The organism is Burkholderia pyrrocinia (assembly GCF_003330765.1).
Lineage (GTDB): Bacteria > Pseudomonadota > Gammaproteobacteria > Burkholderiales > Burkholderiaceae > Burkholderia > Burkholderia pyrrocinia_B.
The window spans coordinates 1-56,256 of record NZ_CP024904.1; the positions used below are offsets into that span (position 1 = coordinate 1).

Here is a 56,256-nt window from a genome sequence, read left to right on the forward strand (position 1 = left end):
ATGCAAAACCTTGATGCGCTCTTGATCTTTGCGCGTGTCGCTGAAATGACGAGCTTCACGCGCGCGGCGGAAAGCCTGGGCATCCAGAAGGGACGTGTCTCTATGGTGATCCGTGGACTCGAGCGAGAGGTGGGCGCCACGCTCCTGCATCGGACCACGAGGAGCGTGCAGCTGACTGAAGATGGACGCGCCTTTTATTCGCGCGCACGCGACCTGCTGGCCGAAGTACAAGAATTGCAATCGATGTTTGCGGGTAACGGCGCGCCGCTACGAGGACGATTGCGCGTCGATATGCCGACGGAACTGGCACGAAGCGTCGTGGTTCCCGCACTACCGCAACTGATGGCGGCGCATCCGGAGTTGGAACTGGAACTTTCCAGCACCGACCGGCGGGTCGATCTTGTCCAGGAAGGGTTCGATTGCGTGATCCGTCTCGGTCCGATCGTCGACGAGACGCTGATTGCCCGACCGCTTGGCAGGCTGCGCATGATCAATGCCGCGAGCCCGGGCTATCTGGCAAGGGTCGGCATACCGCACACGCTCGACGACCTGCGCAACCAAGGGCACCAGATGGTGCATTACACGCGAACCTTCGGCTCCAAGCCTGCCGGATGGGAATATCCGGACGGCGATGGCTATGGGTCGCTTGCGCTACCGGGCGCGATGCAAGTCAACAATGTGCAGACCTATCATGCAGCCGGACTTGCAGGCATTGGATTGATTCAGGCGGGATATTCGGCGCTCGCGCATCACATCGAACGCGGTGCGTTAGTGGAGATTCTGCCCGACCTGCGTCCTGAGCCCCTCGCCGCGTCGCTCGTCGTGGCCCATCGGCGTAACCTGTCGCAACGCGTCCGGGCCTTCATGAATTGGATCGAAGGGGTATTGGAACCGTATTTTGATTAACCGGCAGGTGTCGCGGCTCAAAGGGGCCGCGTGGGGTATAGCTGCGGTTGGAGCGTCGGTGCTCGTAACCGTTTTAGTCAACGTAACGTGACGACCACTTTCCCTTTGGTGCGTCCAGTTTCGACATAAGCCATCGCCTCCTTGGTCGATTCAAATGGAAAGATGCGCTCTACAACCGGACGTATGGCGCCTGTATCGACGAGCGAAGCGATTTCCTGCAGTTGGGCTCCGCATGCGCGCATGAACAGGAAGGAATAACTTACATCATGACGTTTTGCTTTCTTTCTGATCCGGTAGCTCAAGAGGTCCATCACGCCCCCCATGAACCAGGGCAAGCCGATCTCCTTCGCAAACGCGCGGTCGGGCGGTCCTGAGATCGAGATGAGCCGCCCGCCTCTTTTGAGCACGCTCAAGGATTTCTCGAGCGTTTTTCCGTCCAGACTGTTGATCACCACGTCGTAGTCGCGAAGGATTTTTTCGAAATCGTCCTTGCGATAATCGATGACGATGTCCGCGCCGAGTTCCTTCACCCACTCGACGTTCGCCGTGCTGGTCGTCGTCGCGACGAACGCGCCGACGTGTTTCGCCAGCTGGATCGCGAACGTCCCGACACCGCCGGAACCCGCATGGATCAGCACCTTTTGCCCCGGCTTCAGCTGCGCTTTGTCGATCAGCGCCTGCCAGGCGGTTAGACCGACCAGCGGGATTGACGCGGCTTCCTCCATTGAAAGCGTCTTCGGCTTGATCGCGACGTCCGCTTCGCTCACAGCAATGAACTCGGCAAACGTGCCGATCCGATCTTTGGCAGGCCGAGCGTAGACCTCGTCGCCGGGTTTGAACTGCTGCACGCGCGACCCGACGCGGGTCACGATCCCGGCCATCTCGTTGCCGAGAATGAGCGGCAGGCGATAACGCAAAATCGGCTTGAACTCGCCGTCCCGGATCTTGCCATCCAGCGGGTTCACACCGGCGGCATGGATCTGAACCAGCACGTCGTCGTCCCGCAATGGCGGCTCGGGCACATCGCTCATGCGCACGCGATCCTTGTCCCCGTAACGGTCGAAATTAAATGCTCTCATGATGTGCGTTTCCTCTGGTCTCAGCTGCCCACTTATTGTTCGAGGGCCGGCGCGCCGGACCGGGTCGCGGGAATCGTATCGAGCCGCAGGTCTTTGCGCAGCGCCGCATCCAGCATGCTCGCGGGCGCGAATCTGCGCAGCCATTGCAGGCGGGCCGCCAGCGCCCCGGCGGTATAGCGGCGCTTCGGATGTACGGCGATGGCGGCCTTCAGCACCACCTCGGCCACGACAGCCGGCTCCGTGGCGGTAGTCATCACGGCGTTCACGCGTTGGGTCACGACGTCACGCGCTTCCTGGTATACGTCGAGCTTCGTGTCGGGCTCCATGAAATTCGCGTCGAACGGCGTCTTCGTATAGGCCGGCTCGATGACCGAAACCCGGATGCCCAGTGTGCGCACCTCGTGGTCGAGCGATTCGGAATAGCCTTCGATCGCATGCTTGGTCGCCGAATAGAGCGCGCCGTACGGCATCGGCAGAAAACCGAGGACCGAGCCGATGTTGACGATGCGACCGCTGCCCTGACGACGCATATGCGGCAAGACGGCGCGTGTCATCCGGACGACGCCGAGAAAGTTCGTATCGAAGATCGACTGGACCTGTTCGATCGAGCTTTCTTCCGCGCCGGCCGGCGCGACGCCGAACCCGGCGTTGTTCACGAGCAGATCGATACGGCCCGCGCGCCGCATCACTTCAGCGACCGCAGCCTGAACGGACGCGTCGTTGGTGACGTCGAGGATCAGCATCTCGAACGATCGTCGCGCGGCCGGCGCCGCTCGCCTGCTGGTGCCGAATACCGTATAGCCCGCTCGCGCGAGCCGCTCGGCGGTCGCCGCACCGATGCCTGAAGACGCGCCGGTCACGAGGGCGACACCCATACCGTTTTTGCTCATGATTCAAACCCCCAGATGGGCGACCGGTTTGTCGCCACGAGTCACTATCGATTTGAAATGGACTATACTACCGTTTCGAAACCAAGTCACTATCGAAATAGTATGGACGACAAAAATCTCAGCGATAACCCCTGTCCGATCGCGCGCAGCCTGTCGACGGTCGGTGACGCGTGGAGCATGCTGATCCTTCGGGATGCGCATGCCGGCCTCACCCGCTTCGATCAGTTCCGTAAAAGTCTGGGGATTGCGCCGACGATCCTGACGCGGCGGCTCGTGTCGTTGACCGAGGCCGGACTGCTGGAGAAACACCGCTACTCGGAGCGCCCGCCGCGCGATGAATATCGGCTGACGCAGGCCGGGCTCGACTTCCTGCCGGTGCTCTTCATGATCGGTACGTGGGGCCGCCAGCACCTTGGCGGCGGCAAGCTGACGCGTTTCTACGATGCGGAGACTGGCACGGAAATCAGGGCAATCGCCGTCGATGAGGTGACCGGCGCGAGAATCGGAACCCGTCCGATACGCGCGGTTACGCCGGACTGAACCCGCGAAACGCGCTTCGGAGGTTGCGCAACATGGCCAGATTTCAGCCCGATGGATGGCATACCATCACGCCCAGAATGGTCGTGCCGGATCCGGAAAACCTGATCGAATTCGTCCGGATGGTGTTTCACGCACAGGGCGAATTCCGTGCCGGGCTGCCTGCCGAAATCCGGATCGGCGATTCCGTCGTGATGATCAGCGGCGGAGACGGCCTGCGCGATCCGATGCCGGCCTTTCTGTACGTCTATGTCGAGGATGCCGATTCGACCTATCAGCGGGCGATTGCGGCGCATGCGATCTCGCTCGAGGTTCCGGCCGACATGCCATACGGCGACAGGCGAGCGATGGTGAGAGATCCGTGGGGAAACATCTGGCAGGTTGCCACACACCAGCGCGACCTCTCGGCTGACGAGATCCGTTCAAGGCTGGCCAACGGCCGATAGCCGCCAGCAAGCACGGCTTCGCGCGACAGCGAACGCACTGGCTGCACGCAGCTTCCGGCAACCTCGTCTGTCGCAATCGTCAAGATTCGCGTCGCGTGCAGATAAAACCTTCCCGTCCGTCACGCCGTTAACCCGTTCGAAGCCCACGCGCCACGTGTTGCGACGTGGCGCTTGTCCTTCGTGATCCGGAATCCACATCCGCCGCTGGCCGCGCCTGGCCGGCGCAAGGGAACGTCATGCGAAAACACCTCACTATCCGTGGCGGACTCGTCGCGACCATCGCCGGCTATACCGTGCTGCTCGTGCTGGTGGTCGGCGCAGGCATCGCGGCCCTCTACGCGGGCAACGGGTCGCTCGAGGCGATGTATCGCGACGACACCGCGTCGCTGCTGCACCTGAAGACCAGCTCCGAACGGATGCTCGTCCTGCGCGAACGCATGAGCGACGTCGCGCAGATCATCAGCGCCGGCCAGTCGGGCAAGGAGGAAGTCGCGCAACTGCACACACTCCTCAAGCAGAGCAATGATGAACTGGACGCCTACACACGCCTGCATTCGCGCAACGCCGACGAGCAGGCGCTATTCGACACGCTGCAGAATCGCCGCCGGGCGCTGCTTGACCGCGTGTTCCTGAAGGCGCTATCGCAGCTCGACGGCGATGACGCGTTCAACTTCCTCGACACGCAGCGCACTGCGCCGCCCGCGCTGTTCGCCGCCTACCAGGATGCGATCGACGCACTCGAATCGTTCCAGGTCGCACGCGAAAAGGCCCGCTACGATGCGGCCGGCGTCCATTTCCACCGGATCGTGTGGGGGATGGCGGCAGTCGCCGTGCTTGCGATCGTCGTCGGCTTCTTTGCGCAGCGCATGCTCGCGAAGGCGATCATCGAGCCGATCAATCTCGCGGTCGACCAGTTCGAAAAAATCGCGAAAGGCGACCTGACCGGAACGGTCGTCATTCCCGGCGAAAACGAGATGGCCTATCTGCTGAATGCGCTGAAGCGGATGCAGGACGGCCTCGTCGACACCGTGCACCAGGTGCGCACGAGCACGGAGACGATCGTCGGTGACGTCCGCACGATCGCTAGCGGCAACGTCGACCTGTCCGCGCGCACCGAGCAGCAGGTCGTGTCGCTGCAGCAGGCGGCGGCGAGCGTCGAGCAACTGACGGCGGCCGTGCGCCAGAATGCGGACAACGCGCGCGATGCACGCACCTACGTCGAGGGCGCGGCCGGCATCGCGTCGCGCGGCGGCGAGGCGATGCAGCGTGTCGTCGAGACGATGTCGGCGATTTCTAACAGCTCCACGCGAATCTCCGGCATCGTCGGCGTGATCGAGAGCATCGCGTTCCAGACGAACATCCTCGCATTGAACGCTGCCGTCGAGGCTGCGCGCGCGGGCGAGCAGGGGCGCGGTTTCGCGGTCGTCGCAACAGAAGTTCGCGGGCTCGCGCAGCGCTGCGCGTCGGCGGCGAAGGAAATCCGGGACCTGATCGGCCATTCCGCGCGGCGCGTCGAAGACGGCAGCGGCCTCGTCGCACGGGCCGGCTCGGCGATGGCCGAACTCGTCGCCGCGGTCGAGCGCGTCAATGCGATCATGAGCGAAACCAGCAACGCATTCGAAGAGCAGTCGGCGGGCATCGAGCAGGTGAACGACGCGGTCATCCAGATGGAGCAGACGATGCAACGCAATGCCGCGCTGGTCGAGGAGGCGGCGGCCGCGGCGCTGTCGCTCGACGAACAGGGTTCACGGCTGAGCGCGGCGGTCGCGCAGTTCCGTCTGGGTGAAGCGGCAGTCGCGTGACGTACGCATGTGCGCGACCGCAGCCGGATCGTCGATGGCGAATGCGCCGGTGACGTGCCGATGAATGGCGCGCGACAGACTGGAACGCGTCACCGGCCGCTGGTCAGCGACACAATGAAGTAGCGGAATCGATGCGAGTCGACTCACTGCGGCGATTCAGGCAACGCGTAGTCGAAGCTGTACGAATGCTGGCCGTTGTCGATGCTGACGATCATCGAGCCGGAGAGCCCCAGCAATTCCCCCGTCCCGGAATCGGGCACGACGGTGATCGACTGCTTCGGCTGCCCACGGGTCATGGTGGCGCTGTGCTGCAGGACAAAGCTGCCCTGGCGGCCACCCAGCGTACCTTGCACGGTTTCCATCGCCACGTAGCCCGCGGAGCCCTGGACACTGCTGCGAAACGCGAGCATCTCTCCGTGGCTGACGGCTTCCAGGTCGCCGTGAAATTGCTTGTCCAGCGACATGCGGCCGAGCCCGGTATTTTCCGCGACGCTGCTGAGGGACTCCGGATTCAGCTTCACTTCGAACGGACCGTTGGCCAGCAGTTTCATCGCAGCTCTCCTCGTCGAATGGGCACTCCGCACTATAAGCCAACCGGGTTTCGCCGTAGGTAACGGTTTGCTTTACGCATCTGCGTCAATGCCGGATTCGACCGCAGATCGTGTGCCGCGCGGCGCCTGGGGCGATAATCGGCTTCCGGTCTTTAACCATGCTCACCTGTGACTACCCCTGCGTTCGCACCCTTTCAGGATTTGGCCAACACCTTGCTGGCTCACTGGAACGACGCCAATGGCGACGGCTCCCATGACACGTCGCATTTGCAGCGCGTGTGGAAGAACGCGGCGGCGATCCATGCCGAGGAGGGCGGAGATGCCGAAGTGCTGTTTGCGGCGACGCTGCTGCACGACTGCGTAGCGGTCGAGAAAAATTCTCCGCTTCGCGCGCAGGCATCGCGGCTGTCGGCGGAGCGGGCTCGGCGATTGTTGACGTCGCTGGATTGGCCGGATGCGAAGATCGACACCGTGGCGCATGCGGTCGAGGCGCATAGTTTTTCGGCCGGTGTCGCACCGATGACACTCGAAGCCAAGGCGCTGCAGGACGCCGACCGGCTCGATGCGATCGGCATGCTGGGTGTTGCACGCTGCTTTTATGTCGCCGGCCGGATGGGCAGCGCGTTGTATGACCCGGTCGATCCGCACGCATCGGAACGGGAACTCGACGACACGCGATTCGCCATCGATCATTTTCAAACGAAACTGCTGAAGCTGGCGTCCGGTTTCCAGACCGTCACCGGTGCCCGTTTGGCGAAAATCCGCCACGATCGCTTGCGTCGTTTTCTCGACGAGTTTGCCGACGAAATCTGATTCTGCTGACGGGGGACTCAAGTACCGTTACTGGTTCACGAACCCGGCTCGATGCGTATTACGGTTGTGGCACGACAGAAGAGTAGAACGTCGAAGCCGGTCGATGGATACAGGTCGATCCGAATGCGGCGATCGTCGCAGTAAGAAAACCGGAAATCAGAATGCCTGTACCGCCTGTTAGTGTCACGGACTCTCTCACGTGATGATAAGGAGTCCACAACCGCGGACCACCACAGTCACCACAATGAGAGCCGAGAAGATCAGCGCCGGGGCGAGATGCCGGAACGGCTCCCGGTTTCGTATCAACGTGAAGAGCGCGCCGATCATGATCGCGCCGGCCAGCGTGAGGCCCAAAACTCTGGTTTGTTGTCCAGGAAGAAGTGCCGCACTGAGCAATTCCAGCGTGCCACAGAGCAACTGAAACCATGCCGGATAACCCCAGCGTGCGAAGTCGCGCTTCACCGCGCCGGGCCGTGCGAGATTGACCACCCCGGCAATCGCGAACAGAACCGCTACGCTCATCGCGAGGATCGATTCGAGAGACGCACTGTTCCACGCCATCGTCATGCTCCGTTGGTTTGCCGAAAGTGTTCTTGTGCGGAGAGGTCCGCAATCAGGCCGGAGCCATGGGGCTCCCACGCAAGAACTCGCCGGGCATGCTGGCCGCTGACTGTCTGGTCGAGCGCCAGTGCGTCAGCGAACGGACCAAGCGATTGGCGAGCATCGTCGAGCGACCAAAGTTCGACGCGATCGGCGCCGACCGAGGCCCGAATCGCTTCACCCATTTCGACAACGGCAACGGCATCTTCCGCGACGACGTTGAAGATCTGTCCCGTGACTCGACCGTCCCCGCTTGCCGCCTGCTCCACCGCGCTCAGGTAAGCCGTGGCGAGATCATCGACGTGAACGGCAGGCCAGTGATTGCGACCCTCGCCGACGATCTTCACAGCGCCGGACTGACGGACCATGCCGGCAAGCATGCCGAAGATGCCACCGCCGTAGCCATGCACCATCGCCGGCCTCAGAATCACGGCGGCAATCGAGCGGCTCGCTGCCAGCGCCTGCACGTGTTGCTCCACTGCGGGCCGCCAGGCGATGAGTGGTGTCGGGTTCAGCGCCGATGCCTCAGTCGCAGGCTCCCCTTTCGTGTTGCCGTAGACCCAGGTGCCCGACGTATAGACAAACGCCGCGCCCGGATGCATATGCGAAAGCATCGCGACAGCCGTGGCCTCATCAGCCGCGGCGGCAGAAGCATCGTTGGTTGACGCGGTGTGCACCACGCCATCAGCGGCACCGGCAGTCGCAGCGAAAGACTGTGGCTCACGCAGGTCGCCGGTATGCAGTTTCACACCGAGACGTGCCAACGCGTTGGCGGCCGCCGATTGGTCCTGGCGCACCAGCGCCGTCACCTGATGACCGAGACTGATTGCTTTGCGCGCGACCGCCTGCCCGATGTAGCCAGTACCACCTGTAATAAACAGTTCCAAAGCGTTCTCCCAACGGATTGCCTGCGAGGTTGAATAGCCACCAAAACGAGACCAGTGAGTCTCGTTATCGGAACCATAGACGAGACTGGTCAGTCTTGTCAACTGCTCGGCGATCTGGTATTTATTTCGAATGAACGCTTCTTCCCTTTCCAGCTTGAGCCCGCTGCAACGCCGCAAGCGGTCTGCCATCCTCGACGGCGCGAAAACCGTTTTTTTACGCCAGAGCTTCGGTCTGGCGACGATGGACGATGTCGCCTCGGCCGCCGGCGTCGGCAAACAGACGGTCTATCGTCACTTCGGGTCGAAGGAGGCGCTCTTCGTCGGTCTGGTGCGCTCGATGTGCGCTGAGGTGGGTGCGCTTCTTGCCAGCACGCAGGGCGAGCAGTCCGACGGCTCACCCGAAGTCGAGTTGCGCGAGTTGGGATGGGGGCTGGCACGAAGCCTGATCGCGCCGGATAATCTGCGGCTTTACCGGGCAATCGTTGCTGAAGCTGAGCGTCTTCCGGAACTCGGCCAGGTGTTTTACGAGAATGGCGCAAAGGTCGTGCGTGCCGTCGCCGCAAGAATTCTGCGGAAGCGATTTGACGAATCGACTGCTGCATTCCGGGCAGCGACATTCGTCCAGTTGGTGCTGGGCGACGCGTATCTGGAACTGTCAATCGGTTTTACGGTGCCCGATGTTGAAGCGCGCTTTGCGCTGCAGATTGACGAGGCGGTGGCGGCTGCGCTTCGCTAAGGAGCGTCACATAAGACGTCGAACCACTGCATGCGGTGCGCAACAGCGTGTAGCACGGGAAGCAAGATACTGCGTTTCCGATTCCGCACGTCCCAGGCGCGTTTCTAAAATTGAGGGTTTCGTTTTGTGGCCGACATTTGTCTGATGCGGTTGAATCCGCAACCCGAATCGGGCATTCAGTATTGGCCTTGACGGTCATTCGCCAGGCTGCAAGCAAGCGTCCTGCTAGCGCCGGCTCGCGGAACACCTGCGCTCATCGGGTCACTTCACCAAAGTACCAACATTCATACATGAACGGGCGACCATCGTCGTCAAGGTCTTTGATGGCAATACCCAACTCAGACATGCCGGGCGGCACGTGTAACATCCATTCACTGGATAATTTACGGCCCCGTATGAGATTCCTTTCGCCGAAAATACTCGCGCCGTCATCAACGTGGGCGCTGAAGTAGTCTTCGTCGAGGTAGACGCATACCTCGCTTGCAAACATGTCGGGAAGGGAAATTGCGCACGTCACTCGGGCCGACCTACTCGCGGTTGGTTTACGAGCGAGAAGGAACGCTGATGCATCTATAAGGCCTTGTGCACACGTGCGACGGGTGGCAACGGTGGCATATCGCCCCCGAACAAGGCTGGATAGCACGGGGATTTTCCAATTCCAGTAAAGCTCATTCGAGTTCCAGACGTCGGCCGGAATGCAGTTCGAAAGTTTTTCCGGCCATTGTCGGACGGCTCGAAGCCGACGAGGGATACCACGGAGTTTCTTTTCAGGCATAGCGAGTCCCAAGCGCTGACATCTTCACTCCTGAGGTTGCGTCCGTGAAAATCAGAAAGAGTGGATGTCATGGTTCGCGATTGTCGACAGTCGGATCGAGTTTCGGCTTCCCACGGATTGTCAGCGATTCAGGCGTCGATGTCGAACGACCGGTTGTGGCCGCTAACCGGCATACGCGCTCCGCTGTCGTCGGCCAATCGTGACGCCTGCCGTAAGATTGCGACCACCCGGCATGCAACGATGTGCGACTGATCGACGCCGCGCATTTCAAATGCGGGCAGTGGTGCCGCTGGTGCGCCGGCACAAGCATCGGCAGCCGTCGGCGCCGTGCATCGCTCGGCGACCGCATCGATGCAAAAGGCGACGCTTCAATCGTCGCCTGATTGATAGAGCGCTTTCAACTGCGCCAACTCTTCGATGAATTGATCCTTGAGCGCTTGCGGCCCGAGGATTTTCAGGTGCGCGCCGTACCCCAGCAGCTTCCGCGCGCCGTGCTCGATCGATTCGATGGGCATCAGGAACGCTTTCCATCCCGGCGGCACCTCCGCGCTGCCTGCATCCTGCGAGACCGGCGCGGTTTTGATCCGCGCGTTGGCCAACCAGGTTTCGCCGCGCGGTGATACGGCGATATGGGCGGTCAGCCGATAGAGATCGGTTTCGTACCGGCTCATCGCGTCACGCCAGTGCGTCGCCAGATCGAATCGCGCTGGGCGCCTGAAACGGCGGCGCGTCGCGTTGAGTTCGCAGATATTCGCCAGCCGGAACGTCAGTGCGCCGGGCTTGCCCGCCACCCTAGCTATCAGGTACCAGGCGCCGCCCTTGAGCACCAGACCGAGCGGCTCGAGTTCGCGGCGGGACAAGCCACGCCAGCTCTGATACTTCACTTCGATACGGTACGAATCCCACACCGCATCGGCGACTTCACGCAGAAACTCGGGCGTTTCCTGCGCCCGGTACCAATCCACGGTATCGATGTGCAGCCGGCTGGCGACGCGATCGGCCTGCTCGCGCGAGCCCGGGGGCAGGCTGGCCATCATCTTCAGCCGCGCGGAGGTCGCCATGCCGTCGAGGCCCAGCTCTCGCGCCGGCCCGGGCAAACCCGCCAGGATCAGCGCGTGCGCTTCGTGCTCGGTGAGCCCCGTGAGATTGGTGCTCCAGCCGTCACGCAGCTGAAATCCGCCGTTGCGGCCGCGATCGCCCCAGATGGGCACGCCGGCCGTGGAGAGCTGGTCGATATCGCGCAGGATCGTGCGCTCGGACACCTCCAGTGCTTCGGCCAGCGCCGGTGCGGTCATCCGGCCGCGCGCTTGCAGCATCATCATGATCGACAACAGGCGGCTGGCTTTCATGGGCGACACGTACCTCTAATACATGACATGGGATGTCATGTTATCGGACTTATGCTTTGCCGCATGCCTGATCCGTTGTTTCGACGAATTCGGTCGTTCGAATCGATGGACGCATGAGGTTGCCGCTTAACTGGCGCACGGGTCGATTCGGGCTACCGACACGCATCGGCTGGTGCCCGCTGCGCGCTCGGCGGTTCACGCGTGAACGTGTTCGAGGTGGGGCGCATGACATCAATGGAGAGCGAATCATGAAGATCATTTCCGGACCCTTGAGCATGTTCGGTGCCAAGGTCGAGATTGCGGCGCACGAGAAAGGCATCGACTTCGAGCTGGTGATGACGCCGTTCAGCCAGCTTCGCGGCTATGAACCCAAACATCCGGATGTCTTGCGCATCAACCCGAAGCGCCAGGTGCCGGTGCTGACGGACGGCACGCTGGAGATTTTCGATTCCACGCAGATATTCGAGTATCTCGAGGATGTGAAGCCCGATCCCGCGTTATGGCCGGCACATCCGGCGGCGCGCGCGATCGCGCGTCAGCTCGAACACTGCAGCGACGAAATCTATTTTCCGCACGTTGTCCGGCTGATGGGGCTTGAAGATACGCCGGACGATCCGGCAGCGCAGGCGGCGCGCGCCGAGGCGTCGCAATACTATCGGCGCATGGAACGCGTGCTGGCGAATCGGGAATTTCTGGCCGGAACGTATTCTTATGCCGACATCGCGTTCTACATGGCGCAGTTGTTCGGCGCGCGCAAGGGTGCGCCGATGACGGCAGAGACGCCCAACCTGCTCGCGTGGCGTGAACGGATGACGGCGCGTCCCGCCGTGCGAAAAGTGGCCGGTGCAATGGCGGCGTATCTTGCGTCGATTCGAAACGCCGTCCCTGATTTTCTGTGGAGCCAGTTGCTCGACGGGCTCGGCGCATCCACCATCATGCGTCTCGACGTGGTAAAAGACGCGCAGCTGGTCTTTAATCTGCCGACGTCTTTAAAGGCCTTCGATGAACCCGGAAAGCAACGCTAACGGTACGGATGTCCGCGATACGCCCGCTCCGAAGGAATCGTCCATGACCCAGCCGACCCACGATCTCGTCGTATTTGGCGCCACCAGTTTTGTCGGGCAGATTCTGACCCGCTACCTGTCCGACTACCTGTCGGGGGCCGGCGAGACGCTGCGCTGGGCCATCGCCGGCCGGTCCGAAGCGAAGCTCAGGCAGGTCAGGGATGCGCTGGGCGTGGCGGGGCAGTCCGTGCCGATCATCGTCGCCGACGCGGCCGACGAAGCGCAGCTGCAAGCGCTCTGCGCGCAAACGCGGGTGGTCGTGTCCACCGTCGGACCCTACGCGCTTTACGGGGAGCCGCTGGTCAGGATCTGCGCGCAAACCGGCACCGACTACTGCGACCTCACCGGCGAGACGCAGTGGATCAAGCGGATGATCGAAAAATACGAGCCGGCGGCCCGGCAATCGGGTGCGCGCATCGTTCATTGCTGCGGCTTCGATTCGGTTCCGTCGGACATGGGTGTTTTCTTCCTGCAGCAACAGGCACGGCGGCAGTGGGGCATGCCGGCCGGGCAGGTGAAGATGCGCGTCAAAACGCTGAAGGGCGGCGCATCGGGCGGGACGGTGGCGAGCGTGATCAACGTCGTGCGGGAAGCCGCGGCCGATCCCGCATTGCGTAGGGAACTGCTCGATCCTTATTCGCTGTGCCCGCAAGGTCATGGCTTCACGGCGCGGCAGCACGCGGTCCGATCGGCCGAATTCGATCGCGATTGCGACGCGTGGATTGCACCTTTCGTGATGGCGGCGATCAACGAGCGCGTCGTGCACCGCTCCAATGCGCTTGCGGGCAACGCCTACGGCAGCCAGTTCACCTATGACGAAGCCGTCATGACGGGCACGGGCTTCAAAGGCCGCCTGACCGCGCTGACGATGGTGGCGGGCCTCGGTGCGTTCATGGTGGGTGTCGTTGTCAAGCCGGTGCGCAGCCTGATGGAGCGCTTCCTGCTGCCGAAGCCCGGTGAGGGGCCGAGCGCCGAGGCCCAACTGGCCGGACGCTACGATTTGCGTTTCTACGGCCGCGCCGACGACGGGCGGACGCTGCGTGTGAAAGTGACCGGAGATCGCGATCCGGGCTACGGCTCCACCGGCAAGATGCTGGGCCAGGCCGCGATCAGTCTCGCGCTGGATTGCGCCAGCGATGGCGTCAAGACCGGCTGCGGCGGCGGCTTCTGGACGCCCGCGACGATGTTCGACGAGCGTTTCGTCGAGCGTCTGGTTCGTCATGCAGGGTTGCGTTTCGAGGTGATTTGAGCGCGAGTCCCGCCCGCTATTCGACAGGAAGCCAATCAATATCGGATTGCGAAGCAACGTGAGGAGACAGCTGATTGTCACGGCCTGTTGCGTTTGCCTGCCCCCGTGCGAACGGCGGTTTCGTCGAAAATCGTCGCGGCGAATTCAACGGCAGCCGGCATCCGGGCGTCATGCATCATCACGAATTCCATTTCCGGCAGTTCCGGCAAACCTTCGGACCCACCCAATTCGCGGAGCGTGTCGTCGATCGCGCTCCGCGGCACCGGGGCGATCGCGATGCCGGCCCGCGCGAACGTCCGGATGCCGGTGACGCTCGGGCTTTCGCATGCGATCCGATAAGGCATGCCGGCCAACGAGAGCGCCTTGATGGCGGCCCCTCGATACGGACACGGATCGGGGAAGCACGCCAGCGGGACATCGCCTTCGGGAAGCGGCTCGTGGCGCGCAAATGCCCAGACGAGCGGCTCGTGCCACAACGTCGCGCCCTGGTCCGAGGGTGAGCACCGGCTGCCGATCACGAGATCGAATTCGCCGTTTGCGTGCCGTCGAAACAAACTGTCGCCGATATCGACCGTCAGATCCAGCCGCAAGCCGCGCCGCGCAGCACTATAGCGGCGCATCACGTCGGGAAGCCAGCCTCCCGCAAAATCCTCCGACGCGCCGATACGCAGCTTGATGTCGACTGCGTCGGCGGTTCCCAGCCTGGCCCTCGCTTCCTCGCTCAGATTGAGCATCGCTCGTGCGTATCCGAGCAGCGTCTGGCCATGCTCGGTGAGCGTGACGCTGCGCGTATTGCGTACGAGCAGCGTCCGGCCGACCTGTTCTTCGAGGCGAACGATCTGGGCGCTGACCGCAGATTGGCTGAGATTCAGCCTGCGACCGGCGCCGGTAAAGCTCCGTACGTCGGCGACCGCAACAAACGTATGAAGCAGCGCCGTATCGAGGGGAGTGTCCATTGATCACCAATCCGGGTTAATTCAATCAATTAATATCGTTTCAAAATTATAAGCCGACCCGATAGGCTGCGAATCGCAGTGGGCGACCGCGCATCCCGCGTGGCGCCGTCACTCTTGGCAAGGACCAACTCCATGACGCGCGTGCTCTATATCGAAGGCTCACCCAACAAGGAATATTCGGCGTCTATCGAAGTGTGCAATGCATTTCTCGATGCGTATCGGCACGCCCATCCCGATCATGAAATACAGAAGCTCGACATCTGGGATCTGGCGATGCCTGAATTCGACGAAGCCGCGTTGGCCGCAAAATATGCCGAGCTGAGCGGAACGGCGTTGACGCCGGCGCAGGCGGTGGCATGGCAGCGGATCGAACAGTTCGCGGCGCCATTCCACGCAGCGGACAAGTTCCTGTTCGGCGTGCCGCTGTGGAACTTCAGCATTCCGTACAAGCTCAAGCACTTGATCGACACGATCTCGCAGAAGGACGTGCTGTTCACGTTCGACGGTTCGGGTTTTGCCGGCAAGCTGGCCGGCAAAAAGGCGGCGGTCGTCTACGCGCGCGGGCTCAGCTACCAGTCGCCGGGTTCGTTTACGCCGGCCGGCGAGTTCGACCTGCAGCGCCCGTACATGGAAACCTGGCTGAAGTTCGTGGGCGTGAAAGACGTCACCGGTATCGTTGTCGAGCGCACCTTGTTCGGTCCCGACGGCCAGGTCGATCGTAGTCGTGCGATCGACGAAGCCCGCACGATCGCGCGCGTGTTCTGACGCTACCGCGCTTCGCTTCCGGCACGCCAGCGGATCGCGCCCGACGGTTGCTTCGAAGCGCGGCCCGGATAGTCGAGTCAGCGCTCGCCACGCGCGATGGCGAGCACGACCCCGAATCCCACGAGCAAGCCTCCGAAGGTGCGGTCGATCCAATGCCGCACGGACAGCAAGCGATCACGGACTGCAGTGGCGGAGAAACAGACGGCCACCAGGCTGAACCAGCTGGCATGTGCGAGCGCGATGAAGGCGCCGTAGCCGATCTGCACGATCAACGGTGTGTCGGGCCGGACTGCCTGCATGAACAGGCTGACGATAAAAACGGTGGTTTTGGGATTCAGCGCATTGGTCAAAAAGCCGGTGCGCAGCGCCGCCAGATCGGACAGCGGCGCCACATGCGCGTCGGGTTGCCCGTCGTGAGCCTTTGCCATGAGCATCTTCGCGCCCAGGTAAATCAGGTAGATCGCGCCGACCAGCTTGACGGCATTGAAGAGCCACAGAGATTGGCGGATCAGCAGGCCCACGCCCAGCAGCGTGTAGCTCACGTGGACCGTCACGCCCAGTCCGATACCCAGTGCGGTGAGCAAGCCTGAGCGGCGCGACAGCATCAGGCTGTTGCGCGTGACCATCGCAAAGTCGGGGCCCGGGCTGATGACGGCCAGCAACGTGATTGTGACTACAACTATCAGTTCGGTCATCGCATTGTCCTTTCGATTGAGGTCGTCATGGCACAATATTAAGGACCGTATTCCATCGGGAAAAGCGATGATTTCTGACCAGAATGGTGAGATCGACTCACAATCGATCCGCGCAAACCTGCCGTCGCTGATGGCCTTGCGTTGTTTCGAGGCGGCGGCGCGTCACGAGAATTTCAGCCGTGCCGCCGACGAACTGTGCGTGACCCACGGCGCGGTCAGCCGTGCGGTGCGCCTGCTCGAAGACGACTTCGGCGTGGCGCTGTTCCAGCGGCGCAGTCGTCGTGTGTTCCTGACCGATGCGGGCCGCAAGCTGGCCCAGGCAGTCCATGACGGCCTGGGCCTGATGCGTCACGCCGCGCACGAATTGCGCACCGAGGCCGCCCGTGCGCGGCGTTGGGTCCTGTCTTGCGAACCGACGCTGCTGATGCGTTGGCTGATCCCGCGCTGGCCGGACTTCCAGGCCCGACACGCGGGCGTCGACATCCACCTGGCTGCCGCGGGCGGTCCGTTCTCGTTCGACAGCGGCATCGACATGGCCATCCGCCGTGACGACTTTGCCTGGCCTGACGGCTATCACGCCGAGCGCCTGTTCACCGAAAGGGTGGGCCCGGTTTGCCGTCCCGACAAAGTCGATGCGTGGTTTTCCGCTCGTCGCGGCGGTTGCTCGTTGAAGCCAGACGTTCCGCAATTGCATGCGCGGACCAGGCCGGACGCGTGGAAGGAATGGGCAGTGGCGGCGAATCAGCCGACCGGGAGCGGGCGGCAGCAGATGTTCGACCATTTCTACTTCAGTCTGCAGGCGGCCGTTGCGGGGCTCGGTGTCGCCATCGGCCCGTGGCACCTCGTTCGCGACGATCTTGAAAGCGGCGTGCTGGTCGCGCCGATGGGATTCGTGGAAGACGGTTCGCACTACTGCTTGCTGACGCCGGCGCCAGTTGCAGCCGGAACCGCGCAGTCGGATCTGCTGGCGTGGTTGCAGGCAGTGGTTTGATTGGGGGTTCCGCTTCCACGATTCCCTGCTCGTTGGCGCCAGTCTCAGAGGGCTGTCGTTCCGGAAGCAGACCCTCGAAGCATTGAATTTCTCCGACGCAGACCTGTCCGATTACGATTTTCTCGATGCTGTCTTCGATGGCGGCAGCCTCGGCAACGCTCGTCTGCTGAACACCCGATTCGACGGCGCCGACCTGCGCTCTGTCGACCTGAGCGGCCTGCGGCTATCCGATGTCCTGCTCCATCTCAAGGGAGCGATACTCGCCGTCGATCAAGCGGTCATGCTGATCGGCAATTGCGGCGTTCGCGTGATGTGAAACTCGTCAGGCGCGCAGTCAAGCCCGCTTGCGCGCCTGACATTTCATTACCGAAACGCGTGGAATCATCGACGCGCTTGTCGAGGGGCTTGAATGGGTCGCGTCCTTCCCGCTTCGGACCTTCGAAACGAGGCCGCTTCAATGACAGCAGCTAGACTACAGTGGGCATTTCCCCGGCACCTTTGAACCCGCTTCCTTCACACGAAGGCCAACGACGAGGTCGAGCCATGCAGCTTCAAACCGGTAACTTGTTCAGCGTCGAAGGGCAACGCGGCGGCGACGAGCGGATCGACCTGCTCGTAACGGGACAGCGCTTGAACGTCGAGCGGATCGTGTCGATGGGGCACGCGAGCCCCGACGGGTTCTGGTATGACGATTCGCGCGCCGAATGGGTCGTACTGCTGTCGGGGGCGGCCGTGCTCGAGTTCGAAGAAGGCTCGACGCGGCACGACATGCGCCCGGGCGATTACGTGCTGATCGAGCCGCATTGCCGCCATCGCGTCGCGTGGACGCATGAAGACGAGCAAACTGTCTGGCTTGCGATTTATTACGAACGCTGAAACATGTATTGGCCGGGGGCGCGTGCCGCCACGCGCCGGATGCGACAAATCGCCGTCAACCCGGAGCGGTCTTTGAATACCGCGGGTATCGATGCCAATATCGCCGGACAGCGCGCTGAACCGCGCGCCGGTGCGCGTCGAGAATCTCTTATTCCTGAATCAGGAATCGATTGCGATTCTTCGCATCCTTGATCCATGCGGGCGCGCGACCGCGGCCCGACCAGGTTGCCCCGGTCTTGGGATCGCGATACTTCGCCTGCACGGGGGCCGCCGCTTGCTTGGCCGACCGACCTCGACGCACACCGAAAATATCCTTCTCGGTAATGCCGAATTCCGCGACCTTGGCGCGGATGTCGTCGACGATCGCCTGGAATTCCGCGGTGCGCGCTGCTTCGGCTTTCTCTGCCAAAGCTTCCATTTGGGCTTTCAGTTCCTTGTAAGTCGCCATATATCGCTCTTCAGGTTGTGTACACACATGATAGCGGTTTCAATCGGAAATGATGAGAAAATTCTCGCCGACTACGCGTTCCGCCATCGATTTGGCGGCGCAGGACTGCTTCGAACACCTGAAAAGTGCGTCGCTTTGATGAATACGCACATGATTGCCCGGGAGCGTTAAACGGTCTGGCCGCGTCTCTTTGGTCGTTCGAGGCAGCGCCTATCCTTCGGGACAAGCTCTGGCGACTCAATTATTCTTTATCTTTTTTCTGAAGTATCGGGGAATCCACTCATGAACAGAGACGATAAGCTGAGACAGGTCGCGGCCGAATTCGGATTCGATCCGGACGAGGAAATCAGGATCGGCGGAAAGTACAGGCCCATTCTGGTCGACGGGGGCACGGCCTACATTGCCGGCCAGATTCCGCGAGTGGGAGAAGTGGTGCGCTTCGTCGGCGTGGTGGGTGAAACCGTTACGCTGGATGACGGTCGCCGTGCGGCCGGCATATCGGCGCTGCGTGCGCTGTCGCTGATCGGAAAGCATTGCGGCACGCTCGATGCGATATCGGCTGTTCCGCGCATGACCGTGTACGTGAGGAGTGCGCCAGGCTTCACGATGCAAAGCGAAGTTGCCGACGGCGCGTCCGATGTCTTGTATGCGGTGCTCGGCGACGCGGGCGTCCATACGCGCTCGTCCGTCGGCGTGCTGCAATTACCCAAGGGCGCGTCGGTGGAAGCGGATTTTATTTTTTCGCTGCAGCGCGAGCGTGACCATGCAGGGCACTGATCTATCCGCAGCCCGGCATGGCCGGGCCACGACGAGCAACCGCGCTACTGCACGGGCGTAAGGACCGGCGCACCCTTGTTCTTGATCAGGAACACGACGAACTTTGCCGGCTTCGTGCTGCTGGCATTTCGTCCGACCGTGTGCACGTCCTGCGGGCCTTCGTGGAACGTGTCGCCCGCGTGGAGCGTGACCTCCTTGCCACCGTTCAGGCCCATCACGATGCTGCCGTCGAGCACATAGACAAATGCATGCGCATCGTGGCGATGAACGGGATCGACGCTGCCGGGCGGATAGTCCACCACGATCATCTGGACTTCCTTGCCCGGATATTCCGGCAACGGCTCCGTGGTCAGCTGCGTAACCTTGGCTTGCGGTGCGGCGGCCGCCGGTTGAGCGACCATCAGCAGCGCCGATACCAACGGTGCGAGAACACGCATGATGCGCTTCATGTCGTCACTCCAGGTTGGCCTTGTCGAGCCCGAACATCTTGTCGAACGAGCCGGGCGCGATGCGGAATGCGACATTCAGCCGGTTCCAGCTATTGATCGCGCCCACCAGGAAGGTGAGATCCGACAGCTCCTGCTCGGAATAGTGCGCACGCACGCGCTCGTAGAGGTCGTCCGGCACGCCGTTGGCTGGCAGGTGAGTCAGTGCGTCGGTCCATTCCAGCGCGGCACGCTCGCGCGGTGAAAACAGCGGCGACTCGCGCCAGATCGCGACGTGATGAACGCGCAGTTCGCGCTCGCCGTGGATTTTTGCCATCTTGATGTGCATGTCGACGCAGAATGCGCAGCCATTGAGCTGTGATGCCCGAATCTCGACGAGCTCGCGGACCGGCGCCTCGATCGTCGTTTTCTGAAACAACCCGTCCAGCTCGACGAGCTTCTTGGTCAGTTCCGGCGATTGCTGAAAGTAGTTGATACGTTGCGTCATGATCTGTTCTCCTGATCTGTTGGCTGTGGAAGCGGTACTACCGACTCTGCGTATAACGATTCACCGCAGGACCTGTCTGGCAACCATCGTAATCGTGTGCGTCGGGGGCCAGTAGTGCCGGGAACGTGCGCACTCTGTTGTCGCTTCGGCACCAATCGCCCGTCGGATTCAGCAGTCGCCCACACATCGTTGGCGTGCAGTCAGGCCGACACGGCGATGACACTGAAGATTCCCTGTCGCGCCATCTTCGTATAGGGGCACAGGCGTTCCGTGTCGCGGACAAGCACTTCCGCGACATGCCGGTCCACACCCGGCATGCGGATGGTGACGTTGGCGATCAGCGCATATCCGCCATCTACCGGATCGCGACCGAACGATACTTCGACGGACACGGTTGTCTCTCCGATGTCGATCTGCTTGCGTTGCGCCAGCAGGCTCAGCGCGCCGTGAAAGCACGCGGCGTAGCCGGCGGCAAAAAGCTGCTCGGGGTTGGTGCCGCCGCCCGGGCCGCCAAGTTCGGTGGGCAACCGCAGATCGAGGATGAGACAGCCGTCGTCGGATTGCGCGACGCCCGATGCACGGCCGTGCCGGGATTTGCCTCCAGAAACCGTGACCGTGGTCGTGTAGAGCGCGGCGAATTCGCGCCCGCGGTATTTGTCGAGCAGTGTCAGCGGCGGAGGTTTCAACCTCTCGTTCTCCATATGCCTCCCGGTTGCTTGTATCGGCCAACGCGAGCAGTTCTCGAACCTTGCGTATCGAGACGGTGCGTTGTTTTTCGAAGCGAATCAGCGCGCTGGCGCAGGTCTCGCCTGCAAGTCGATCCCCATGACCTCCATCCGAACGATGGACCAAACGTTCTTGCATGCTAGGCAAAGACGAGTCGTCGCACCAGATCGCATCGGGATGCATGGTGTTGCCCACTCCGCACCAATCCGGTGAGGCCGCGGAGGCGATCGATGGCTTCAATCTCGCGACGAATGCAGTGACGGGGCGGATTGGTGCAAATGAGGAACGGGAAAGTGTTCCGATGCAGGTCTACCTGCGCATGAGGCCGGCTCCTAGTATTACGGCACGGCAATGCGGCTTATCAGGGCGCCGACGAGCCATCGGTTTCGATAGCGCCCGATGCACGCGCGCTGAATCGTGACTGACTTGCGCGGGCAATAGGACCATCAGCGACACGGAATGCGACGCGCATACGAAATCGGAGGCTTGCGATGGAAACGTTGAATATCGATTGGCTGATGACTTCGCTGGCGCCGATCCGAACGGAACCCGACATCGAAGCAGGCGCTCATCTCGTCAGTGAGCGCGAAGGGTATGCGCATCACGGAATCTACGCGGGAAACGGGCGGGTTATTCACTATGGCGGCTTTCATTGTTGCACCAGGCGGTGCCCGGTGGAATGCATCTCGTTGCGTCGCTTCGCGGCGAACAAAGGCATCCGCGTTCAACCGGAACCGGATGCCGTTTATACCGGAACGGCCGTCGTCGAGCGGGCCCGGTCGCGCCTGGGTGAAGACCGATACAGGCTGCTGACGAACAACTGCGAACACTTCTGTACATGGTGCGTACAGGGTGTCGGGCGCAGTGAGCAGGTACGCCGTGGTTTGAGGAATCCGTGGACGGGCATCAGGACATTGTTCGCGTTTGCCAACGAGATGCTTGCTTCTCGCCCACGCATGATGTTGCCTCGTCGCGATGAAAAGCGCTCGAGTCGCGCTGCGCTTCTGCCGATGCCGGACCGAACCGGAACGGCGAATTTTCTGCAAACGGTTTTCTTTGCCTACTACGTGACGAGACGAGCAATGAACATATTTTCAATCGCCGGACGACACGCGTCACGCGTGTTCAAGGTGGGTGTACCGGTGATCGTCGCGACCGGGTTGTCGGCGTGCGTGAACTATGCCGGCATTCATGGCGATGCAGCGATGGCTGATCCTCGGCAGTACGCGACGCAACAGAGTCTTCCGTTCGAGCGAGGTCATTGGCCCACCGCCGATTGGGCCGATCAGTTCGGCGACGGCCAACTGAAAGCACTGGTTGACGAGGCGCTGAGAAGCAGTCCGACACTCGATCAGGCGCGTGCGCGCGTGGCGCACGCGCAGGCCTATAGTGAATCAGCGCGTGCGGGAACGATGCCGCGCGTCGACGCCAGCTACGCGCTCACACGCCAGCAATTTTCAGGAACGGCGCTGGTTCCGCCGCCGTATGGCGGGTCATGGCAGACGGAGAACCGGGGGATCCTGAGCGCTTCGTATGAACTCGACCTCTGGGGCAAGAAGCGCGAAGCGTTGAAGGCGTCGGTCTCCCGGCTTCAGGCGAGTCGCGCCGACGAGGAAACGGTCAGGCTGACGCTCACGACGTCGATTGCTCGCATCTATAACCAGCTCGCGCGCCTGTACGTGTTGCATGACATCGCGGAACAGGAGATCGCCCGGCGCGCGCAGATCGATCGCATCACCGCAGCCCGTATCGCGACAGGGCTCGATACGCAGGTCGAGCGTGAGACCGCACGTTCGAATCTCGCGTCGAGCCGCGCTGCGATGACATCGCTCGACGGCCAGATTCTCGCGACGCGCTATCAGATCGCCGCGCTGCTTGGCGCCGGCCCCGATCGCGGCTTGCAGATCGTGCGCCCGGCACTCGGCATGGGCGACGACGTTCGCCTGCCCGACAATTTGCCCGCCGATCTCGTGAGCCGGCGCCCCGACATCGTCGCCGCCCGCTGGAGCGTCGAGGCATTCGCGCACGATGTGAAGGAAGCGAAGGCCGAGTTCTATCCCGACATTAACCTGAGCGCCGCCATCGGGCTCGATGCGTTCGGCTTCGGTCGCTTCCTGACGGCGGCGAGTCGCACGGCATCGGTCGGCCCGGCAATCCACCTGCCCATCTTCGACGCGGGTGCACTCCGCGCGCAACTGAAGGGACGCTACGCCGACTTCGATTACGCCGTCGCGACCTATAACCAGGCGATTGTGACCGCGTTGAGCGAAGTCGCGACGCACATCGCCGACGTGCGTTCGACGGATGCGCAGCTTGTGGATGCGCAGACTGCGCAGCAAGCCGCGCTGAAAGCCGCCGAACTCGCGCTCGCGCAGTACAAGGCCGGCCTTACGAATCAATTGACGGTATTGAACGCCGACGTCAATGCGCTCTCCGCCAATCAGAGCGTCGCGAATCTGCGCATGAACCGCCGCGATCGGCAGATTGCGCTGGCGTCCGCGCTGGGCGGCGGTTTCGTCGACACGTCGATCGCCGACTCCGGGGCCGCGGCACGTGCCGAGATGCCCGCGTCCAGCGGGCCTGCCGTCGCCGCGCGTTGAGCGGCTATCCATCGAATTTGCCTGGAGATTGAAATGAGCGAAATCAACCCGCCGGTTCAGAAACCGGTCGACGCCGCGCGCGTGAATCATGATTCGTCGCCCTCGGGCGGAGACGATGTCGGAACCGAACCCGCTACGCGACGGCGCAGGATGCTGTTGGCGCTGCTCGGCGTGGCGGTCGTCGCGTCGTCGGTCGCGTATGGCGTGTACTACCTGACGGTTGCGCGCTACCACGAATCCACTGACGACGCGTACGTCAGCGGCAACCTCGTGCAGCTGACGCCGCAGGTGGCGGGCACCGTCGTCGCCGTGAATGCCGACGATACGCAGATCGTGAAAGCGGGCGATCCGGTCGTCAGGCTCGACAACGCCGATGCGAAAGTCGCGCTCGGCAATGCCGAAGCGACGCTGGGTCAGACCGTGCGGCAGGTGAGCAGTCTTTACGTGAACAACGATCTCTATGCCGCGAACGTCGCCCAGAAGCAGGCCGATCTGGCCCGTGCCCAGGATGATCTGCGCCGCCGCCAGGCCGTTGCCGACACGGGCGCCGTGTCGGCCGAAGACATCGCACACGCGCGCGACACCGTGACGGCCGCGCGGGCCACGCTCGACGCCGCGCGTCAGCAGGCGGAAGCCAACCGAGCATTGACCGCCCGCACGACGATCGACCAGCATCCGAACGTGCAAGCCGCCGCGTCGAAAGTGCGCGACGCGTATCTCGCCTACGCGCGCAACGTACTGCCCGCGCCCGTCACGGGCTATGTCGCGAAGCGTTCGGTTCAGGTCGGCCAGCGTGTGTCGCCAGGCACGCCGTTGATGGCGATCGTGCCGCTCGACGGCGTGTGGATCGATGCGAACTACAAGGAAAGCCAGTTGCGCAACATGCGCATCGGTCAACCGGTCACGCTGACGGCCGATGTGTATGGCAGCAAGGTCAAGTACCACGGCCGCGTCGTCGGCTTCTCGGCGGGCACCGGCAGTGCGTTCGCGAGCCTGCCGGCGCAGAACGCGACGGGCAACTGGATCAAGATCGTCCAGCGTTTGCCCGCGCGCATCCAGCTCGATCAGAAGGAACTCGAAGCGCATCCGCTGCGCATCGGCCTGTCGATGGACGTCGATGTGGATACGCGCGACAACACGGGCCCGCAACTCGGCGCCGCGATGAATACGTCGTATCGCACGGATGTGTTTGCCGAATATGGCGCGCAGGCCGATGCCGAGATCGAGAAGATCATCGCGCAAAACATCGTGGTCGAGCACGCGGGGCAGGCCGGGCAAGCGGGGCGCGTCGTATCGTCAACGACTTCCGCAAAGCGCGACGCAACACCGCGCGCAAGCTAAATCGCCGCCCGGCGTGCGCGTCACCGTCGCGTTCCGGGCGATTCAATCATCTGACCGGCCGGATCGATACGCCGGGCCTGTCGAACCTTCAGACTGGAAGCGAGATGAATTCCTCAACGCAACTTGCACCGCCGCCGCTGACGGGCGGAAAGCTCGTCCTTGCGACCATCGCCGTCGCGCTCGCGACGTTCATGAACGTGCTCGATTCATCCATCGCCAACGTTGCGATTCCCACCATCTCGGGAAACCTCGGCGTATCCGTCGACGAAGGCACGTGGGTGATCACGCTGTTCTCGGCGGCCAATGCCGTTGCGATTCCGCTGACGGGCTGGCTCACGCAGCGCGTCGGGCAGATCAGGTTGTTCGTGGCCGCCATCGTGCTGTTCGTGTTCTCGTCGTGGTTGTGCGGCGTCGCGCCGAACCTGCTCGTGTTGCTCGCCTCGCGCGTGTTGCAGGGCGTCGTCGCAGGGCCGCTGATTCCGCTTTCGCAAGCGATCCTGCTGGGCTCGTATTCGAAGGAGAAAAGCTCGACTGCGTTGGCGCTATGGTCGATGACCGCGACAGTCGGCCCGATCGCCGGCCCCGCGCTGGGCGGCTGGATCACCGACAGCTACAGCTGGTCGTGGATTTTTTACATCAACATTCCCGTCGGCCTGTTTGCGGCCGGCGTGACGTGGATGATCTATCGCGACCGCGAGACGCCGGTGCGCAAACTTCCCATCGACAAGGTCGGCCTGATGTCGCTCGTCGTGTGGGTCGCGTCGCTGCAGATCATGCTCGACAAGGGCAAGGATCTCGACTGGTTCAGTTCGCCCGTGATCTGCGCGCTGGCCGTCATTGCCGCCATCGGCTTCCTGTTCTTCCTGATCTGGGAATTCACGGAGAAGAACCCGATCGTCGATATTCGCCTTTTCGCGGTGCGCAATTTCCGCGGCGGCACGATTGCGATTTCCGTCGCGTATGCGGTGTTCTTCTCGAACCTCGTGATCCTGCCGCAATGGATCCAGGGTTATCTGGGCTATCGTTCGGTGGATGCCGGACTCGTGACGGCGCCGCTCGGGATCTTCGCCGTGCTGCTTGCGCCGTTGATGGCGAAGATCATGCCGAAGTCCGATGCACGGGTGCTCGCGACGCTGGCCTTCCTCGGTTTTGCGGGCGTATTCTTCATGCGCTCGCATTACACGACGAGTGTCGACCCCTATACGCTGGTGCTGCCGACTCTGTTGCAAGGTATTCCCATGGCGCTCTTTTTTACGCCGCTGACCGCGATCATCCTGTCGGGATTGACGCCGGACAGGATTCCGGCGGCCGCCGGCCTGTCCAATTTCGTGCGTGTGTTCGCGGGCGGCGTCGGCACGTCGTTGATCGCGACGGGGTGGAACGACCGGACGATCCTGCACCATGCCCGACTCGCCGAGCAGTCGAGCGTGAACAACCCCGACTATATGAGCGCCATCGCGCAGCTCCACGCAGCGCTTGGCGGCGGCACGGACCAGGCGGCGGCATTCTTCGAACGCGCGCTGAATGCACAGGCCGCGATGCTCGCACTGAACGATCTCTTCTGGCTGTCGTCGATCATCTTCATCGTGATCATCCCGCTCGTCTGGCTGACCAAGCCCCGCAAGGGCGGTGGCGGGGTAGGAGCAGGGGCGCACTGAGCGAGGTCACGTCGAATCGCACGGTGATGATCGCTCGGATGCCGCCGAACCGGAATGCGCCGAAGCCGTGAGGGTTGGTCTCAACGTGGTGTCCATCATTTTCGAAAGGATGGGCACCACTTGGCCAGGGCCGATGGAGAATCCGGGCAGTCGTAAAGGATGCCAAAACCCTGGTCCCGAATTCCGGCGTCGTTTGGCGATGGCTGCGGGCAAGCCCGGCGTTTCGGTCGCCAGATTGGCTCACGAGCGCTGGACAGCTGACTGTCGAATGCGATGCGGTTAGCGTTGTTCAACGACAGCTTCAGCTTCCACTGCAAACCCGCGTTGCAATGAGCCCGCCCGATTGCCGATCGGGCATGTACGCCCCGGTCGCCCAGAACCTGAACAAACAAATCCGAGGCTCCGTCGATCACCTCGGTGTGTTCAGTGAAAACCGGTACGGCATTGACCACTCCAAACGCCTTATCCACCCGATCAGGCTGTTCGAAGCCCCTGAACGCCTCCTTCATCACTGCAACGAGGTGGATAGCCACCTCTCATGTACAGTGCTGCGCCTCGGTAGCGCTGATCTCGGCGCTTACTTCGGCAACAGGCTCTCCCGGCGCACGAAGGGACTAGCCTTTACCCGACAGATCAATCGTCTTTCCATGCTTCACGTAAGAGGCACAGTTGCCGCGCGGCGAAACGATCGCGAGAAGCGTGATGCCCAGTTCGCCAAGGCGTTGTTCGACATTACACATGAGCGGGGCACGTCAGGAATTTCCGCTGGATCGCACGCGATCATTCCACGGCACCTGTCACGCAGGGGGATGTGCGATGTCGTTCGGGGTTTCACCATTCGATTGCGGATGACGTCGTCATCAGCCGTCATGTAGTTGGTGAACACAGGGATTCGGTCGGGAAGGTGCTTGAAACCGGAATAGCAAAGGTCGCGGCGCCGCTTTCGGACGCTCTCTGTCTCTGCTCGAGGCAATCGAGGCGCTGCCCGTGGCCGGGCGGATCGCCGGCCTGACAGGCCGGCAACGGCGCAATAGCCGGCTACTCAGGCGCCTGGCGCCTGGTGCGCCCCTGCAATCAATACGTGAAAACTTTCCGCTCTGTTCCGCCGATTGCCGCGTCGTTCATCGCGATCATCGGCTCGACGTCGAAGCCCGCAACGCGCCATGCATCGATCCCGCCGGTGAGCGGCAACGCCAGCTTGACGCCGGACAGTCGCAACCGCCTGGCCACCGACACCGCAGACACTTCGTGCGGGCACGAACAATAGATGACGAGCGTCCGGTTCGTTCCATAGCGTTCCATGATCTGCCGGGGCTTTCGCTCATCGGCAATCACCGCGCCTGGAATGACAAACGGATCAAGCATTCTTCGCTCGGTGGAGCGGATATCGATCACAACCGGCCGCGGATTGTTCGCGAGCAATGCATGCAATTCGCCCGCGCTGATCCGCGCCTTCTCGAGCGCGTTTGCCAACATGAGTCGGCGGCAGTAGCAATACAGGACATACAGCACCGGTGCGATGCCGACCACGATGAGCGCACGCCAGCCAAGATGGGCGACCAGTGCGAAAATCATGTCGATCTGCGAAGCGAACAGTGTGCCGATCGCCAGCCCGATCGACGCCCACAGCGCAATGCCGGCGCAATCGTGCAAGACAAAGGAGCGCAACCTGACGGCCATCGCACCGCAGAGCGGAACGGCAACGAGCGACAGGCCCGGTACGAACCTCGCCACCACGAGCACGCGGACGCCCCAGCGTCCGAAAAAGCGCTCTGTTGTCCTGACGCAAGCTTCGCGCGACTGCGACAGTTTGCAGACGGTATGAAGCGTGCGTTTGCCGTACCGTTTGCCGCCCTGAAACCAGACCAGGTCGCCGAGCAAGCCGCCAATCACGGCGGCGCCCAGTATCGTCGAGAAATGCAGCAACGTCGACGATGCAACGTGCGTGACGAGCGCAATGCCGGCCCCTACCGTGATCAACGTCGGTATGGCAGGCAGAGGCAGGCCCAGCGAAGACCCGAGCACATTCAGGAATACGACCAACGTGCCGTACCGCGCGATCATTTCATGCGACATCATGATGCTCTCCTTGAGGCTTGCGCATACCCGATCTCGACGATCGTTCATCGCTCCGCCGGAACCGGCCTGCCCGACGCCGGCTCCGCACCTGCCGTCACGGCGACGGTTCGGCGCTGCATGGCGTCATCGCTTGACCAGCCGAAATGAAACGACCCCGGGGAAGGCTCGATCCCCGCTACCTGGCGACAGACGGTTCTTCTTCCGGCGAGTGCGTTGATGCCGGCAACGCGTCCTTGCCCGAGCCGCCGATTTCGTTGACGTCCTGCCGATAGCGGTGCACGTCCCGCGTGACGAAGCCGGTTTCCCGGCTCGGAATCTCGAACCACTCCGGGTGTCCGAACGAACGCCGGATATCATCGAGGCCGCTCGCCCAATGCTCGCGCATCGTATCCTTGCTGAATTCATAGTCCTTGTAGTGCCCTTCGAACGTCTTGTTCTTGTAGATCAGGTGCACGACGTTCACCGCGCTGCCATCCGCGGTTTTCTGCGCCTCCCGCAACAACGGGTGCGCGAGCCGCAGGTGTTCGGGAATATGCTCGAGCAGCGCCTTGATCATCTGCGCGTGCTTCTGGTTCTGCGACATGAACGCGGTGATGGCGCGCGTGCGGCTTGAATACTGAATGTCCTTGGTGCGCTCGCTGACATCGAGGAAATCGCCCGGCAGCTTGCCTCGCGAGCTCCACAGGTCGATCTGGAACACGAGCGTGTCTTTGTGCTGGCTTTCCCGGATGATCTCGGTGAGCGGCGTGTTGGAGACCAGCCCGCCGTCCCAGTAAAACTCGCCATCGATCTCGACCGCCGGAAAGCCCGGCGGCAGCGCGCCGGACGCGATGAAATGTTCCGGCGCCAGACGCATTTTCGAATTGTCGAAATAGACGAGATTGCCCGTTCGCACATTGACCGCCCCGACGGATACGCGAATGTTCCCGTCATTGATGCGATCGAAGTTTGCGTACCGCAAAAGCGTTTCACGCAATGCCGACGTGTCGTAATAGCTGACCTGATCGGGGCGTTTCCTGCCGAGCCCCGCGAAGGGCGCATGCATGCGCGGGGAGAAGAATCCGTCCTGACCTTCCATCAGCGTGCGCGTGGCGGCCCACGCACTCGACCACCTGCGCCCCATGTCCGCAAGACCGGGCCACGCCGACATATACATGCCGACGTGCGAGAGCGGATCGGTCGACTGACCGATGGTGTTCCAGAAGCCGCGCAGCGCTTCCGTTCGATCCGCGGGCGCATTGCCGGCGATGATCGCCGTATTCAGCGCACCGATCGATACGCCGGCGATGCGCGTTGGTTCCACGCCGACTTCGGCCATGCCTTCATATACGCCGGCCTGGTAGGAGCCGAGCGCGCCGCCGCCCTGCAGCACGAGCCCGATTTCGTCATAGGCGGGGAGCTTGATGCGATGGGGCTGCGTCAGCTTGTTACGCTGGCTTGAATTCATCGTGTTCTCCTTACTGCATGAACCAGCCGTGGCTGACGACAATCGATTGTCCGGTGAGCGCGTTCGACTCGAAGCCGGCCAGAAAGGCAACCGTGTTCGCGACATCGGCCAGCGACGTGAATTCGCCGTCGACCGTCTCCCTCAACATCACGTCCTTGACGACCTGCTGTTCGGAGATTCCCAGCACTTTCGCCTGCTCGGGGATTTGCTTGTCGACCAGCGGGGTTCTGACGAAACCCGGACACACGACATTGGCACGCACGCCACGCGGTCCGCCTTCTTTCGCGACCACGCGCGCGAGACCGAGCAACCCGTGTTTCGCGGTCACATAGGCGGACTTGAGCGGCGAGGCCTCGTGCGAATGCACCGAGCCCATGTAGATCACAGTGCCACCCTTGTTCGACGCGTACATATGCCTGATGGCGGCCCGGGTCGTCAGGAACGCACCATCGAGGTGAATGGCCAGCATCTTCTTCCAGTCGGAAAATGCGTAGTCCTCGACCCGGTTGACGATCTGGATGCCTGCGTTCGACACGAGCACGTCGATGCCGCCCAGCCGGTTCACCGTTTCGGTCATGCCCGCATCGACGGCTTCCTCGCTGGTGACGTCCATCGCGATTGCCAACGCCTTCCCGCCGTTGGCGACGATGTCGTCGGCAACCTTTCGGGCGGCCTCGAGATTCAGATCCGCGATCACGACCGTCGCGCCGTCTGCCGCGAGCTTGCGCGCGCACACTTCGCCGATACCGCTTGCTGCGCCCGTCACGAGCGCGACCTTGTCATTCAATGCCATACATCCTCCGGGAGCTTATTGGTTGACCGCGAGTTTCAACGACTCGGCAGGGGCGAGATAGTCATAAGCCACTTCGCCGATATCGAGCGTCAGATTTGCAATGACGTGACGTGCGCCGATCACCTTGCGAACCGGCAGATCGGCAACCGATGCGAGTGCATGCGGATGCAGTTCGAGCGCGGCGGGCCCCTCCCATGCGCCGATCACGTCGACATCGCGCAGGAAGAAGCGCACCAGTTCGCAGATGCGAGCCGAGCCATCGACGTGCGGAATGACCTTGAGCAGATAGTTGGGCGTGTCGGCGAGCTTGCGACGCTCGGCTGCCAGGTCGAGCGCGCGGTATTTGTAGCCCATCGTTCCGGTGGCGATGCGCTGCGTTCCGTAGTCGAGCGTGCCGAGCAGCGTGTCCTTGCCATCGACACAGAGCTTCGGTGAGGCCAGCTTCTTCGGAAATCCCCAGATTTCGCGTCCGGCTGCGATCGGACCTTCATCGTCGAGGTACATCGCGTGCGTGAAATTGGCTCGGTTGCCGTTCTCATCCAGAACGGAGATCACCTGGCCGCTTTCCGTGTAGTCGCCGAATCCTGACGAATCGGGCATGCGAATGAACTCGTAATGGACGACGGCATGGTCGACCGTCAGCGGTTCCGGAACGACGGCCCGGAGGGCGTCCATGTCCGTCTCGTACGAGATGATGAAGTACTCCCGATTGATGAAGCGGAAGGGCGGACGCGGATACGCCGGATTGTGCACGGGCATCGCAAAGGCGTTGTTGCGGATATCTTCTTCTGTCACGGATCGTTCCTCGGTTGGTGAGGTGCTGCGTCACACCCATCGCAACAGCCTGTGCTGCCGCGGCCAATGACGTGCGAAGACGCCACGCGGCGCAGACTTGCCGCGCGCGTTCGCACGTTTCTCTTGCGGTGCCGTGTTTGTTTCCCGGATTGCTTCAGGCAGCATGTACGGCTACCGTCAGCGCAAGCGTAGGCGATGTGGTGTTGCGGCAGTAGCCTCGCAAAGGACCTCACCATGTTGTCTCGGCGACAACAATCGACGACAGGAGGCGTGCGAGGCAATGGTCCGATACCAGCGAGAAGGCACCGGACGCCCTATAGCGCAATGATCGTGTGGCTCGACGGATCGCCGGCATGTTCTCCGAGCATCGCTTTCAGATCGCGCTCGATCGTGCCGCACAGCGTTGAAATGGGAACATCGTTTGCGCCGCCTTCAAACGGATTCTCCGTGCTTTCGCCAACCTGATCGAGCGATGTGTACATCCACGATACCGCGACACTGCATGGCACCACCAGCCAGACCATGTTGCCGTGCATGAAGCCGCTCACGCTATCGTTCAGCCGGTTGAATTCGTTCAGAAGACCGAACGGAAGCGACAGGCAAAAGAATCGTACGAACAGGGAGCTGACGGTCGCGTACTGACGCGGATAGGGGAAGTTCTTGAAACGTTCCGATCTTGACTGGAGATCAATGAAGTCTCCGATCATTTTTTGAAGCTCCATATAGAAATTAGAATTCAGGTGGCCGGCCATGTGAAGCATCTTCAGCGACGTGCCTTGCAGGCTCAACAGGAATGTAGCGATGGAATTGGAAGAAGAAAGTGCCTGCGCTGCTTCAGACGGAGACAGGTATTTTGGCAACAATTCCTTGATGTCTTTTTCCCACTCCGGAACGCGATAGAACCGCCGATACTCGGCATTGAAACGTTTGTGCGTGCTTTCCCAGATCCGGGGACGACGCAGCTCGTATCGCAGTGCGGTCAGCCAGGCAAGGTGCCGATAGACCAGTGTTCGGGAAATCTCGTCGTCCGTGACAAAATCGCGCGTGATTTGGCCCCAGCGGCGGCTTTTGCCGAGGATTTCAGTCCAGATGTCCAGCGCGTCCATTGCCCGGTTGTATGTTTGAACGTTCTTGAAGCCGACGATAAACGACGTCGCGGTTCCGAGGAGCGCCACGATCGTCAGGGGTATCGACAGCCATGTGATGGAACAGAATTTATACAGAATAACCGGTACGGAACCGAAAATAAGAAGCTCGTAAATCTTCCAGCGAGTCCAGATCAGGAATTCCGATAATTTGTACGATTTCCCGAGGTGCATTTTGTTTTCCTCATTGATGGTTCAGGTGGGTGACGAGGATGGTGTTTTATTAACGCGCGAAACCAGTGCTGCCTTGTTGCTGAATTGACAATAGCCGGACGGCTCCTGTTTCGGAGGTTGCTCACCTGGCGTGGGTGACGTACGGCCGAAGATCTTCCGTCACGCATCATGCCTGCGATCGATTCGGGCGGCATGTGATCGATTGGTGCCAAAGAGACAACATCGTGAGCACGATTGCGGCTCTACTGCGCAATGCCGTGTCGACCTAGGATGGCTTCGTGCGGCGGATTGCCGCTAACGGCATCCGTCGACATCGCAATTTTCCAACCGAGGACAACAACCATGTCGCAGAAAATCTTGATCGTGGGTGCCGGCTTCGCCGGCGTGTGGGGCGCACTGGGCGCAGCTCGCGTGCTGGATGGTGCGGGTGTGACGAGCAGTGACGTTGAAATCACGTTGATCTCCCCGAAACCGGAATTGCAGATTCGGCCGCGGCTGTACGAAAGCGAGCCGCAGCAGATGGCTGCACCGCTGCTGCCGCTGCTCGATGCCGTTGGCGTGAAATTTCTCGAGGGTAGCGTCGAAGCGATTTCCGTTCACGAGAAGACGGTCAGTGTCGCTGGCGCCAACGGCCAAAAGCATTTGCTCGCGTATGACCGCTTGTTGTTGACCAGTGGCAGCAAGTTGAGCAGGCCGCCGGTGCCCGGTCTGGCGGAGCACGCGTTTTCGGTCGATCGTATCGAGGACGCGGTCGCGCTCAATGACCACTTCGCGGCGCTGGCGAAACTGCCGGATTCGCCGGCACGCAATACGGTCGCGGTGGTCGGCTGCGGCTTTACGGGTATCGAGGTCGCGACTGAATTGCCCAAGCGATTGCGCGAGTGGTTTGGCCCGGACGCGACGAGCCGTGTCGTCGTGATCGGGGCGCAGGACGAAATCGGTCCCGATCTTGGCCCCAATCCTCGGCCGTATGTCGCTGAAGCCTTCGACTCGCTGGGCGTCGAGGCGGTACTCGGATCGCGTGTCGTGTCGGTCGGGGCGGATGGCGTTCGTACCGCGTCGGGCACGCATATCGAAGCGATGACCGTGATCTGGGCGGGCGGAATGCGCGCCAGCCCGCTGACGGCACATGTCTCGTCGCGTCTCGACCCGCTCGGACGTGTCGAGGTCGCACCTGATCTTCGCGTGGCAGAAGCGCCCCATGTGTTCGTGGCGGGAGATGTGGCGCGCGCGCGGTGCGACGATGACGGGCACGATGCATTGATGTCGTGCCAGCACGCTATCGTGATGGGGCAATTCGGCGGACACAACGTCGCCGCAGACCTGATCGGCGTGCCGACACTGGAATACCGGCAGCCGTTCTATGCGACATGCGTCGACCTCGGCGAATGGGGCGCTGTGTACTCGGAAGGCTGGGATCGGCAGATCAAGCTGACCCATGCGGAAGGCAAGGCGCGCAAGCAGATGATCAACACGCAGTGGATCTACCCGCCGGCACCGAATCGTACCGACGCGTTGGCAGCGGGTAATCCGCAGGCATCCTCCGACTGACCTGTCGGCGCCCCACGCGTATCGCGAAGTGCGCCGTGGGGCAGTCACGCACGGCGGCGGCAATGAACGTTTTCAACGGACAACGCGCTGCCGCCGCGCGACAGACATCGAGTCAGTCGACGACGGTCACGATATTGATGGTGCCTTGTCTGGCCATCTTTGCATACGGGCACAGGCGCTCTGCAGTTCGAACCATTTCTTCCGCGATGTCTCGATCGACGCCAGGTATCCGGACCCGGACATCGATGAGCAATGCATAGCCGCCGTCCATGGGATCGCGCCCGAACGAAACCTGCACCTCCACGACCGTGTCGGTGATCTCCATGTCGGCGCGTTTCTCGAGCAGGTTCAGCGCACCGTGGAAGCACGCGGCGAAGCCCGCCGCGAACAGCTGCTCCGGATTGGTCCCGTTGCCGGGCCCGCCGAACTCGGTGGGCAGGCGCAGATCGACGGCGAGATTGCCGTCATCCGAGCGGGCCACGCCGGATGCGCGGCCGTGTCCTGTCTCACCGCCGGACACGGTGACGGTCGTCGTATAAAGCGCTTGAAAATCCCGGCCCCGATACCTGTCGAGGAGGGAGAGCGGAGGGGCTTGCAGCTTCTTGTCATCCATGATGCATGCTCGAGTTCAGCGGCGCGCTCCGACCCTCAGTCATGCATTCGTCGAAGCGTCTTGCGAAGGGGGCTGCACTGCCCGGGCAGATAGCGTCTTCAGGAAATGCCGTGAAGCGCACTATCGTGTGAGGAATACGGCAATCTTCCGGTGCAGCCGGATTCCCGGTTCGTCTACGGGAGAAAGACGCTTCCATGCTAGAGGAGCACAAATGGTGACGGTATAGCCGCCAAGGGCGATTGTCTGTTTCCCGTTGGACACCAATCCGAACTCGGCGCGATGGGCGCCGCCACGAGCTTTCGCGTATCAACTGCCCAGGCAGGCGCGCAGCGTTTGTGCGTGACGCTGCGCTTCGCCCGCGTCGGCGATGTTCGCGAACCCGATGATGAGGCCGCGCGGCGTTTGCTGCGTGTGGCTGTTCGTATACCAGATCGAGAGCGGCAAGACTGCGAGTCCCGCGTCGCGGGCACGCGCGGCAACGGCGACGTCGTCGACCGGCCCGTCGGGCCCGTCTGCGAACCGCACCGCGAACTGGATGCCGCCGGCCGGCAATTCGACGATCAGGCGCTCGCCGAACGCCTGCCGCAATGCGTGCACGATCAGCGTGCGCCGTTCGCCGTACAGCGTACGCATCCGTTTCAGATGCCTGGCAAAGTGCCCCTGTTCGATGAAATCCGCCAGGGCCGCCTGCAAGAGCGTCGGCGAGCCGGCATTCATGCTGCATGCCACGCGCTCGACGCGCTCTACCGCGCGCTCCGGCACAACGGTGTACGCAAGCCGCAAACCGGGGTACATCGCCTTGCTGAAGGTGCTGCAATAGATCACGTGATCGCGGCGGTCGAGACTCTTCAGCGCCTGCAGCGGGCGGCCGAGATAGCGAAACTCGCTGTCGTAGTCGTCCTCGACGATCCAGCCCGACACCTTTTCGGCCCAATCCAGCAGGGCGATGCGTCGGGCAAGCGACAGCGTGTGCCCGAGCGGGCTCTGATGCGACGGCGTCACCAGCGCGAAGCGTGCCTGCGCGTCCAGCTGCATGCCGCGCGCGACGTCGATCCCTTCGGCGTCCACCGGCACCGGGACGAGTTGCACGCCGGTCTCGGACAGGAAGCTGCGTGCGAGCAGATAGCCGGGATCCTCGAACCAGACACGGTCGTTCGGACGCGCGAGGCTGCGCAGCACGAGTTCCAGCGTGGCGCGGTAGCCGCCGGTGATGAACACCTGTTCGGGCATGCAGGTGACGCCGCGCGACAGCGTCAGATAGGTGGCAATGTGTTCGCGCAGCGGCCGGTAACCAGCCGGATTCGGGTAGCCGAGCAGCGCGCGTTCGGCACTGCGCGTGCGCAACGACACGAGGCGGTGCCATACCTTGCGCGGAAATGCGTCGAGCGCCGGGAGCCCGGGTTGCAACGGGCGCGGCTCGCCGCTCATCGCGACGGCGATCGGCTGCGGGCGCCGCGGAGGCGGACTGTCGGGCGACATGCCCGGCGCCGGGCGCGCGTCGGCGTGTTCGGCGTGCGGTGCCGGTTCGTCGGCACGCGCGGGCGGCGACCGCGTCAGCGATATCGGCAGGGACGGCGAGACGAACGTGCCTGCCGCGCCGCGCATTTGCAGATAGCCCTCGTCGACCAGGATCGTGTAAGCCTGTTCGACGGTGCCGCGCGCCGTATTCAGTTGCGTCGCCAGGCCGCGCAGCGCGGGCACGCGATCGCCGGGGCGCAGATGACCCGCGGCGATCGCGGTTCTGAACCGCTCGCAAATCTGCAGATAGACCGGCAACTGCTGTTGCCGGTCGATTTCGATGGTCAGGGTGGGCGTTTGTGCAGACATCACGGTCTCGTGGGTGACGGGAGCAGACACGGCATGGACCAGTCCGATCGCCAATTCTTGGCACTTATGGATAGGACATGATTCTTCCACAATTGCGCCACGCGATGCGGCGGTTATGACGCCTTCAGCGGATACGGCCCCCGTCACGTCCTCCACGCGTTCCAATGAAATCCTTTCGTCAGGAGATTTTGCGATGAAGATCGTTGTCATCGGCGGTTCGGGCCTGATCGGCTCACGCGTCGTCACGCTGCTCGGCGAAGCGGGGCATCAGGCGCTGGCCGCATCGCCGCGTACCGGCGTCAATACCATCACGGGCGAAGGCCTGACCGACGCATTGACGGGCGCGGACGTCGTGGTGGACGTGGCGAATGCGCCGTCATGGGAACCCCAGGCGGTGCTGGACTTCTTCCGCACGTCGGCACGCAATCTCGGCAAGGCCGAAGTGGCTGCAGGCGTGCGCCATCACGTCGCGCTGTCGATCGTCGGCTGCGACCGGATGCCGGAGAACGGTTATTTCGCGGCCAAGGTTGCGCAGGAACAGGCGATCGAAGCGGCGGGCGTGCCGTACACGATCGTGCGCGCCACGCAATTCATGGAGTTCATCGGCGGTATTGCGGATTTCGGCACGGAAGGCGGCACGGTCCGCGTCGGCGATGGGCTGTTTCAGCCGATCGCCGCGGAAGACGTCGCGGCACTCGTCGCGCAGATCGCGCTCGCCGGGCCGCTGAACGGCACGGTCGAGATCGCGGGCCCGGATCGTGCGCCGTTCGCGGAGATCGTTGCGCGCTATCTGAAGTCGGTTGGCGACACGCGCGCGGTGGTGATCGATCGCGAGGCCCGCTACTACGGCGGCCGCGTCGAGGAAAAATCGCTGGTGCCGCTCGGGCCTGCGCGACTCGGCCGCATCGGTCTCGACTCGTGGCTTGCAAGAAGCTGATTCGCGTTCGCACGTGTGGCGGTTCGCCGGCGCAGGCCGGCGACGGGCAATCGGAATGAGCAGCATGTCTGGGGGCAGCTGAAATGAATCAATCGGATACATCGGAGCATGGCGTTCGTCGCGACCTGGCCGGCCGCGCCGATGCACTGTCGGCGAGCTTCGGTGCGAGCTATGCGGGCATCCTTGCATTCGTCGCAGTGGCGAGCGAGGGGAGTTTTACCAAGGCCGCCGAACGTCTCGGCGTCGGCCGGCCGGCCGTGAGCCGCAACGTCCAGAAGCTGGAGGCGCAGCTGAGTACGCGGCTGTTCCAGCGGACCACGCGCATGACCGAACTGACTTGCGAAGGCCAACGATTCTTCGAGAACTGCCATCAGGGCGTTGCGCAGATCGTGGAAGCCATGAACGACATGCTGGAGTTGCGGCAGGGGCCGCCGCGCGGCCTCATTCGCATCAGTTCGGCGGTGGGATTCGGCAGGAAAATCGTTGCGCCGCTGCTGGAAACGTTTGCGCAGGCCTACCCCGACATCGTCATCGATCTGCTGCTCGACGACCGGCCGATCGACCTGGTGTCGGAACGGATCGACGTGTCGTTCCGCAATGGACGCATCGAGGACTCCAGCATCATTGCCCGGCAACTGATTCCGATGCAGATGGCGCTCTGCGCGGCACCGTCGTATGTGGCCAGGCACGGCCTCCCGAAAAGTCTGGACGACCTGGACCGGCACGAGTGCATCAATTTCCGTTTTGCCAGCGGTCGTGTATTCGAATGGGAATTCAATGTCGAAGGCCGCGTGCAAAAGTACCTGCCGACGTCCCGCCTCACGTTCAACGACGCGGATCTGGTGTTGCGCGCGGTGCTGAACGGGTCGGGCATTGCGCAGATGGCGGGCTATCAGATCCGCGACCATATCGCATCGAACGAGCTCGTTGTCGCGCTGGCGAAGCATGTGCCGGAAGATCGCGGCCACTACATCTGCTATCTCAGCCGGCAACATCTTCCGACGCGCATTCGTATTTTCGTCGACTTCATGACCGACCAGATACGCGCACTCGACCTGAACTGCATGACGCGGTTCAACCCGGATAGCCCCGATGCTTCGCCGGCCGAACGGGCGGCGTGACGAAACGGTGACAGAGGGCCGTTCGGGCCCGTGCACGCGACCCCATTGACGCATCGCCTCGCATCCGATTACGCTCCGCCGATCTGAGAAAATCGGCGGATGATGCGTGTTCCTGCGACGACGGAGGCTTGCAATGCCGAAAGAAAAAAAGAAACTACTGCCGAAGGACTTCGAGACGTTGCTCGACGAAGGGGACCTCGCGAAGCTTCAGGCGGTGTTTGACACCTGCGACGTGAATGCGCGCGGCGGCCCGAGCAAGCGCACCGCGCTGTCGTTCGACCGTTGTCCCGACGATCTCGCGCGCTGGCTCGTCGCGCAGGGTGCGGACGTTGGCGCGGCCGACGCATACGGCAACACGGCACTGCACGTTCGCGCCCGCAGCCGCCGCAGCCGCTTCGACGTGCTGCTCGAACTCGGCGCGGACGTTCACGATGACGGTGCGTCGATCGGCACCGCGCTACATGCGGCGGCCGACTCGCGCAATGCGCGGTCCGCCCGACTGCTGCTCGATCACGGCGCGCGCGTCGACGCGTTGAACCGCGACGGGCAGACGCCGCTCGAGCGCGCGCTGCGCAGCTGCGGCAATGCGGATCTGGAGCACATGGTGGCGCTCGCCGAAGTGCTGCTCGACGCCGGCGCGGCGCGGACGCCGCGCATGCAAACCTGCGTGACGGAGATCGGCGAGCGTTTCGAGTTCATGCGCGAGCGCTTCAACCCGGAATCCGTCGACGCGGCGAGCACCGCGCTGGACCGGCTCTACGCGTTGTTCGACGTGCCGCCGGTGCCGCGCCGTCAACTGCACGACGGCCGCTCGCCGATCGTCGTCGCGGCCGGCTCGTGGCAGGAACAGCATCAGGCATTGTGGACGCAACTGGTGCCGGGGGCGGGGCACGCGGCGACCGTGCAGGGCGAAATCATCCGGATCTCGGGCCGCATCGCGCATGAGCTCGACCACAACGGCGGCTGCAACTGGGACGCGGACTTCCGGAAGATGGCCGATGCGTTCGCGGCATTCGTGCGCACCGGCACGTCGCTGCCGGCCGCCGATTTGTCGGATATGGATACGGTCGTACAAGACGTCAAGCGCCAGGCCGGCGACCCGGCGCAACTATGCCGGTTCGCTGTCGCATGGGTGCGCCTGAACCCCGATCCGCTCGAACTCGCGCCGCCGTCCTATCGGCGGTAGCCAGGCTCCGTTGCGCACGGCCCGATGCCTGTCGGGCCATTCCAGACTCCCCGTGATCTCCCCGTGATTCCCGGAAACCGCCGTTCCGCCGGCATCCCCATTTTTGGGGATGCTATCGCCGGACGGTACGCCTACTATTGCCAGCAGGGCGCCGGGTACTCGATGTAACCAAAGCAAGCGGACAGGCCTGCCATTCCGTGTCGATTGCTGCGAACGTCCACGCAGTTTACTGACACAGCCGTTGCGTACGATGACGAGCAACGTGTGCGGTGCGTCGTTTGCATCGCGGCACGATGGCGCGTTGATGACGGAAGGCCTGATATCGCATTTCGGGGAATTTCAATCAATATGCTGGCTCGAGACTATGTGGAACGAGAGCTTTCTCACATACAGAGAATGGTGGCTCTCCTGGATAACGAGACGATCGCTAACGATGCGTCGATGTCGGGCGCCGCGCGTGTGAGGCATCCGAGTTACTGGCGAGGGCGAATCGAGGAACTGCTGTCGACGCCCGATGTGCCGCGTCACGTCAGAAAGCTCGGCGAAGCGGTGCTCGCGAAGATCGACGCGATGGAATTGCGGTTTCCGACGATGAAGTAAGTGCATCGTCGGAACATGCGCCGAACGCGCGGGCTGCTGCGATGGACAACCCGGCCGGCACGGCGCGCGTGAGCGTGAGCGGCCGTGATCCGGAAGCGTCGTGTTCCATCCCGTCGTCGCGGCTCACCCGGACGCCATCACATCCAGCAGGGCCGCACGAAACGCGGCCATCTCCGCAGCGGTGCCGATGGACACGCGAAGATATTCCGGCGGGCCGGACTCGCGAATCAGGACCCCGTGGCGCAGGAGTCCGCTCCAGATCCGGTGGCGATCCACGAACTTGCCGAACATCACGAAGTTGGCGTCTGAATCGGCTACCGCGAGGCCCTGGCTGCGCAGCCAGCAAACGGTTGCGTCGCGCTCGGCCTTGATCGCTTCGACTTGCGACAGCATCTCGTCTCGCGCGACCAGCGCCGCGCAGGCAGCCGCCTGGGTAAAGGCGGACAGGTGATAGGGCAGTCGAACCAGCTTCAGCGCTGCCACGATCGCAGGCGCGCACGCGCAATACCCGACGCGGCCACCCGCGAATTTGAACGCCTTGCTCAACGGGCGGGAGAAGACAAGCCGCGGATGGTTCGGCAGCAGCGTCACCGCGCTGCGGACTCCACGACGCCGAAACTCCGCATAGGCTTCGTCCACGACGACCACGCCCGGCGCGATGTCGAGTATGGCCCGGATATCGTCGACAGGAAGCGCGGTTCCGGTTGGGTTGTTCGGCGACGTCAGCAGAATCACGTTCGGCTGATGCGCGCGGATGCTGTCGATCGCCTGATTCAGATCCAGCGCGAAATCCTCGGCGCGCGGCAACGTATGCAAGCGCGTGAAGGTCGTGCGGCAGTATTCGTCGTACATCGGATACGCGGGCGTAAAGGCCAGCGCCGATCGCCCGGGGCCGCCGAATGCCTTGAGAATCTGCTGGATCACCTCATTCGAGCCGTTCGCCGGCGCAACAGGTTTCCCGCGCGAACGCGGGAAACCCGGTCGGGTCTTCGCCCGTTACAACGCCGGCGCCCACGTCGAACCGAACGGGTTCGACTGGTCGATGCCGGGGAAGTCGACGAACGCCTTGCTGCAATCGAGCACGCTGGCCGGATCGATCGTGCGGGTCGCGGTGCCGTTGACGACGACACGGTTCGCGGTCGACGGGAACACCGGCAGGTTCACGTTGTGCAGCGTGAGGTTGGCGTCGGACGCGATCGTCGAGATGCCGTCAGGCGTGTCGGCCACCACGTCGCTCAGCGACATCACGAGCGGGAACGCCGGCTCGCCGTATCCGCCGGTATTCGCTTCGAAGCCCTGCAGCTTCACGCCGGCCGTGCCCAGGATCACGACGTTCGCGAGCGAGATGTCGTGGAAGTTCGGATACAGCGGGCCGCTCGCCGGCACGGCCTTCGTGCTGTAGTACGGCGTGAACAGCAGCGCGTTCTTCGCATCGCGGATGCAGATGTTCGCGTAGCGGATGTTGCTCACTTCGCCGCCGCGCGCATAGTCGGACTTGATCCTCAGCCCTTCCTCGGAATCCTGGAACGAATTGTCGTACACCTGAACGTTCGTCACGCCGCCGTTGGTCTCGCTGCCGATCGAGATGCCGTGCCCCCAGTAGATGTGGTTGTGCGCGATCACGACGCCCCATTTGCGATCGGCGCGCACGTCGCGATTGCCGTCGATGCCGAACAGCTGCGAGCCGGCGGGCGCCGGGTTGTTGCTGCCCTTGAGCGCGATGTCGTCGTCGCCGGTGCTCACATAGTTGTACGCGAACACGAAGTTCTTCAGGTAGCCGTCGAACGACATCGTGCCGGCGGATGTCGTCGTGCTGCCCGTCGACAGCGTCGCCGACGTGGGCTTCGATGCGGAGCCCGGATCGAACGCGTCGGTGTTCTTCACGTTGTCCGCATTGAACGTCTGCCCGTTGTACAGCGGGTTGCCGTTGCCGGCCGGGTTCGCGAACGCGGCGAGCGTCGGCGTCTGCACCTTCACGTTCCAGATCGTCAGCCCGTCGACGCCGCTCGGCACCACGTGGAAATTCGGGCTGTTGTTCAGCGTGACGCGGTACAGCGTGAGGTTTTTCGCGTAGTTGAACACCATCAGCCGGAAATTCGATTGCGAGCCGAAGCCTGTCGTGCCGTTCTGCACCATGTTGCCGAGATACGCGAGATCCCACCACGTCATGTTGCGTACCGTCGATTTCGAATCGACGACGGTGCCGCCGTCGTCGCAGGCGGTGCCGTCCGGCGCCACGGTGCCGCCCTTGTATGCCGCGTAGGTGTTCGAGCAGGTCAGGTCGACCTTCATCAGCGGATATTTCGCATCGGACGTCACGAGCTCCGCGTAGCCGCGCCCGTCGATCCGGCCGTCGCCGACCACCGCCGCGTTGACGAGGTTCGTGCCGGTGATCAGCGCGGCGCAGTTCGACGAGCTGCCGGCCTTGGTCGAGCTGACCGCCGTGTTGCCGCAATACGGCCCGGCCGCGTTGGGCGAATACGTCTTCACGTCGCGCGACGCATACAGCGTGACGCCCTTGTCGATCCACAGCGTCACGCCGGACGGCAGCGTCAGCGGCCCGCTGATGAAGCCGTTGCCGGGCCCCGCGTGATTGACGACCAGACGCACCGCGAACTTGCTCGCGCGGTACTTCGGCTTCGCGAGCTCCTCGCCGGACGCGCCGGCGATGTTGACGTTCGGTGCGGCGGCCGCCTTCTGCGCGGCGGTGGCCGCGGCGTCGGCCGCCGCGATCGTTGCGCCGACCTCGGCGTCCACCGCCGCGCCGCACGCGTCGAGCGCGGCCTGGATGCGCGCCTGGTCGGGGTTGGCCGTCGCGGCCGACACGGCCTTGCCGACGCCCGCGGTCGACGGGTCGGCCTCCGGCGGCAGCGAGCCGTCGGGGCGGCTCACGAGCGTATTGCCGGCTTCGAGCGTGCTGCAGACCTGCGTATCGGCGGGCAGCGCGGGTTCGGCCGGCAGGTTTGCATCGACGGTCGTCGTGCCGACCTGGAACACGCTGGTGGCGGGCGGCGCGGTGGCCGCCGCGCCGCCGGTGCTCGAGTCGTCGCCGCCGCACGCGCTCAGCGTCGCGGCCGTCGCGAGCAACGCCGCAAGCAGGCCGAGCGCGCGGGGGCGTCCGTTCGGCCGGGAAACAAGGGAAGTCATGACGGTATCTCCTGATGAGGCATCGGCTGCGCGCGATGCCGGGTTGGTATGGGTAGTTCGTTCGGACGGCACGCGTCATCGCGGCGCGGGCGCGCCGCCTGAACGTGTTGCCGGCAAGGCTGGAGCGGGCGGGCGCAGGCCTCCGGCGCGGGTCGTCGGGGCAGGCGCCACGGGCGCGATCGCGTCGCGCGCGATGCGTGGCCGGCGCGTGCTCGTGGCATCGCGGCGGACAGTTCGCGTCGTGGTCAGTCATCCTATAACGACATCAGGCAAAGCGAAAGATTGCCTGCTGGTACCGGGAAACGGTCGCGCGGGCGGCTGATTCAAATGCGGACCCGTTTCCGGAAAACGTTTCGCTGAAAATCGGCCAAGCAGAGAATGTGATTCCCCGGAATGCACCGAAAACCCCTAATGGCAATGGTTATAGGGGTATGCACCAAGTGAGTTAAACGGTTAACCGACGTACATTCGCGTCAACATGTCATACGACGTACGACTCAGCGGTTCAGGGAGCGCATCGCCGACGAGCGCGCATCCCGACGGATCGCCGCACAACAACGATCGACCATCAAGGAGATTCACCATGAAGCACCGATTCACCGGTTCCCGTACCGCACTGGCCGTCGCGCTGATGGCCGGCTTCGCGATGTCCGCTCACGCGCGCGTGTTCCGCTCGGCGGACGTGCACGGCGACAACTTCCCGACCAACATGGCCGTGAAGTTCATGGGCGACGAGCTGTCGAAGCAGACGGGCGGCAAGGATTCGATCAAGGTGTTCGGCAACAGCGCGCTCGGCTCCGAGAAGGACACGGTCGACCAGGTCCGGATCGGCGCGATCGACATGGCGCGCGTAAACGGCGCGTCGTTCAACGAGATCGTGCCGGAATCGCTGATCCCGTCGTTCCCGTTCCTGTTCCGCGACGTCGACCATTTCCGCAAGGCGATGTACGGCCCGGCCGGCCAGAAGATCCTCGATGCGTTCACGGCGAAGGGGATGATCGCGCTGACGTTCTACGAGAGCGGCGCGCGCTCGATATATGCGAAGCGCCCGGTGCGCTCGCCGGCCGACATGAAGGGGCTGAAGGTGCGCGTGCAACCGTCCGACCTGATGGTCGACGAGATCAGGGCGATGGGCGGCACGCCGACGCCGATGCCGTTCGCCGAGGTGTACACCGGGCTGAAGACGGGCCTCGTCGACGCGGCGGAAAACAACCTGCCGTCGTACGAGGAAACGAAGCACTACGAGGTGGCGCCCGATTACTCGGAGACGCAGCACGCGATGACGCCGGAAGTGCTGGTGTTCTCGAAGAAGACCTGGGACACGCTGTCGCCGCAGGAGCAGGCGGCGATCCGGAAGGCGGCGGCCGATTCGGTGCCGTACTACCAGAAGCTGTGGACCGCGCGCGAGGCGTCCGCGCAGCAGAGCGTGACGAAGGGCGGCGCGAAAATCCTGCCGGCCGCGCAGATCGACCGCGCGGCGTTCGTGAAGGCGATGCAGCCGCTGTGGACGAAGTACGAGAAGACGCCGCAGATGAAGCAGATCGTCGACGAGATCGAGGCGACCAAGTGACGCGTCGCACTTCCCTGAACAGCGCGGCGGCCGCCGGTTCGTCGGCCGCCGCCCCGGACGGCGCGGCGCCGGCACGGCCGCACGCCGCGCCGTTGCTGCGCTGCGTGAACGACGTGCTGTTCCGTGTGCTGGCCGTGATCGCGTCGGCCTGTCTCGCGGCGCTCACGGTGCTGGTGTTCTACGCGGTCGTGATGCGCTACGTGTTCGAGAACGCGCCGGATTTCGTCGAGCCGATCGCGCTGCTGCTGGTGATCGTGATCGCGATGTTCGGTGCGGCGATGAAGGTGCGCGACGGCGGCCATATCGGCCTCGACTCGCTCGTGCGCCGGCTGCCGCCGAACGCGCGCACCGTGGTCGTCGCGATCCAGCACCTGAGCCTGATCGCGTTCGCGATCGCGATCATGGTCGGCTGCGGCAGCATGGCCGCCGAGACGATGGGCGACCGCATTCCGATCATCGGTCTGCCCGAAGGCGTGCGCTACCTGATCACGATGCCCGCGGCGATCGCGATCATCCTCTTTTCGCTCGAGCACCTGCTCGCGCTTCGTCGTCCTCCGTCGAAACAATAACGCCATGGAACTCGCGATCCTGTCCGTCAGTTTTTTGATTTTCCTCGTGCTCGGCGTGCCCGTGTCGTTCGCGCTCGGGATAGCCTGCGTGCTGACCTATATGGTCGAAGGCCTGCCGATCGCGACCGCGATGCAGGCGATGATCTCGGGGATGAACGCGTTCTCGTTCCTCGCGGTGCCGTTCTTCATCTTCTCCGGCGAGCTGATGCTGCACGGCGGCATCGCGGACCGGATCCTGCGCTTCGCGCAGGCGACCGTCGGCCACTTCCGCGGCGGCCTCGGGATGGCGAACGTCGTCGCCTGCACGCTGTTCGGCGGCGTGTCGGGCTCGCCGACCGCCGATACGTCGGCGATGGGCGGCGTGGTGATCCCGCTGATGAAGCGCGAAGGCTACAGCGCCGCGTACGCGGTCAACGTGACGACGCATGCGTCGCTCGCCGGCGCGCTGATGCCGACGTCGACCAACATGATCATCTATGCGTTCGCCGCGCAGGGGATCACGGGCATGCTGCACGGCCAGCCGGTGAGCGGCGTGTCGATCGGCGACCTGCTGTTCTCGGGGCTGCTGCCGGTGTTGTGGGTGATGGGCTTCGTGCTTGCCGCCGCGTACTGGCAGGCCGTGCGTCACGGCTATCCGCGCCGTGAAGACGGCTCGTCCGCGCTGCCCGCGTTTCCCGGCTGGTATGCGGTGCTGCGCAGCTTCGTCGGCGCGGTGCCCGGGCTGATGGTGATCGCGATCATCCTCGTGTGCGTCGCGAAGGGGATTGCCACCGCGACGGAAGCGGCCGCGATCGCCGTCGTGTACTCGCTGGTGCTGACCGCGATCGTCTACCGGACGCTGACGGTCGCGAAGCTGCGCCGCGCGCTGTCGCATGCGGCCCGCACGACGGGCGTCGTGCTGCTGCTGATCGCGGTGTCCAACATGTTGCGCTTCCAGATGTCGTACCTGGAGATTCCGGATGCGATCGAAGGGCTGCTGAAGGCGTCGACCGCCGCGCCGTGGCTGATGCTGCTGTACATCAACATCATCCAGGTGTTCCTCGGCACGTTCGTCGACATGGCCGCACACATCCTGATCACGACGCCGCTGTTCCTGCCGATCGCGATGGCGTGCGGCGTCGGGCCGGTCCAGTTCGGGATCATGCTGCTGCTGAACTGCTCGCTCGGCCTCGTGCATCCGCCGATCGGGTCGGTGCAGTTCGTCGGATGCGCGATCGGCAACGTGTCGATCGGCGAGACGACGAAGATGGCGTGGCCGTATTACCTCGCGATCTTCAGTGCGATCAACATCGTCACGTACCTGCCGTTCTTCTCGACCTGGCTGCCGAGCCTGATCAGCGGGCACGCGGTGTTCTGATCGCGCGCTTCGCCTGTCGCGGCGCCGGACGACGCAGGTTGTCCGGCGCCGCATTCATATCTGCGGTTCTCTTTACTCCCCAGGAAAACGCATGAAAACGAAAGCACTCTGGCGCGCCGTCGCGGCGGCCGCCTTCGGAATGGTCGCGTCGCTCGCGCACGCGGCGACGTATGCGTACGTATCGAACAGCGACAGCCGCGACATCTCGGTGTTCAGCGTCGCCCCGTCGAACGGCGCGCTGACCGCGATCGAAACCGTGCCGGTCGGCGGCACCGTGATGCCGATGACGCTGTCGCCCGATCATCATCGCCTCTATGCGGCGCTGCGCTCGACGCCGTATCGCGTCGTCAGCTTCGCGATCAACCCGCTCGACGGACGGTTGAGCGAGCTGGGCCGCGCGCCGCTCGCGGACAGCATGGCCTACGTGTCGACCGACGCGTCGGGCCGCTATCTGTTCTCGGCGTCGTATGGCGGCAACCTGCTCGCGGTGAACCGGATCGGCGAGAACGGTATCGCGGGCGACGTGCAGCAGACGGTGAAGACGGGCCCGATGGCGCACGCGATTCGGCAGTCGCCGGACGGCCGCTACGCGTTCGCGTCGGTGCTCGGCGCCGATGCGTGGCTGCGCTTGCCGTTCGACGCGTCGACGGGCGCACTGACCGACGTCGCGACGCCGGCGTACCGGCTGCCGGAAAAATCCGGCCCGCGCCATTTCGTGTTTTCGTCGAACGGGCGCTTCGCGTACCTGATCGACGAGCTCGACGGCAAGCTGCACGTGCTCGCGCTGTCGCGCGGCGGCGCCGAGGCGCGGCCGATCCAGACCGTGTCGATCCTGCCGCCCGACTTCCACGGCGACAAGCCGTGGGGCGCGGACCTGCACCTGACGCCGGACGGACGATTCCTGTATGCGTCGGAGCGCACGTCGAGCACGCTCGCCGCGTATCGCGTCGACGCCGCGTCGGGCAAGCTCACGCGGATCGGCACGATTGCAACCGAGAAGCAGCCGCGCGGCTTCGGCATCGATCCGTCGGGCAACTATCTGCTCGCGGCCGGGCAGTTGTCGCCGACGCTGGCCGTCTACCGGATCGACCGCAGCACGGGGCACCTCGACGAGATCGGCAAATACCCGGTCGGCAACGGCGCGAACTGGGTGGAGATCGTGTCGTACGACGGGACGAACTGAGTGGCGACGAAACGGGCGGCCTGGCTCACGTGCCGCTCGTTTCCGAAACGCGGCGGCAGGACCGTACGCGGGAATGCCTTTGATCGAATCAAGTTAACGAGACGCAGGCCGTTAACCCATACAGTAAAACTTCAAGAACCGATTCATCATGCGCGATCTGAAGGTAAAGAACAGTTTGCTCGCCGTGCTGGCCGCTTTTGCAGCGATGATCGTGGTCGGTGGCATCGTCGGGATCGCGGCACTCGGAAACGCGAACACGAACGCGAAGCGCCTGCATGAAATCGCCGCCCAGACGTTGCTCGTCAACGACGCCTACAAGGACAGCACCCGTACCCGCTCGGCACTCGTGCGCGCCTATGCGGCGCTGAAGGAGCACAACGACCCGGCGCAGCGCGATTCGGCACTGCAAAGCGCGCAGCGGACGTTCGATTTGTCCGCGAAGGAAACGCAGGCGTTTCAGAGCGCTTCATCAGCCGCCGGCATCGACACCGACCTGAAGCGGGCACTGGTCGAATCGTCAACGCATCTCGCGACCGTCCTCGCACGCGCGACCGACGCGCTGCGCAACGGCGATACCGCTGCGTACGCAACGATCAACGACAAGGAGATCACCACGGCCGGCCAGGTCTACTCGGCGAACGTCGAGAAATTCCAGCGCCTCGCGAACCGGCTGTCGGAAGAAACGATCGATGACGACAACGCCGCCTACACGCGCATCATCGCGATGGTCGGCATCGGCGTGACGCTTGCGCTCGCGCTGATCGTCGCGACGCACTTCGCGTTGCGCCGGATCGTGTCGCGGCCGCTCGCGAACGCAGCCGCGCTGCTCGACCGCATCGCATCGAACGACCTGACCGTGACCGTACCGGACGCAGGCCGCAATGAAATCGGCCAATTGTTCGCGGCGATGAAGCGGATGCAGGGCGGTCTCGTCGCCACCGTCGCCGGCGTGCGCGACAGCAGCGACGCGATCCACACGGCCGCACGCGAGATCGCTGCGGGCAACCTCGATCTGTCGAGCCGCACCGAGCAGCAGTCCGCGTCGCTCGAAGAAACGGCTGCGAGCATGGAGCAACTGACGTCGACGGTTCGCCAGAGTGCGGACCATGCCCAGCAGGCAAGCACGCTTGCCGCGAGCGCGGCGGACCTCGCGCAGCACGGTGGCGAACTGGTCGGCCGTGCGGTCGACATGATGGGCGTGATCAATGCGAGCTCGAAGAAGATCGCGGAGATCACCGGGATGATCGACGGGATCGCATTCCAGACCAATATCCTCGCGCTGAATGCGGCGGTCGAATCGGCACGCGCGGGCGAACACGGGCGCGGCTTTGCAGTCGTTGCGGGTGAGGTGCGCACGCTCGCGCAGCGCAGCGCGAGTGCCGCGCGGGAGATCGGCCAGCTGATCGGCACGTCGATCGACGACGTCCGCAGCGGCAACGAACTTGTCGCGCAGGCGGGCCATGCAATGGACGAGATCGTGTCGTCGGTGCGACGCGTGGCGACGATCATGACCGACATCACGACGGCGACGGTCGAACAGAGTGCCGGCATCGACCAGGTCGGCCAGGCGGTCAGCCAGATGGATCAGATGACGCAGCAGAACGCTGCGCTCGTCGAACAGGCGAGTGCTGCTGCGACCGCGCTCGAGCATCAGGCCAGCTCGATGCAGGCCGCGATGTCGGTCTTTCGTATCGCGCACGTGGGCTGACCCGGTTCCGGAATCGGCATTGCCCGGAACCTCCGCGACAAGGCCGACGCCTGAGCGGCAAAACGGTATCGCGGGTGGGTGGGCGGGCGCCGGATCGGCGGAGGCATCACGCCGCTGTTCCGGGTGGGCGTTCGGGCGCCTCGTCATACGCGCGCCTGCAACCTGTGCGATGATTCGCCGCTTCGCGTTCGTCACAGAACGCCACTGACTGCGGCGCCCGCTTCCGGGCCGCTGCCAATCGTGCCGACACCCGGAGACGACATGCCCGCACACATCGTTCATGGCAGTACCCTGCATTACCAGGATCAAGGCACCGGCTTTCCAGTGCTGCTCGGGCACAGCTATCTGTGGGACGCGGCGATGTGGGCGCCTCAGATCGACGCGCTGTCGCGCCGGTATCGCGTGATCGTGCCGGACCTGTGGGGGCACGGCGCATCGGGCGCACTGCCCGAAGGCACGCAGACGCTCGACGATCTCGCCGCGCATGCGAGTGCGCTGCTCGATGCGCTGGAGATCGAACAGTGCGCGGTCGTCGGGCTCAGCGTCGGCGGCATGTGGGGCGCGCGGCTTGCGTTGCGCGAACCGCAGCGCGTGCGTTCGCTCGTGCTGATGGATGCGTCGCTGGAGGCCGAACCCGACGCGACGCGGATGCGCTACTTCGGGATGCTCGATGCGATCGCCGCCGCGGGCCGCATTGCGCCGCCGCTGCTCGATGCGATCGTGCCGCTGTTCTTCCGGCCGGACGTCAATCTGGCGGACCCGGTGCCGACCGCGTTTCGCGATGCGCTGGCGAGCCTGCCGGCCGACCGGCTGCGGCAATCGATCGTCCCGCTGGGCCGGTTGATCTTCGGCCGGCCCGACACGCTGTCGGCGCTGGCCGGGCTGGACGCCGAACGCACGCTGCTGATGTGCGGCGCGGGCGACATGGCGCGTCCGCCGTCGGAAACCGTGAAGATGGCGAGCGTGATCGGGTGCCCGCATGCGCTGGTGCCGGACGCCGGCCACATCTCGAACCTGGAAAATCCCGCGTTCGTCACGCGTGCGCTGCTCGACTGGTTCGACGGGCAACGGCTGTCGGCAGGCTGACGCACGCGCGGGCGACGCCGGCGCATGCCGCGCGGCGTCGCGTCACGCCAACCTGCGTCACGCGCGCTCGCGGACCGGCGTGAACTTCCTGTCCTGCACCCGGGCTTCGTCGATGCCGCCGCGAACGAGGCTCAGCGCTTCCGCGCGGCTCGACACGCACGGGCCTGAACCCGGCAGCGGCTGGCGCGCGGTCTCGCGCAGCGCGAGCACCGACACGATGCCGATGAACGACGCGCCCATCAGGTAGTACGCGGGCATCATCAGGTCGCCGGTGCGATCGACCAGCCACGCGGTGACGAGCGGCGTCGTGCCGCCGAACAGCGACACCGACACGTTGAAGCCGATCGCGAGCGCGCCGTAGCGGATCCGCGTGGGAAACAGCGCCGGCAGCGCCGACGGCATCACGCCCGTGAACGTCGACAGCAACGTGCCGTAGATCAGCATCCCGCCGAACACGGGCAGCATGCCGCCGGTGCGAATCAGCATCAGCGCCGGCACCGACAGCACGAGCAGGCCCACGCAGCCGGCCATCATCACCGGCTTGCGGCCGATCTTGTCCGACAGGTGCCCGGCGTACAGCGTCATCGGCATCATCAGCACCATCACGAGCAGCACCAGGAACAGGCCGTGCGATTCCTGGAAGTGCAGCGTCGCCGACAGATAGCTCGGCAGGTACGACAGCGCCATGTAGTCGGTCACGTTGAAGATCAGCACGAGGCCGACGCAGAGCAGCAGCGGCTTCCACTGTTCGACGAGCAACTGCGCGAAGCTTTGCTTAGGCCGCGCGCGTTCGTCCGCTTCGCGTGCTTCGGCCTCCTTCTTGAACGCCGGCGTTTCCTCGAGCTTGAGCCGGACGTAGAGGCCCGCGAGGCCGAGCGGGCCGGCGACGAAGAACGGCACGCGCCAGCCCCATGACAGCAACGCTTCCTGCGACAGCGTCGCGGTGAGCAGCGCGACCGTCGCCGCGCCGAGCGTATAGCCGATCAGCGTGCCGAATTCGAGGAAGCTGCCCATGAAGCCGCGGCGCTTGTCGGTCGAGAATTCGGCGATGAAGGTGGCCGCGCCGCCGTATTCGCCGCCGGTCGAGAAACCCTGCACGAGACGCGCGACGAGCAGCAGCACGGGCGCCATGATGCCGATCGACGTGTAGCTGGGGATCAGGCCGATCGCGAACGTGCCGGCGGCCATCATGATCATCGTGGCGGCGAGCACGCGCTGGCGGCCGATGCGGTCGCCGAGCGGGCCGAACACCATGCCGCCGAGCGGGCGCACGAGGAACGCGGCCGCGAACGTGCCGAAGGTCGCGAGCAGCTGCGCGGACGGGCTGCTGGACGGGAAGAACACCTTGCCGAGCGTGACGGCGATGTAGCTGTACACACCGAAGTCGAACCATTCCATCGCATTGCCGAACGCCATCGCGCCGACCGCGCGCTTGACGACGGCAGGGTCGACGATCGTGATGTCATCCAGCTTGACGGACTTGCGCGAAGACCGGGCTTTCGCGGGGTGCGCTTGCGATGAACTCAATGAACTCTCCTGGAAGGGCCCTGGCGACCGGCCGGACGGTCGGCGCGGCGGGAGGGCGCGGGCCGTCGGGGGCGAAGGTGGTGTCTCGGGATCGCCTCGGTGTCGGTGAAGCGGCGTGCAGCGGGCTACACCGGGCAAGCGTGTTGTGTGAAGCAGTGTAGAGAAACACGGGGAGGGCGGACTATCGGTCATGCGCCTGGAAACCGGTTGTAAACGACACGCCGGGCGGTCCGTATCGGAGCGTCGGCGGTCTATACCGGAGCGGAGCTTGATCGCCGCATGCGTTGCTGTACGTGAAAACGAGACAGGGTCACTGGTTTATTTGTTTCTAAAGCCGAATAGCAAACGCGGTCCCCACCGCCAGGCGGCTGACCGTCAATCGCCATTCGTGCGCAACGGCAATTTCCTTGCAGATGGCCAGTCCGAGGCCGGCGCCGTCGTGCCGGGCATCCGGCGCGCGCCAGAACCGATTGAACAGGAATGGGAGATGCTCCTGCTTGATGCCGGGCCCTTCATCCACCACCTGGATCGAGACTTCGTCGATAACGATCGACACGACGCTATTGGGTAACGAAACATTGATCGCGTTCTCGACAATGTTCTTGAGCAGGATGAACAACGCGCTCCGGTCCGCCCAGATTGGCGCAAGCGTAACCGGCGCGTCGATCTGAAGTTTGACCTGAGCACGGTCGGCCTTGCGCGCCAGATACGCAACGACATCCTGCGCGATATCCACGCTGCTGACTTCGCCGAAGCTGAAGTTCTGTGCTTCGCTGACTTCGGCCAGATGCAGCAACTGGCGAGCCTGGCGCGCCATCAGGTCGATCTCGCGAAACAGCAGGTCCTTGTTTTCGATCTCGGGCTGCAGTTCGATCTGGCCTCGGATCAGCGTAAGCGGGGTCTGCAATTCGTGCGCCGCGGACGCGAGAAACTGCTGCTGCACGGCAAACCCGTTCTCCAATCGGCTGAGCGCTGCATTGAATGCGTCGATGAGCGGCTTGATCTCGCTCGGAATGCCCCTGGAAGAAAGGCGCGTCTTGAGATTGCGCGGCGTGATCAGCGCCGCGGCGCTCGACGCCTCTCGAAGCGGCCTGAGCAGCCAATGCACCGCGAAGGTCAGTGTCAGGCCGAATATGATCGTCGTGAAGACGATCGTCGTTGTGACCGTGCCCGGAATCTGCTTGACCTTCGCGCCGATCAACGCCTCGATAAAACGCATGCTCGTCGCGGTCTGGACATAGAAGACCTGATGGGCCCGCAGAACCGGAAGCGTCACGATGTCGAACGGCTCGCCGCCGATCGTCGCCGACGCGAATTTGCCGATGGCGGAAAGGTCGCCAGTAATCCAGGGCGCGCTGCCCGGAGCAGCGCTCGACGAGAGCAAGATGTTTCCGCGCTCGTCGAGCACCCGATATTTGACCTCGGTCGGCAGCACCTTGAACATCCACGCCGTAGTCTTGGGAAGCGCTACCGAAATCGGGCGGCCGGCATCGTCAAAACGGAGTCCCTCCTCGACGTGCGTAATATCTTCCGTCAGCTCGTGTCGTCCGAGCGGCTGCTCCGGGAAATGATCGAACAAGTAGACGGCCAGCGCGGCCAGCGCGGTCAGCGTGACCGCGAGCACGATCACGCTCGTCACCCACAGCCGTGCGGACAAACTTCGAATCCAGCGATTGAGCATGTCAAACCTGCGATGGTTGGCCTCCGGTGCCATGCAAGCGCCGGCGGATTAGCGATAGACCTCGCGTTCGTCGATTCTGGTTGCCGCAGGCGGCAGCGCCGCGCTGCGGCAACCAGTCCTGCCGCGGCTTCGATCGCCGACGTCCGGACGAAACACGTATCCGTTTGCGCGGCCGGGCTCGTACAGGACAGCCACATCGAAACCGCTCGACTGCAGGCCGGTGCGCAACGCGTCGCGGCACGCAGCATCGCTGTCGACCACCAGGATCCGTTGCTTCATGCGCCCCTCCTCGGTTGCGCAGGCCGCTCGGGCGGATCGTCAGGACCCTGGGCGGTCTGAAGCGCGAAGCCCGCGCCGCGGATGTTCGCCAGCCGCGTGGTCGCGCCGATTGCCGCCAGCTTCTTGCGCAGCCGGTGCAACGTCACTTCCAGCGCGTTCGGCGTCACCGCGTCGCCGAGCCCCCAGCCCGCATGTTCGAGCGCCGCATGGCGCACCGTCGCGCCGTCCGCCCTCATCAGGCACAGCATGACCTGCAGCTCGGCAGGCGCAAGCACGACCGACTCGGCGCCACAGCACATCATGCGCTGCCGCGGATCCACGGTGATTTCGGCGAACGACACGACCAGCGCAGTCAGCGCCGCCGGCCTGCGCATCAGCGTGCGCACCCGCGCGACCAGCTCGCTCATGGCGAACGGCTTGGTCACGTAGTCGTCGGCGCCGCTTTCGAGTCCGTCCACGCGGTCATGCAGCGCGTCGCGGGCGGTCAGCATCAGGCAGGGCGTCATCTGGCCTGCCGCACGCAACGTGCGTAAAAACGCGAGACCGTCGCCGTCCGGCAAGCCGCGATCGACGATCAGCACCGCATAGGCGCCGCGGCTCACGCCGTAGCGGGCTTCGGAAATCGTGCGGAAGTGATCGGCCTCGATGCCCGCGGCGGACAGCGCCTGACGAATCATGGCGGCCAGACGCTCATGGTCTTCGATCAATGCGACTCGCGACATGATGCTGCGCTCAATTGAATTGATAGAGGTAGCCGATCTTCGCTTGCGGAATGTAGCGCTTGCCGACAAGCGGGCTGTTCGTGATGCCGCTGCCGAGATGCTCGACGCCGACGTCGAGAATGACGCTCTGATGGCGCGTGAACTTGTAGTCGACGCGGGTGCCGATCGACACGCCGTAGGTTGACTTGCCAGTATAGTGCGGACGACCGGCCCGGACTTCGGATGAGCGCACGCCGTAATAGTAATCGACGTATTTGCTGCTCAGCCATTCGGCACCGACGTGCGGCTCGAACGAAAAGTGGCCGTAGTCGAACGACTTGCCGAAATCGATGCTGGCTTGCTCGCCCTTGTTGCCGCCTGCGAGAAAGTCGCCGGAGAGCGTGCCGAATGCCGTGCGCCACGCGAGCGCCGGACCGTACCAGAACGCGCCGTTGCGGTCCTGCATGCCGTTCAGGATCGGCGCGTCGGACTGCTTGTATCCGTCGCCGAGCGCATATTTGCCGCGCAGCGCGACGCTCACGTTGCTCCACGTGCCGATCTTCAGGTCGATCGTGGTGCCGAGCGCGTGCACCCATTTATCGTCGAAAAAGAGGAGCGGGATCGGCGAGAACTTCGTGCCATAGCCTTTGTACGGCGACGACTCGACGCCCGCGCCTGCGCCGAGGCCCCAGCGGGTCACGTTGGTGGCGTTGCTCAAGACGGTGAAGCC

54 protein-coding genes and 1 pseudogene (1 of these 55 only partly in view) are annotated in these 56,256 nt (G+C 63.5%); 27 read left to right on the forward strand and 28 right to left on the reverse strand.

Annotated elements, in window-relative coordinates; all coding sequences use genetic code 11:
- Positions 1-906, forward strand: coding sequence for a LysR family transcriptional regulator (locus tag CUJ89_RS33130; RefSeq protein ID WP_114181699.1), 906 nt, complete (start codon positions 1-3; stop codon positions 904-906).
- Between the two features lie 77 nt (positions 907-983).
- Here CUJ89_RS33130 and CUJ89_RS33135 read toward each other — a convergent pair whose 3' ends face one another.
- Together CUJ89_RS33135 and CUJ89_RS33140 are read right to left on the reverse strand one after the other, a co-directional pair.
- On the reverse strand, positions 984-1,985 hold the full coding sequence (locus tag CUJ89_RS33135) for an NADP-dependent oxidoreductase (protein WP_114181700.1): 1,002 nt from the start codon (positions 1,983-1,985) through the stop codon (positions 984-986).
- Positions 1,986-2,017: 32 nt separating this feature from the next.
- Complete coding sequence (locus CUJ89_RS33140; RefSeq protein ID WP_236655121.1) at positions 2,018-2,860, reverse strand: oxidoreductase; 843 nt, start codon at positions 2,858-2,860, stop codon at positions 2,018-2,020.
- A 117-nt stretch (positions 2,861-2,977) separates the two neighbouring features.
- On the opposite strand from CUJ89_RS33140, the gene CUJ89_RS33145 reads away from it, so the two are divergent.
- From CUJ89_RS33145 to CUJ89_RS33155, 3 genes are all read left to right on the forward strand, one after another.
- Complete coding sequence (locus CUJ89_RS33145) at positions 2,978-3,415, forward strand: winged helix-turn-helix transcriptional regulator (RefSeq protein ID WP_114181702.1); 438 nt, start codon at positions 2,978-2,980, stop codon at positions 3,413-3,415.
- A gap of 77 nt (positions 3,416-3,492) precedes the next feature.
- Positions 3,493-3,858, forward strand: a complete 366-nt coding sequence (locus CUJ89_RS33150) for a VOC family protein (protein WP_236655148.1) — start codon at positions 3,493-3,495, stop codon at positions 3,856-3,858.
- A 236-nt stretch (positions 3,859-4,094) separates the two neighbouring features.
- Complete coding sequence (locus CUJ89_RS33155; protein WP_114181704.1) at positions 4,095-5,660, forward strand: methyl-accepting chemotaxis protein; 1,566 nt, start codon at positions 4,095-4,097, stop codon at positions 5,658-5,660.
- 143 nt (positions 5,661-5,803) lie between these two features.
- Here the strand turns inward: CUJ89_RS33155 and CUJ89_RS33160 are convergent, their stop codons facing one another.
- A complete protein-coding gene (locus tag CUJ89_RS33160) occupies positions 5,804-6,211 on the reverse strand; it encodes a DUF3224 domain-containing protein (protein ID WP_114181705.1) in 408 nt (135 codons plus the stop codon).
- A gap of 168 nt (positions 6,212-6,379) precedes the next feature.
- Here CUJ89_RS33160 and CUJ89_RS33165 point away from each other — a divergent pair, with 168 nt between their 5' ends.
- Positions 6,380-7,024, forward strand: coding sequence for an HD domain-containing protein (locus tag CUJ89_RS33165; RefSeq protein WP_114181706.1), 645 nt, complete (start codon positions 6,380-6,382; stop codon positions 7,022-7,024).
- A 195-nt stretch (positions 7,025-7,219) separates the two neighbouring features.
- Here the strand turns inward: CUJ89_RS33165 and CUJ89_RS33170 are convergent, their stop codons facing one another.
- On the reverse strand, positions 7,220-7,585 hold the full coding sequence (locus tag CUJ89_RS33170) for a DoxX family protein (RefSeq protein WP_236655122.1): 366 nt from the start codon (positions 7,583-7,585) through the stop codon (positions 7,220-7,222).
- A gap of 2 nt (positions 7,586-7,587) precedes the next feature.
- Positions 7,588-8,700 (reverse strand): NAD-dependent epimerase/dehydratase family protein, encoded by a 1,113-nt coding sequence (locus tag CUJ89_RS33175; RefSeq protein ID WP_236655123.1) that lies wholly within the window; start codon positions 8,698-8,700, stop codon positions 7,588-7,590.
- Between CUJ89_RS33175 and CUJ89_RS33180 the strand changes: the two genes are divergently transcribed.
- Positions 8,642-9,247: a TetR/AcrR family transcriptional regulator gene (locus tag CUJ89_RS33180; protein ID WP_114181709.1), complete on the forward strand. Its 606-nt coding sequence runs from the start codon at positions 8,642-8,644 to the stop codon at positions 9,245-9,247. The genes CUJ89_RS33175 and CUJ89_RS33180 overlap by 59 nt on opposite strands.
- Positions 9,248-9,500: 253 nt before the next feature.
- On the opposite strand, the gene CUJ89_RS33185 is transcribed toward CUJ89_RS33180, so the two are convergent.
- Entirely contained in the window at positions 9,501-10,022 is a 522-nt protein-coding gene (locus CUJ89_RS33185) for a DUF3916 domain-containing protein (RefSeq protein ID WP_114181710.1), read from the reverse strand.
- Positions 10,023-10,390: 368 nt separating this feature from the next.
- Positions 10,391-11,371 (reverse strand): helix-turn-helix transcriptional regulator, encoded by a 981-nt coding sequence (locus tag CUJ89_RS33190; protein WP_114181711.1) that lies wholly within the window; start codon positions 11,369-11,371, stop codon positions 10,391-10,393.
- A 248-nt stretch (positions 11,372-11,619) separates the two neighbouring features.
- Between CUJ89_RS33190 and CUJ89_RS33195 the strand changes: the two genes are divergently transcribed.
- A complete protein-coding gene (locus CUJ89_RS33195) occupies positions 11,620-12,396 on the forward strand; it encodes a glutathione S-transferase family protein (protein WP_114181712.1) in 777 nt (258 codons plus the stop codon).
- A gap of 43 nt (positions 12,397-12,439) precedes the next feature.
- Positions 12,440-13,684: a saccharopine dehydrogenase family protein gene (locus CUJ89_RS33200; protein ID WP_114181713.1), complete on the forward strand. Its 1,245-nt coding sequence runs from the start codon at positions 12,440-12,442 to the stop codon at positions 13,682-13,684.
- Positions 13,685-13,761: 77 nt separating this feature from the next.
- On the opposite strand, the gene CUJ89_RS33205 is transcribed toward CUJ89_RS33200, so the two are convergent.
- A complete protein-coding gene (locus tag CUJ89_RS33205) occupies positions 13,762-14,640 on the reverse strand; it encodes a LysR substrate-binding domain-containing protein (RefSeq protein WP_114181714.1) in 879 nt (292 codons plus the stop codon).
- 132 nt (positions 14,641-14,772) lie between these two features.
- Between CUJ89_RS33205 and CUJ89_RS33210 the strand changes: the two genes are divergently transcribed.
- Positions 14,773-15,405: an FMN-dependent NADH-azoreductase gene (locus CUJ89_RS33210; RefSeq protein WP_114181715.1), complete on the forward strand. Its 633-nt coding sequence runs from the start codon at positions 14,773-14,775 to the stop codon at positions 15,403-15,405.
- A 77-nt stretch (positions 15,406-15,482) separates the two neighbouring features.
- On the opposite strand, the gene CUJ89_RS33215 is transcribed toward CUJ89_RS33210, so the two are convergent.
- On the reverse strand, positions 15,483-16,100 hold the full coding sequence (locus CUJ89_RS33215; protein WP_114181716.1) for a LysE family translocator: 618 nt from the start codon (positions 16,098-16,100) through the stop codon (positions 15,483-15,485).
- Positions 16,101-16,167: 67 nt separating this feature from the next.
- Between CUJ89_RS33215 and CUJ89_RS33220 the strand changes: the two genes are divergently transcribed.
- The 3 genes from CUJ89_RS33220 to CUJ89_RS33230 all read left to right on the forward strand — a co-directional run bounded on the left by CUJ89_RS33220 (position 16,168) and on the right by CUJ89_RS33230 (position 17,967).
- Positions 16,168-17,091 (forward strand): LysR family transcriptional regulator, encoded by a 924-nt coding sequence (locus CUJ89_RS33220; RefSeq protein WP_114181717.1) that lies wholly within the window; start codon positions 16,168-16,170, stop codon positions 17,089-17,091.
- A gap of 82 nt (positions 17,092-17,173) precedes the next feature.
- Complete coding sequence (locus CUJ89_RS33225) at positions 17,174-17,407, forward strand: pentapeptide repeat-containing protein (protein ID WP_321970393.1); 234 nt, start codon at positions 17,174-17,176, stop codon at positions 17,405-17,407.
- Positions 17,408-17,634: 227 nt separating this feature from the next.
- Complete coding sequence (locus CUJ89_RS33230; protein ID WP_114181719.1) at positions 17,635-17,967, forward strand: cupin domain-containing protein; 333 nt, start codon at positions 17,635-17,637, stop codon at positions 17,965-17,967.
- A 148-nt stretch (positions 17,968-18,115) separates the two neighbouring features.
- On the opposite strand, the gene CUJ89_RS33235 is transcribed toward CUJ89_RS33230, so the two are convergent.
- A complete protein-coding gene (locus CUJ89_RS33235) occupies positions 18,116-18,415 on the reverse strand; it encodes an H-NS family nucleoid-associated regulatory protein (RefSeq protein WP_114181720.1) in 300 nt (99 codons plus the stop codon).
- A gap of 282 nt (positions 18,416-18,697) precedes the next feature.
- Here CUJ89_RS33235 and CUJ89_RS33240 point away from each other — a divergent pair, with 282 nt between their 5' ends.
- Complete coding sequence (locus CUJ89_RS33240; RefSeq protein WP_114181721.1) at positions 18,698-19,192, forward strand: RidA family protein; 495 nt, start codon at positions 18,698-18,700, stop codon at positions 19,190-19,192.
- A gap of 44 nt (positions 19,193-19,236) precedes the next feature.
- Here CUJ89_RS33240 and CUJ89_RS33245 read toward each other — a convergent pair whose 3' ends face one another.
- From CUJ89_RS33245 to CUJ89_RS33255, 3 genes are all read right to left on the reverse strand, one after another.
- The gene (locus CUJ89_RS33245; protein WP_114181722.1) at positions 19,237-19,641 is read right to left on the reverse strand and encodes a cupin domain-containing protein; all 405 of its coding nucleotides are present in this window, start codon (positions 19,639-19,641) and stop codon (positions 19,237-19,239) included.
- Positions 19,642-19,645: 4 nt separating this feature from the next.
- The gene (locus CUJ89_RS33250; RefSeq protein ID WP_114181723.1) at positions 19,646-20,125 is read right to left on the reverse strand and encodes a carboxymuconolactone decarboxylase family protein; all 480 of its coding nucleotides are present in this window, start codon (positions 20,123-20,125) and stop codon (positions 19,646-19,648) included.
- Positions 20,126-20,325: 200 nt separating this feature from the next.
- Complete coding sequence (locus CUJ89_RS33255) at positions 20,326-20,826, reverse strand: Ohr family peroxiredoxin (RefSeq protein WP_114181724.1); 501 nt, start codon at positions 20,824-20,826, stop codon at positions 20,326-20,328.
- A 516-nt stretch (positions 20,827-21,342) separates the two neighbouring features.
- Here CUJ89_RS33255 and CUJ89_RS33260 point away from each other — a divergent pair.
- The 3 genes from CUJ89_RS33260 (at position 21,343) to CUJ89_RS33270 (ending at position 26,450) form a co-directional block, all read left to right on the forward strand.
- A complete protein-coding gene (locus tag CUJ89_RS33260; RefSeq protein WP_114181725.1) occupies positions 21,343-23,451 on the forward strand; it encodes an efflux transporter outer membrane subunit in 2,109 nt (702 codons plus the stop codon).
- 33 nt (positions 23,452-23,484) lie between these two features.
- Positions 23,485-24,792 carry an HlyD family efflux transporter periplasmic adaptor subunit gene (locus CUJ89_RS33265; protein WP_114181726.1) on the forward strand — a complete coding sequence of 436 codons (1,308 nt, stop codon included), beginning with the start codon at positions 23,485-23,487 and terminating at the stop codon, positions 24,790-24,792.
- Between the two features lie 104 nt (positions 24,793-24,896).
- Positions 24,897-26,450: a DHA2 family efflux MFS transporter permease subunit gene (locus CUJ89_RS33270; RefSeq protein ID WP_114181727.1), complete on the forward strand. Its 1,554-nt coding sequence runs from the start codon at positions 24,897-24,899 to the stop codon at positions 26,448-26,450.
- Positions 26,451-26,545: 95 nt separating this feature from the next.
- Here the strand turns inward: CUJ89_RS33270 and CUJ89_RS38735 are convergent, their stop codons facing one another.
- The 6 genes from CUJ89_RS38735 to CUJ89_RS33300 form a co-directional block, all read right to left on the reverse strand.
- Entirely contained in the window at positions 26,546-26,983 is a 438-nt protein-coding gene (locus tag CUJ89_RS38735; RefSeq protein WP_236655124.1) for a RidA family protein, read from the reverse strand.
- A 541-nt stretch (positions 26,984-27,524) separates the two neighbouring features.
- The gene (locus CUJ89_RS33280) at positions 27,525-28,529 is read right to left on the reverse strand and encodes a DedA family protein/thiosulfate sulfurtransferase GlpE (RefSeq protein WP_114181728.1); all 1,005 of its coding nucleotides are present in this window, start codon (positions 28,527-28,529) and stop codon (positions 27,525-27,527) included.
- Between the two features lie 175 nt (positions 28,530-28,704).
- Positions 28,705-29,976, reverse strand: coding sequence for a DUF3734 domain-containing protein (locus tag CUJ89_RS33285; protein WP_114181729.1), 1,272 nt, complete (start codon positions 29,974-29,976; stop codon positions 28,705-28,707).
- A gap of 10 nt (positions 29,977-29,986) precedes the next feature.
- Positions 29,987-30,769 carry a 3-hydroxybutyrate dehydrogenase gene (locus tag CUJ89_RS33290; RefSeq protein ID WP_114181730.1) on the reverse strand — a complete coding sequence of 261 codons (783 nt, stop codon included), beginning with the start codon at positions 30,767-30,769 and terminating at the stop codon, positions 29,987-29,989.
- A gap of 15 nt (positions 30,770-30,784) precedes the next feature.
- A complete protein-coding gene (locus CUJ89_RS33295; RefSeq protein WP_114181731.1) occupies positions 30,785-31,564 on the reverse strand; it encodes an acetoacetate decarboxylase in 780 nt (259 codons plus the stop codon).
- Positions 31,565-31,878: 314 nt separating this feature from the next.
- Positions 31,879-32,883, reverse strand: coding sequence for a bestrophin family protein (locus CUJ89_RS33300; protein WP_114181732.1), 1,005 nt, complete (start codon positions 32,881-32,883; stop codon positions 31,879-31,881).
- A 342-nt stretch (positions 32,884-33,225) separates the two neighbouring features.
- Between CUJ89_RS33300 and CUJ89_RS33305 the strand changes: the two genes are divergently transcribed.
- Positions 33,226-34,434 (forward strand): NAD(P)/FAD-dependent oxidoreductase, encoded by a 1,209-nt coding sequence (locus CUJ89_RS33305; protein ID WP_114181733.1) that lies wholly within the window; start codon positions 33,226-33,228, stop codon positions 34,432-34,434.
- A gap of 112 nt (positions 34,435-34,546) precedes the next feature.
- Here CUJ89_RS33305 and CUJ89_RS33310 read toward each other — a convergent pair whose 3' ends face one another.
- Both CUJ89_RS33310 and CUJ89_RS33315 read right to left on the reverse strand, forming a co-directional pair.
- A complete protein-coding gene (locus CUJ89_RS33310) occupies positions 34,547-35,047 on the reverse strand; it encodes an Ohr family peroxiredoxin (protein WP_114181734.1) in 501 nt (166 codons plus the stop codon).
- A gap of 306 nt (positions 35,048-35,353) precedes the next feature.
- Positions 35,354-36,874: a PLP-dependent aminotransferase family protein gene (locus tag CUJ89_RS33315; protein ID WP_114182430.1), complete on the reverse strand. Its 1,521-nt coding sequence runs from the start codon at positions 36,872-36,874 to the stop codon at positions 35,354-35,356.
- Between the two features lie 193 nt (positions 36,875-37,067).
- On the opposite strand from CUJ89_RS33315, the gene CUJ89_RS33320 reads away from it, so the two are divergent.
- The 4 genes from CUJ89_RS33320 to CUJ89_RS33335 all read left to right on the forward strand — a co-directional run bounded on the left by CUJ89_RS33320 (position 37,068) and on the right by CUJ89_RS33335 (position 40,718).
- The gene (locus CUJ89_RS33320) at positions 37,068-37,811 is read left to right on the forward strand and encodes an SDR family oxidoreductase (protein WP_114181735.1); all 744 of its coding nucleotides are present in this window, start codon (positions 37,068-37,070) and stop codon (positions 37,809-37,811) included.
- An 83-nt stretch (positions 37,812-37,894) separates the two neighbouring features.
- Positions 37,895-38,932 carry a LysR family transcriptional regulator gene (locus CUJ89_RS33325; protein ID WP_114181736.1) on the forward strand — a complete coding sequence of 346 codons (1,038 nt, stop codon included), beginning with the start codon at positions 37,895-37,897 and terminating at the stop codon, positions 38,930-38,932.
- A gap of 133 nt (positions 38,933-39,065) precedes the next feature.
- Positions 39,066-40,118 carry an ankyrin repeat domain-containing protein gene (locus tag CUJ89_RS33330; protein ID WP_114181737.1) on the forward strand — a complete coding sequence of 351 codons (1,053 nt, stop codon included), beginning with the start codon at positions 39,066-39,068 and terminating at the stop codon, positions 40,116-40,118.
- A gap of 348 nt (positions 40,119-40,466) precedes the next feature.
- Positions 40,467-40,718: a hypothetical protein gene (locus CUJ89_RS33335; RefSeq protein ID WP_114181738.1), complete on the forward strand. Its 252-nt coding sequence runs from the start codon at positions 40,467-40,469 to the stop codon at positions 40,716-40,718.
- Positions 40,719-40,841: 123 nt separating this feature from the next.
- Here CUJ89_RS33335 and CUJ89_RS33340 read toward each other — a convergent pair.
- Positions 40,842-41,666, reverse strand: a pseudogene (locus CUJ89_RS33340) (histidinol-phosphate transaminase); the annotation flags it as partial.
- Positions 41,667-41,714: 48 nt separating this feature from the next.
- Positions 41,715-43,865 (reverse strand): glycoside hydrolase family 28 protein, encoded by a 2,151-nt coding sequence (locus CUJ89_RS33345; RefSeq protein ID WP_114181739.1) that lies wholly within the window; start codon positions 43,863-43,865, stop codon positions 41,715-41,717.
- Positions 43,866-44,448: 583 nt separating this feature from the next.
- Here CUJ89_RS33345 and CUJ89_RS33350 point away from each other — a divergent pair.
- The 6 genes from CUJ89_RS33350 to CUJ89_RS33375 all read left to right on the forward strand — a co-directional run bounded on the left by CUJ89_RS33350 (position 44,449) and on the right by CUJ89_RS33375 (position 51,338).
- Positions 44,449-45,435 (forward strand): TRAP transporter substrate-binding protein, encoded by a 987-nt coding sequence (locus CUJ89_RS33350; RefSeq protein WP_114181740.1) that lies wholly within the window; start codon positions 44,449-44,451, stop codon positions 45,433-45,435.
- Positions 45,432-46,004: a TRAP transporter small permease gene (locus CUJ89_RS33355; protein WP_114181741.1), complete on the forward strand. Its 573-nt coding sequence runs from the start codon at positions 45,432-45,434 to the stop codon at positions 46,002-46,004. Before CUJ89_RS33350 ends, CUJ89_RS33355 begins: the two co-directional genes overlap by 4 nt.
- 4 nt (positions 46,005-46,008) lie before the next feature.
- Positions 46,009-47,361, forward strand: a complete 1,353-nt coding sequence (locus CUJ89_RS33360; RefSeq protein WP_114181742.1) for a TRAP transporter large permease — start codon at positions 46,009-46,011, stop codon at positions 47,359-47,361.
- 91 nt (positions 47,362-47,452) lie between these two features.
- Complete coding sequence (locus CUJ89_RS33365) at positions 47,453-48,544, forward strand: lactonase family protein (protein WP_114181743.1); 1,092 nt, start codon at positions 47,453-47,455, stop codon at positions 48,542-48,544.
- A gap of 148 nt (positions 48,545-48,692) precedes the next feature.
- Positions 48,693-50,252, forward strand: coding sequence for a methyl-accepting chemotaxis protein (locus tag CUJ89_RS33370; RefSeq protein WP_114181744.1), 1,560 nt, complete (start codon positions 48,693-48,695; stop codon positions 50,250-50,252).
- 261 nt (positions 50,253-50,513) lie between these two features.
- Positions 50,514-51,338, forward strand: a complete 825-nt coding sequence (locus tag CUJ89_RS33375; protein WP_114181745.1) for an alpha/beta fold hydrolase — start codon at positions 50,514-50,516, stop codon at positions 51,336-51,338.
- 57 nt (positions 51,339-51,395) lie between these two features.
- On the opposite strand, the gene proP is transcribed toward CUJ89_RS33375, so the two are convergent.
- From proP to CUJ89_RS33400, 5 genes are all read right to left on the reverse strand, one after another.
- Positions 51,396-53,057, reverse strand: a complete 1,662-nt coding sequence (gene proP / locus CUJ89_RS33380; RefSeq protein WP_415859063.1) for a glycine betaine/L-proline transporter ProP — start codon at positions 53,055-53,057, stop codon at positions 51,396-51,398.
- 136 nt (positions 53,058-53,193) lie between these two features.
- A complete protein-coding gene (locus CUJ89_RS33385) occupies positions 53,194-54,546 on the reverse strand; it encodes an ATP-binding protein (protein WP_114181747.1) in 1,353 nt (450 codons plus the stop codon).
- A gap of 48 nt (positions 54,547-54,594) precedes the next feature.
- A complete protein-coding gene (locus CUJ89_RS33390) occupies positions 54,595-54,825 on the reverse strand; it encodes a hypothetical protein (protein ID WP_114181748.1) in 231 nt (76 codons plus the stop codon).
- Positions 54,822-55,547: a response regulator transcription factor gene (locus CUJ89_RS33395; protein ID WP_114181749.1), complete on the reverse strand. Its 726-nt coding sequence runs from the start codon at positions 55,545-55,547 to the stop codon at positions 54,822-54,824. The genes CUJ89_RS33390 and CUJ89_RS33395 overlap by 4 nt, the downstream gene beginning before the upstream one ends.
- A gap of 10 nt (positions 55,548-55,557) precedes the next feature.
- Positions 55,558-56,256: the 3' portion of a MipA/OmpV family protein gene (locus CUJ89_RS33400; RefSeq protein WP_114181750.1), read on the reverse strand. 120 nt of this gene lie beyond the right edge of the window; only the last 699 of its 819 coding nucleotides appear in the window; the start codon falls outside the window, past its right edge; it ends in the stop codon at positions 55,558-55,560.

Excerpts from the sequence above, each read along its gene's own strand:
- CUJ89_RS33130 (WP_114181699.1), top strand. The coding sequence starts at position 1 with ATGCAAAACCTTGATGCGCTCTTGATCTTTGCGCGTGTCGCTGAAATG.
- CUJ89_RS33135 (WP_114181700.1), bottom strand. The coding sequence starts at position 1,985 with ATGAGAGCATTTAATTTCGACCGTTACGGGGACAAGGATCGCGTGCGC.
- CUJ89_RS33140 (WP_236655121.1), bottom strand. The coding sequence starts at position 2,860 with ATGGGTGTCGCCCTCGTGACCGGCGCGTCTTCAGGCATCGGTGCGGCG.
- CUJ89_RS33145 (WP_114181702.1), top strand. The coding sequence starts at position 2,978 with ATGGACGACAAAAATCTCAGCGATAACCCCTGTCCGATCGCGCGCAGC.
- CUJ89_RS33150 (WP_236655148.1), top strand. The coding sequence starts at position 3,493 with ATGGTCGTGCCGGATCCGGAAAACCTGATCGAATTCGTCCGGATGGTG.
- CUJ89_RS33155 (WP_114181704.1), top strand. The coding sequence starts at position 4,095 with ATGCGAAAACACCTCACTATCCGTGGCGGACTCGTCGCGACCATCGCC.
- CUJ89_RS33160 (WP_114181705.1), bottom strand. The coding sequence starts at position 6,211 with ATGAAACTGCTGGCCAACGGTCCGTTCGAAGTGAAGCTGAATCCGGAG.
- CUJ89_RS33170 (WP_236655122.1), bottom strand. The coding sequence starts at position 7,585 with ATGGCGTGGAACAGTGCGTCTCTCGAATCGATCCTCGCGATGAGCGTA.
- CUJ89_RS33180 (WP_114181709.1), top strand. The coding sequence starts at position 8,642 with ATGAACGCTTCTTCCCTTTCCAGCTTGAGCCCGCTGCAACGCCGCAAG.
- CUJ89_RS33175 (WP_236655123.1), bottom strand. The coding sequence starts at position 8,700 with ATGGCAGACCGCTTGCGGCGTTGCAGCGGGCTCAAGCTGGAAAGGGAA.
- CUJ89_RS33185 (WP_114181710.1), bottom strand. The coding sequence starts at position 10,022 with ATGCCTGAAAAGAAACTCCGTGGTATCCCTCGTCGGCTTCGAGCCGTC.
- CUJ89_RS33190 (WP_114181711.1), bottom strand. The coding sequence starts at position 11,371 with ATGAAAGCCAGCCGCCTGTTGTCGATCATGATGATGCTGCAAGCGCGC.
- CUJ89_RS33195 (WP_114181712.1), top strand. The coding sequence starts at position 11,620 with ATGAAGATCATTTCCGGACCCTTGAGCATGTTCGGTGCCAAGGTCGAG.
- CUJ89_RS33200 (WP_114181713.1), top strand. The coding sequence starts at position 12,440 with ATGACCCAGCCGACCCACGATCTCGTCGTATTTGGCGCCACCAGTTTT.
- CUJ89_RS33205 (WP_114181714.1), bottom strand. The coding sequence starts at position 14,640 with ATGGACACTCCCCTCGATACGGCGCTGCTTCATACGTTTGTTGCGGTC.
- CUJ89_RS33210 (WP_114181715.1), top strand. The coding sequence starts at position 14,773 with ATGACGCGCGTGCTCTATATCGAAGGCTCACCCAACAAGGAATATTCG.
- CUJ89_RS33215 (WP_114181716.1), bottom strand. The coding sequence starts at position 16,100 with ATGACCGAACTGATAGTTGTAGTCACAATCACGTTGCTGGCCGTCATC.
- CUJ89_RS33220 (WP_114181717.1), top strand. The coding sequence starts at position 16,168 with ATGATTTCTGACCAGAATGGTGAGATCGACTCACAATCGATCCGCGCA.
- CUJ89_RS33230 (WP_114181719.1), top strand. The coding sequence starts at position 17,635 with ATGCAGCTTCAAACCGGTAACTTGTTCAGCGTCGAAGGGCAACGCGGC.
- CUJ89_RS33235 (WP_114181720.1), bottom strand. The coding sequence starts at position 18,415 with ATGGCGACTTACAAGGAACTGAAAGCCCAAATGGAAGCTTTGGCAGAG.
- CUJ89_RS33240 (WP_114181721.1), top strand. The coding sequence starts at position 18,698 with ATGAACAGAGACGATAAGCTGAGACAGGTCGCGGCCGAATTCGGATTC.
- CUJ89_RS33245 (WP_114181722.1), bottom strand. The coding sequence starts at position 19,641 with ATGAAGCGCATCATGCGTGTTCTCGCACCGTTGGTATCGGCGCTGCTG.
- CUJ89_RS33250 (WP_114181723.1), bottom strand. The coding sequence starts at position 20,125 with ATGACGCAACGTATCAACTACTTTCAGCAATCGCCGGAACTGACCAAG.
- CUJ89_RS33255 (WP_114181724.1), bottom strand. The coding sequence starts at position 20,826 with ATGGAGAACGAGAGGTTGAAACCTCCGCCGCTGACACTGCTCGACAAA.
- CUJ89_RS33260 (WP_114181725.1), top strand. The coding sequence starts at position 21,343 with ATGGAAACGTTGAATATCGATTGGCTGATGACTTCGCTGGCGCCGATC.
- CUJ89_RS33265 (WP_114181726.1), top strand. The coding sequence starts at position 23,485 with ATGAGCGAAATCAACCCGCCGGTTCAGAAACCGGTCGACGCCGCGCGC.
- CUJ89_RS33270 (WP_114181727.1), top strand. The coding sequence starts at position 24,897 with ATGAATTCCTCAACGCAACTTGCACCGCCGCCGCTGACGGGCGGAAAG.
- CUJ89_RS33280 (WP_114181728.1), bottom strand. The coding sequence starts at position 28,529 with ATGATGTCGCATGAAATGATCGCGCGGTACGGCACGTTGGTCGTATTC.
- CUJ89_RS33285 (WP_114181729.1), bottom strand. The coding sequence starts at position 29,976 with ATGAATTCAAGCCAGCGTAACAAGCTGACGCAGCCCCATCGCATCAAG.
- CUJ89_RS33290 (WP_114181730.1), bottom strand. The coding sequence starts at position 30,769 with ATGGCATTGAATGACAAGGTCGCGCTCGTGACGGGCGCAGCAAGCGGT.
- CUJ89_RS33300 (WP_114181732.1), bottom strand. The coding sequence starts at position 32,883 with ATGCACCTCGGGAAATCGTACAAATTATCGGAATTCCTGATCTGGACT.
- CUJ89_RS33305 (WP_114181733.1), top strand. The coding sequence starts at position 33,226 with ATGTCGCAGAAAATCTTGATCGTGGGTGCCGGCTTCGCCGGCGTGTGG.
- CUJ89_RS33310 (WP_114181734.1), bottom strand. The coding sequence starts at position 35,047 with ATGGATGACAAGAAGCTGCAAGCCCCTCCGCTCTCCCTCCTCGACAGG.
- CUJ89_RS33315 (WP_114182430.1), bottom strand. The coding sequence starts at position 36,874 with ATGTCTGCACAAACGCCCACCCTGACCATCGAAATCGACCGGCAACAG.
- CUJ89_RS33320 (WP_114181735.1), top strand. The coding sequence starts at position 37,068 with ATGAAGATCGTTGTCATCGGCGGTTCGGGCCTGATCGGCTCACGCGTC.
- CUJ89_RS33325 (WP_114181736.1), top strand. The coding sequence starts at position 37,895 with ATGAATCAATCGGATACATCGGAGCATGGCGTTCGTCGCGACCTGGCC.
- CUJ89_RS33330 (WP_114181737.1), top strand. The coding sequence starts at position 39,066 with ATGCCGAAAGAAAAAAAGAAACTACTGCCGAAGGACTTCGAGACGTTG.
- CUJ89_RS33335 (WP_114181738.1), top strand. The coding sequence starts at position 40,467 with ATGCTGGCTCGAGACTATGTGGAACGAGAGCTTTCTCACATACAGAGA.
- CUJ89_RS33345 (WP_114181739.1), bottom strand. The coding sequence starts at position 43,865 with ATGACTTCCCTTGTTTCCCGGCCGAACGGACGCCCCCGCGCGCTCGGC.
- CUJ89_RS33350 (WP_114181740.1), top strand. The coding sequence starts at position 44,449 with ATGAAGCACCGATTCACCGGTTCCCGTACCGCACTGGCCGTCGCGCTG.
- CUJ89_RS33360 (WP_114181742.1), top strand. The coding sequence starts at position 46,009 with ATGGAACTCGCGATCCTGTCCGTCAGTTTTTTGATTTTCCTCGTGCTC.
- CUJ89_RS33365 (WP_114181743.1), top strand. The coding sequence starts at position 47,453 with ATGAAAACGAAAGCACTCTGGCGCGCCGTCGCGGCGGCCGCCTTCGGA.
- CUJ89_RS33370 (WP_114181744.1), top strand. The coding sequence starts at position 48,693 with ATGCGCGATCTGAAGGTAAAGAACAGTTTGCTCGCCGTGCTGGCCGCT.
- CUJ89_RS33375 (WP_114181745.1), top strand. The coding sequence starts at position 50,514 with ATGCCCGCACACATCGTTCATGGCAGTACCCTGCATTACCAGGATCAA.
- proP (WP_415859063.1), bottom strand. The coding sequence starts at position 53,057 with ATGACCGATAGTCCGCCCTCCCCGTGTTTCTCTACACTGCTTCACACA.
- CUJ89_RS33385 (WP_114181747.1), bottom strand. The coding sequence starts at position 54,546 with ATGCTCAATCGCTGGATTCGAAGTTTGTCCGCACGGCTGTGGGTGACG.
- CUJ89_RS33390 (WP_114181748.1), bottom strand. The coding sequence starts at position 54,825 with ATGAAGCAACGGATCCTGGTGGTCGACAGCGATGCTGCGTGCCGCGAC.
- CUJ89_RS33395 (WP_114181749.1), bottom strand. The coding sequence starts at position 55,547 with ATGTCGCGAGTCGCATTGATCGAAGACCATGAGCGTCTGGCCGCCATG.